Genomic DNA, 55,673 nt, shown 5'->3' on the forward strand with positions numbered 1-55,673 from the left:
CCGACCAGCCCGACGAGGTCGCTTCCATCGGCTACAACGACGCCGCCAGCGTGCGCCGCGGCGTCGGTGCCAACCCCGAGCGCCGGCTCAACCTGCAGCTGGCGCAGGGCGATGTCGAATGGTCGGTGATCGACGAATCGGGCCGCGCGATCCCGCTGCAGCGCGCGCGCCGCGGCAGCGGTGGCGACGAGAGCTTCCGCCTCGCGGGCGCCGAGGGTGCGCGTTACACGCTGCGCTTTCGCAACCTCAGCGACCGCAGCTACGAGGTGATCGCCACGGTCGACGGTCTCGACGTGCTCAACGGCAAGCCCGGCAGCCTGCGCAACGGCGGCTACGTGCTGCGTCCGCTGCAGGTGCTCGACATCGAGGGCTTCCGCAAGAGCCAGTCCGAGGTCGCGGCCTTCCGCTTCGCCACGCCGGGCCGCGCCTATGCCGCCAATACCGAGGCCGGCGACGCGCGCAACATCGGCATCCTCGGCGCCGCGCTGTTCGAGATCGCGCAGCCCGACGCCCCGCGCCGTCCGCGCCGCGGCCCCGATGCCGCGCAGCCCAATGCCTTCCCGGCCGACGGCGCGACCGGCTATGCGCCGCCGCCGCGCTACGCGAAGTGAGCCCCGCCATGCATCGCGTGCGTCTCTGTCTGCTGCTCGCGCTGGCCGCGGCCAGCCTGGGCGTGCAGGCCATGAGCATCCGCGAGTTCCACACCCTCGAGGTGAAGGAGAAGAAGGAGGGCAAGGCCTACGCCAGCTACTACCTCGTGGGCGTGCTCGAAGGCCTGCGCGAGGCCGGCGACGCCGCGCGCCGCACGGGCCAGAAGCCGTTGTTCTGCGTCGACGGCCGCCGGCTCGAGCCCTCGATGGCGCGCTCGCTGTTCGAGGCCGAGCTCAAGCGCAACGCCGAACTCTACGAGGCCGACATGCCGGTGCAGATGGTGCTGTCGGCGGCGCTGCAGAACAGCTTCCGCTGCGCGTCCTGACCTTTCTTTCTTCCACGAACGTTCTTTCCTCCGAGTCCCCGATGTCCGACACCTCCGCCCCCGTCCCCGCGCTCCAGCGCATCCGCGCTGACGTGCGCGCCATGCATGCCTACGCCGTGCAGGACGCGCGCGGCCTGGTCAAGCTCGACGCGATGGAGAACCCCTTCGGCCTGCCGCCCGCGCTGCAGGCCGAGCTCGGCGCGCGGCTCGGCGCGCTGGCGCTCAACCGCTACCCGGGCGAGCGCGGCGCCGACCTGCAGCGCGCGCTGGCCGCGCAGGCGCGCCTGCCCGAGGGCTTCTCGCTGGTGCTGGGCAACGGCTCGGACGAGCTGATCTCGCTGCTCGCGATCGCCTGCGACCTGCCGGGCGCCAGCGTGCTGGCACCGCTGCCGGGCTTCGTCATGTACGCCATGAGCGCCCAGCTCCAGGGCCTGCGCTTCGTGGGCGTGCCGCTCACGGCCGACTTCGAGCTCGACGAGGCCGCCATGCTGGCCGCGATCGCGCACGAGAAGCCGGCCATCGTCTACCTGGCCTATCCGAACAACCCGACCGCCAACCTCTGGGACGACGCGGTGCTCGAGAAGATCGTCGAGGCCCAGGGTGCGCAGGGCGGCCTGGTGGTGATCGACGAGGCCTACCAGCCCTTCGCCGCGCGCAGCTACATCGACCGGCTCGCGAAGCACCGCCACGTGCTGCTGATGCGCACCCTCAGCAAGTTCGGCCTGGCCGGCATCCGGCTGGGCTACCTGATGGGCCCGGCCGCGCTGATCGCCGAGATCGACAAGGTGCGCCCGCCCTACAACGTCAGCGTGCTGAACTGCGAGTGCGCGCTGTTCGCGCTCGAGCATGCCGAGGTGTTCGAGGCCCAGGCCAGGCAGATCCGCGAGGAGCGCGAGCGGCTGATGATGGGGCTCGGCCGGCTGCCGGGCGTCAAGGTCTGGCCCAGCGATGCCAACATGATCCTGCTGCGCGTGCCCGATGCTTCCCGCACCTTCGACGGCATGAAGGCGCGCGGGGTGCTGGTGAAGAACGTTTCTAAAATGCACGAACTGCTCGCGAACTGCCTGCGCCTGACCGTCGGAACGGCCGACGAGAATGCCAGGATGCTCGCGGCGCTCGAAGCCTCACTATGACCACCCCCCAAGCCGCTCCCGCGGCCACCCCCGACGCCCTCGCCGCGCGCACCGCCACGGTCGCGCGCAACACCGCCGAGACGAAGATCACCGTCAGCGTCAACCTCGACGGCACCGGCCGCGCCAAGCTGGCCACCGGCATCGGCTTCTTCGACCACATGCTCGACCAGATCGCCCGCCATGGGCTGATCGACCTCGAGATCGACTGCCAGGGCGACCTGCACATCGACGGCCACCACACGGTGGAAGACGTGGGCATCACGCTGGGCCAGGCCGTGGCCAAGGCCGTGGGCGACAAGAAGGGCATCCGCCGCTACGGCCATGCCTACGTGCCGCTCGACGAGGCGCTCAGCCGCGTGGTCATCGACTTCTCGGGCCGGCCCGGCCTCGAGATGCACGTGCCCTTCACCAGCGGGATGATCGGCGCCTTCGACAGCCAGCTCACCTACGAGTTCTTCCAGGGTTTCGTGAACCACGCCTTCGTCACGCTGCACATCGACAACCTCAAGGGCGTCAACGCGCACCACCAGTGCGAGACCGTGTTCAAGGCCTTCGCCCGCGCCCTGCGCGCCGCGCTCGAGCTCGATCCGCGTTCGGCCGGCGTCATCCCCTCGACCAAGGGCTCGCTCTGATCCTGCAAGCGGAACAGCGTGCCATCGCACGCTCCGCCTGTCATTGAAGCTATGAAAACTGTAGCAAACAACGCCAACACCGTCGCCGTGGTGGACTACGGCATGGGCAATCTGCACTCCGTCGCGCAGGCGGTGCGCCATGCCGCCGACCAGGTCGGCGTGGAGGTGTTCGTGACCTCCGATCCCGAGGTGGTGCGCAAGGCCACGCGCGTGGTGCTGCCGGGGCAGGGCGCCATGCCCGACTGCATGCGCGAGCTGCGCGATTCGGGCTTGCTCGAATCGGTGCTCGAGGCCGCGGCGAGCAAGCCGCTGTTCGGCGTCTGCGTGGGCATGCAGATGCTGCTGTCGCGCAGCGACGAGGGGCCGACCGACGGGCTCGGCCTGATCCCGGGCGAGGTGGTCCGCTTCGAGCTCGAAGGGCAGCTGCAGCCCGACGGCAGCCGTTTCAAGGTGCCGCAGATGGGCTGGAACCAGGTGCGCCAGGCGCAGCCGCACGCCGTGTGGGCCGGGGTGCCCGACGGCAGCTACTTCTATTTCGTGCACAGCTTCTATGCGCGGCCGGTCGATGCGCGGCACAGCGTGGGCGAAGCCGAATACGGGGCATGCTTTACCGCCGCCATCGCACGCGATAACATTTTTGCCACCCAGTTCCACCCGGAGAAGAGTGCGGACCACGGGTTGCAGCTCTACCGAAACTTCCTCCACTGGAATCCCTGAACACTTCGTTCCCCTGACCGGGCGCCGCCGGCCGGCGCCCTTTCGTTGCACTCTCGCGTCACTTTCATGCTCCTCATCCCAGCGATCGACCTCAAAGACGGCCATTGCGTACGCCTGAAACAAGGCGACATGGAACAGTCCACCATCTTCAGCGAAGATCCTGCCGCCATGGCGCGCAAATGGGTCGAGGCCGGTGCCCGGCGCCTGCACCTGGTCGACCTGAACGGGGCCTTCGCGGGCAAGCCGCAGAACCACGCGGCGATCAAGGCGATCCTGAAGGAGGTCGGCGACGACATCCCGGTGCAGCTCGGCGGCGGCATCCGCGACCTCGACACCATCGAGCGCTACATCGACGACGGCCTGCGCTACGTGATCATCGGCACCGCCGCGGTCAAGAACCCGGGCTTCCTCAAGGACGCCTGCAGCGCCTTCGGCGGCCACATCATCGTCGGCCTCGACGCCAAGGACGGCAAGGTCGCCACCGACGGCTGGAGCAAGCTCACGGGCCACGAGGTGGCCGACCTGGGCAAGAAGTTCGAGGACTACGGCGTCGAATCGATCATCTACACCGACATCGGCCGCGACGGCATGTTGTCGGGCATCAACATCGAGGCCACGGTCAAGCTCGCGCGCGTGCTGTCCATTCCGGTGATCGCCTCGGGCGGACTGTCGAACATGGCCGACATCGATCAGCTCTGCGCGGTCGAATCCGAAGGCGTCGAAGGCGTGATCTGCGGCCGCGCCATCTACTCGGGCGACCTCGACTTCGGACAGGCGCAGGCGCGCGCCGACGAACTGGCCGGCGCCTGAGAGGGCCTGGCGGCGCGTGCTGTCCGCGCTCGCCATTGCCAACTACCGCTCGCTGCGCCAGCTCACGGTGCCGCTCGCGCGGCTCACCGTGGTCACCGGGCCCAACGGCAGCGGCAAATCGAGCGTCTACCGCGCCATGCGCCTGCTGGCCGAGATCGCCAATGGCGGCGCGATCCGTTCGCTGGTGCGCGAGGGCGGCCTGTCCTCCACGCTGTGGGCCGGGCCCGAGCGCTTCTCGGCCGCCATGCTGCGCGGCGAGATGCCGGTGCAAGGCACCACGCGCAGCGAACCGGTCGCGCTGAAGCTGGGCTTCGCAGGCGCCAGCACCGAAGACTTCGGCTACGCGATCGACATCGGCCTGCCGCCGCCGATTCCCTCGACCGCCTTCTCGCGCGATCCCGAGATCAAGCGCGAGGCCATCTGGAGCGGCCCGCTGCTGCGGCCGTCCACGCAGCTGGTCGACCGCAAGGGTGCCTCGCTGCGGTTGCGCGACGGTCGTGGCTGGCAGCCGGTGGGCCGGCCGATCCCGCCCTTCGCGAGCATGATGACCGAGCATGCCGATCCGCGCGATGCGCCCGAGATGCTCACCCTGCGCGAGCAGATGCGCTCCTGGCGCTTCTACGATCACTTCCGCTCGGATGCCGAGGCGCCGGCGCGCCAACCGCAGCTCGGCACCCGCACGCCGGTGCTGGCCAATGACGGCGCCGACCTCGCCGCCGCGCTGCAGACCATCCGCGAGATCGGCGACGGTGAGGCGCTCGATCGCGCCGTGGACGATGCCTTCCCGGGCGCGCGCATCGAGATCGATGCCGCAGGCGACCGCTTCCAGACCCTGATGCACCAGCACGGCCTGCTGCGCGCGCTGACCGCCGCCGAGCTGTCCGACGGCACCCTGCGCTACCTGCTGTGGATCGCGGCGCTGCTGACGCCACGGCCGCCCGCGCTGCTGGTGCTCAACGAGCCCGAGACCAGCCTGCATCCCGACCTGCTGCCCGCGCTCGGCCGGCTGATCGCGCATGCGGCGCGCGAGTCGCAGGTGATCGTGGTGTCGCACGCCTCGCGGCTGATCGCTGCGCTCGAGGAGGGGGCCGCGGGCGGGGTCGAACTGCAGTCGGTGGTGCTCGAGAAGCGCCTGGGCGAGACCCGCATTGCGAACCTCGACATGAGCGAGATCCCGCGCTGGGAGTGGCCGGCGCGCTGAAAGCGGCCCCGGCTACTCGGCCTTCACCGACATCGTCTTGATGATCGTCTCGAGTTGCGCGCTCATCGGCAGGTCGAGGCTGGCACCCGTGGGCAGCTTGCGCAGGAACCAGCGCTTGTACTGGCGCTCGATCTCGCCGTCCTCGGCCAGGACCTGGAAGCTGTCGTTGATCACCTTCGCGAGCTGCGGGTCGCCCTTGCGGTACATGATCCCGTAGGGGTCGTAGGAGAGGAAGTCGCCGACCACGCGGTAGTCGGCCTTGGCGTTCTCCTGCGCGATCAGGCCGTAGAGCAGCACGTCGTCGGTCGCGAAGGCATCGGCCTGGCCGCTCTTCACGAGAGCGAAGGACTCGGCATGGTCGCGCGCCACCTGCAGCTGGATGCCGAGCTTGAACTTCTCGGAGAGATCGCGCAGCGTCTTCTCGTTGGTGGTGCCCGCCGTCACCGCCACCTTGCGGCCGGCAAGGTCGCGGAACGAGGCGATCGGCGTGCCCTTCTTCACCAGCACCTTGGTGCCCGAGACGAAGATCGTCGGCGAGAAGCTCACGCGCTTCTGGCGCTCGAGGTTGCTGGTGGTCGAGCCGCATTCGAGATCGACCTTGCCGCTCGTGACCGCGTCGAAGCGCGAGTCGGAGGTGACCGGCTCCCACTGGATCGCGAGCGTGCGGTCGACCGCGTTGCCGATCGCCGTGACCAGCTCGCGGCATAGCTCGATCGAGTAGCCGACCGGTTCCTTGCGCGTGTTGAGGAAGGAGAAGGGCACCGAGGATTCCCGGTAGCCGATGGTGATGGCGCCGCTGGCGCGCGCCTTGGCGAGCGTGCCGGTGAGCAGCTCCTGGGCCTGTACTGCGCCGGCCGCGAGCAACAGGGCCGCGCAGGCCAGGCCGGCCCTGCCAAGCATCGTCGTCATGGTGCGCATCGCCTCAGCCATGCGCCGGATGCGCGAGCGTCGCGGCCGCCTCTTCGTCGAGCTTGGCCGCGTTGAGCTCGGCCTCGCTCTCCGGCAGCAGCTCGCCTTCCCACTTGGCGACCACGGCGGTGGCGATCGAGTTGCCCACCGCGTTGGTGGCCGAGCGGCCCATGTCGAGGAAGGTGTCCACGCCCAGGATCAGCAGCAGGCCGGCCTCGGGAATGTCGAAGTGGTTGAGCGTGGCGGCGATCACCACCAGCGAGGCGCGCGGCACGCCGGCCATGCCCTTGGAGGTGAGCATCAGGATCAGCAGCATCGTGATCTGCGTGCTGATCGGCATGTGGATGTTGTAGGCCTGCGCGATGAACAGCACGGCGAAGGTGCAGTACATCATCGAGCCGTCGAGGTTGAACGAGTAGCCCATCGGCATCACGAAGCTCGAGATCTTGCGCTTGACGCCGAAGCGGTCGAGCGCCTGCAGGATCTTCGGGTATGCGGCTTCCGAACTGGCGGTGGCGAACGAGAGCAGGAAGGCTTCCTTGATCAGCACCAAGAGCTTGAACACGCGCGGCCCGAGGAAGGTGAAGCCCGCGAGGATCAGCACGCCCCACAGCACGAACAGGCCGAGGTAGAAGTCGCGCATGAACACCGCGAACTTGATCAGGATGCCCAGCCCGTTGACCGCCACCGTGGCGGCCATGGCGGCCAGCACCGCGAGCGGCGCGAGCTTCATCACGTAGCCCGTGATCTTCAGCATCGCGTGCGAGAGTTCCTCGGTGGCGGCGACCAGCGTCTTCGCCTTGTCGCCGAGCGAGGCCAGCGCCACGCCGAAGAACATCGAGAACACCACGATCTGCAGGATCTCGTTGTTGGCCATGGCCTCGATGAAGGACTTCGGCACCGTGTGGCTCACGAAGTCCTTGAAGGTGAACTTGGAGGTCGCGAGGTTCGCCGAGGCGCCGATGTCGGGCAGCGGCAGGCCCAGGTTGGCGCCGGGCTCGAGCAGGTTGGCCATCACCAGGCCGATCACCAGCGAGATCAGCGAGGCCGTGAGGAACCAGCCGATGGCCTTGCCGAACACCCGGCCCACCGACTTGGCGTCACCCATGTGCGCGATGCCGACCACGAGCGTGGAGAACACCAGCGGCCCGATCAGCATCTTGATCAGGCGCAGGAACACGTCCGAGACGATCGAGACGTAGCCTGCGATCTCCTTGGCGGTTCCCTTGTCCGGGAAGCTCGTGAAAATCATGTAGCCGAGGATGATGCCGAGCACCATGGCAATCAGGATCCACGCCGCCATCGGCAACTTCTTCTTCATTCGATTCCCCTTGTGCTTGGTTGTGTGAGCGATTTTTTTGCAGGCACAGGGTATCCAAGAAGGCCCCCGGCTTGCAATCGGGGCCTGACCATGCAGTCTTTAGGCCCCATGGCCGTGCCGCGCGAGGCGCCGATGTTGCGCGAAGACGGTGCGATCGGAGCGCTGCCTACAATTCCTCACATGCACATCAGCTCGATCGAGTTCCGCGGCCAGCCCGCGCTGCGCGCCACCGGTGCCGACGGCAGCACCCTCACCGTGGCCCTGCACGGGGCGCATCTGCTCTCGTGGACCACGGCCGACGGCAGGGAGAGGCTCTACCTGAGCCCGCGCGCCGTGTTCGACGGCAAGACCGCGATCCGCGGCGGCGTGCCCATCTGCTGCCCGCAGTTCAACCAGCGCGGCATGCTCCCCAAACATGGCTTCATGCGCAATCTGCCTTGGGAGAGCCAGGGCGTGGATCCCGAATCGGGCGCGCTGACCCTGCGGCTGCGCGACGACGACGCCACCCGGGCCCTGTGGCCGCATGCCTTCGAGGCGCGGGTCGCTTTCACGCTCGAGGCTGGGCAGCTGCGCACCGCGCTGACCCTGCGCAACCTCGGCGGCGGGCCCTTCGGTTTCACGGCTGCGCTGCACACCTACCTGGCCGTGGACGACATCGCCGAGGCCCGGCTCGAAGGCCTGCAAGGCGCCAACCGATGGGATGCGGTGCGCGACGACCGACATGTGGAAACCGCGCCGGCGCTGCGCTTCAAATCCGAGTTCGACAGCGTCTATGCTGCGCCCGCCGAGCCGCTGCGGCTGGTGCAGCCCGGCGGCACGCTCGAGATCGCCCAGGGCGCCACCTGCACCGAAACCGTGGTCTGGAACCCGGGTGCCGCGCTCGGTGCGAAACTCGCCGACATGCCCGAGGACGGTTACCGCCACATGCTCTGCGTCGAGGCCGCGCGCATCGACGAGCCCGTGCAGCTCGCGCCCGGCGCCGAATGGCAGGGCTGGCAGCAGTTGCGCGTCCTCTGATTCCTGCTTCTTCCCGCGACCCCAAGTTACCCCAGCTACCCCACCATGCTCGCCAAACGCATCATTCCCTGCCTCGACGTCACCGGCGGCCGTGTCGTCAAGGGCGTCAACTTCCTCGAACTGCGCGACGCGGGCGACCCGGTCGAGATCGCCGCGCGCTACAACGCGCAGGGCGCCGACGAGCTGACCTTCCTCGACATCACCGCCACCAGCGATGGCCGCGACCTGATCCTGCCGATCATCGAGTCGGTCGCCTCGCAGGTCTTCATTCCGCTGACCGTGGGCGGCGGCGTGCGCACCGTCGAGGACGTGCGCCGGCTGCTCAATGCCGGTGCCGACAAGACCAGCTTCAATTCGGCCGCCATCGCCAATCCGCAGGTGATCAGCGACGCCTCGGCCAAGTACGGCGCCCAGTGCATCGTGGTCGCCATCGACGCCAAGCGTCGCACGCCCGAGGAAGCGGCCGGCCGCGGCCCGGGCTGGGACGTCTACAGCCACGGCGGGCGCAAGAACACCGGCCTCGACGCCGTCGAATGGGCCACCGAGATGGCGCGCCGCGGCGCCGGCGAGATCCTGCTGACCAGCATGGATCGCGACGGCACCAAGAGCGGCTTCGACCTGGCGCTCACCCGCGCGGTCAGCGACGCCGTCAACGTGCCGGTGATCGCCTCGGGCGGCGTGGGCAACCTCGACGACCTGGCCGACGGCATCCAGAAGGGCGGCGCGGACGCCGTGCTGGCGGCGAGCATCTTCCATTACGGGGAGCACACGGTCGGCGAGGCCAAGGCGCGGATGGCCGAGCGCGGCATCCCGGTGCGGATTTAATGACCCTTCGGCGTCGGTCGCGGCCGGCCGATCGCCGACAATCCCGCCCATGATCTGGCTCGATGAAGTGAAATGGGACGCCAACGGCCTAGTGCCGGTGATCGCCCAGGAACAAGGCACCAACGACGTGCTGATGTTCGCGTGGATGAACCGTGAGGCGCTCGAGAAGACCGCCGAACTCGGCCGCGCGGTGTATTTCAGCCGCTCGCGCGGCAAGCTCTGGTTCAAGGGCGAGGAATCGGGCCACGTGCAGACCGTGCACGAGATCCGCCTCGACTGCGACAACGACGTGGTGCTGCTCAAGGTCACCCAACTGGGCCACGAGCCCGGCATCGCCTGCCACACCGGCCGCCACAGCTGCTTCTTCAACAAGTACGAGAACGGCCAGTGGACCGTGACCGAGCCGGTCTTGAAAGACCCGGAATCGATCTACAAATGAGCGGCACCGTGAACACCAACGACGCCCTCGCACGCCTGGCCGCGGTCATCGAAAGCCGCCTGCCCGCCAATGGCGGCGACCCCGAGAAGAGCTACGTCGCGCGGCTGCTGCACAAGGGCCCCGACGCCTTCCTCAAGAAGATCGGCGAGGAAGCCACCGAAGTGGTGATGGCAGCCAAGGACGCCGACCACGGCGGCGACCGCACGAAGGTGGTCTACGAGGTGGCCGACCTCTGGTTCCACACCATGGTGGCGCTCGCGCACTACGGCCTGACGCCCGCCGAGGTGGTGGCCGAACTCGAGCGGCGCGAAGGCACCAGCGGCATCGAGGAAAAGGCACTGCGCAAGGTGCAGGCCCGCGAAGCCGCCAGCGAGTGACCGCCTGAGCGCCGAGGGATGACTCTGACGACCGAAAGGACATCGCCATGCCCAACGACATCGTGAACGTTCAGCCCGACGACTCGCTCAAGACCTGGGGCTGGGTCAGCTACATCCTGCACCTGATCGTCGCCATCGGCGCCGTGGTGCCGGGCGCCCAGGCCTCGGTGCTGCTGCTGCTGGTGGCGCTGGTGATCGACTTCGTGAAGCGCGACGACGCGGCCGGCACCTGGCAGGCCTCGCACTTCAGCTGGCGCATCCGCTCGGTGCTCTGGGCCGGGCTGCTGTACATCGTCACCTCGTGGCTCTGGCTGCTGCTCTTCGTCCCGGGCTGGATCGCCTGGAGCCTGATTTCGCTGTGGTTCCTCTACCGGATCGTGAAAGGCATGATCCGGATGAACGACGGCCGTCCCATGGAACCCAACGATGTCATCTGATCCGAACTGCATCTTCTGCAAAATCGTCGAGGGCAAGATCCCGTCGCGCAAGGTCTACGAGGACGAGGACGTCTTCGGCTTCCACGACATCGCGCCCTGGGCGCCCGTGCATTTCATGCTGGTGCCCAAGAAGCACATCGCCTCGATGGCCCAACTGACGCCCGACGACGCGGCGCTGATGGGCAAGATCATGACCCTGGCGCCCAGGCTGGCGCTCGAGCAGGGCTGCAATCCGTACCCCGAAGGCGGCTACCGGGTGGTGGTCAACACGGGTACCGAAGGGGGGCAGGAGGTGCATCATCTCCATGTCCACGTCATGGGCGGTCCGCGCCCCTGGCTTCGCGGCTGAGCCGTTAAGTAAATTTGTCACATTCGCCGCGACTAAAATCGGCACATTCTTAGGAGTCTTCCATGGGTTCTTTTTCCATCTGGCACTGGCTGATCGTGCTGCTCGTCGTCGTCATGATCTTCGGTACCAAGAAGCTTCGGAACATGGGTTCCGACCTCGGCGGTGCTGTCAAGGGCTTCAAGGACGGCATGAAGGACGGTTCCGCGACCGACGCGCCGACCGCCACCGGCCCGGCCGCCCAGGTCACGAGCCAGTCGGCCGCCACCGACAAGCCGACGATCGACGTCGAAGCACGCCACAAGTCCTGATCCGGGCGACACGTGCTGGACCTCGGCATTGAGAAGATGGCGCTGATCGGCGTCGTGGCGCTGATCGTCATCGGACCCGAAAAGCTGCCGCGCGTGGCGCGCACCGTCGGGACCCTGCTCGGCAAGGCGCAACGCTACGTCAACGACGTCAAGGCAGAGGTCAACCGCTCGATGGAGCTCGACGAGCTCCGCAAGATGAAGACCACCGTCGAGGACGCGGCGCGCGACGTGGAGCAGAACATCCATTCGGGCGTGAGCGACCTCGAGAAGCAGTTCTCCACCCCCGCGGGCGAAACCCTCTCGGCGCTGGCCGAACCGGAACCGGTGGTGCCGGTCTACAAGCATCCGCGCAAGAACTGGCGCCTCAAGCAGGGCGCCACGCCGCAGTGGTACAAGTCCCGCAACGGCGTGCGCACCAAGGCACTGTCGGGCGCGGCGCGCGTCGCGCGCTACCGGCCGCACAAGGTCAGCTAGCAGCGGCGCGGCGCGTTTCCCCCTCCACCCAGCGTTCCCACGCGCGCCGCCCGTCGGCAGCCCACGCTTTCCATCTCCTCAATGGCTGATTCCGACTCCAAGAACAAAGAAGACGAGCTCGCCGGCACCGAGCAGCCTTTCGTCGCGCACCTGATCGAGCTGCGCGACCGGTTGCTCTATTGCGTCTACGGCATGGCGATCGCCGGCATCCTGCTGGCGGTCTGGCCCGGCCCGGGCGGCTTGATCGACATCATCGCGATGCCGATCCGCGCCCACATGCCGCCCGACGCCAAGCTGATCGCCGTGGGCGTGTTCTCGCCCTTCTTCGTGCCGCTCAAGGTGCTGATGATGGCCGCGGTGCTGCTCGCGCTGCCGTGGCTCATGTACCAGGCCTGGATGTTCGTGGCGCCGGGCCTCTACACCCACGAGAAGCGCTTCGCGCTGCCGCTGATCATCTTCGGCAGCCTGCTGGCCTATGCGGGCATCGCCTTCGTGCAGCTGTTCGTGCTCGACAAGATGTTCGGCTTCATCCAGAAGTTCACGCCGGCCGCGGTGGCGGCCACGCCCGACATCTCCTCGTACGTCGAGGCCATCCTGTCGCTCTATCTCGCCTTCGGCGTCGCCTTCCAGGTGCCGATCGTCGTGATGCTGCTGGTGCGCTTCGAGATGGTGACCATCGAGAAGCTGCGCTCCTTCCGCGGCTACTTCATCGTCGTGGCCTTCATCGTGGCCGCCGTGCTGACGCCGCCCGACGTGGTGTCGCAGCTGGCACTGGCGATCCCGATGTGCGTGCTGTACGAGGTCGGGATCATCGGGGCCAAGTACTTCTCGCGCGTCTCGAAGTCGCCGGAGGACGAGGAAGCGGATTCCTCGTCGACCACGCCGCCCTGAGCGGCGAGGATCTTCCGGATCCGGCAAGGAAAAAGCGGCCCGTCGGCCGCTTTTTTCATGGTCACGCGGACCCGGGGCCCGCGCGTCTCATCCGTTCACTCGTTCTGGTTCGGCACCTGCCGCACCGGGCTCTTCGGCCGCAGGCCCGGCATCACATCCAGTTCCATCTTGTCGCTGCCGCGCTGCAGCGCGAAGCGCGCGGTGCTGCCGGGCTTGAGGCCGGCCACGGCGGTCAGCAGCGCCTGCACGCTGTCGGTCTTCTTGTCGCCCACCGCGGTGATCACGTCGCCGGGGCGGATGCCGGCCTTGGCGGCCGGGCCGTTCTGCAGCACGCCGGTGATGATCACGCCGGCGTCGGCCTTCACGCCGAAGGTCTCGGCCAGCTCGGGCGAGAGGTCGCTCGGCTCGACGCCGATCCAGCCGCGGCGCACCTGGCCCTCCTTCACGATGCCCTCGAGCACGATCTTGGCCATCGACACGGGAATGGCGAAGCCGATGCCCATGCTGCCGCCCGAGCGCGAGTAGATCGCGGTGTTGATGCCCAGCAGGTTGCCGTTGACGTCGATCAGCGCGCCGCCCGAGTTGCCGGGGTTGATGGCGGCGTCGGTCTGGATGAAGTTCTCGAAGTTGTTGATGCCGAGCTGGTTGCGGCCCAGCGCCGAGACGATGCCGCTGGTCACGGTCTGGCCGACGCCGAAGGGATTGCCGATGGCCAGCACCTGGTCGCCCACCTGCAGCTCGTCGGAGCTGCCCAGCACGATCACCGGCAGCTTGTCGAGCTCGATCTTGAGCACGGCCAGGTCGGTGTCGGGGTCGGTGCCGATCACCTTGCCGCGCGCGTGGCGGCTGTCGTTGAGCGTGACCTCGATCTCGTCCGCGCCCTCGACCACGTGGTTGTTGGTGAGGATGTAGCCGTCGGTGCTCACGATCACGCCGCTGCCCAGGCCGACCTGGGGCTGGTCGTCCTGGTCGCCGAAGAAGAAGCGGAACCAGGGGTCGTTGCTGCGCGGATGGCGCTGCGCCGCCTTGCTGGTGTTGATGCTCACGACTGCCGGCGATGCCTTCTTGGCCGCGGCGCTCAGGCTGCCGGGCGCGGGCACGCCGGGCGTCGAGCTGGCAGGTGCCTCGATGATCGAGACCACGCCGCCCAGCGAGGTCGTGCGCCGGTTGATCCATTCGGGCTTGAGCGTGGCGACCACGAAATAGGCCGCCAGCAGGACGGTCACGGCTTGGGCGAAGAGCAGCCAGGTGCGTTTCATGAAAACTTGGTGAAAAGGCGCGAAAGGGCGAGGGCGCTGAGGGGGAAAGGCCGCGAAGCGCGGCGCTGCGGGAGATTGTCTCTCAACGGCAGAGGGCGAAGACCGCGCCGGCCGGTCGAGATTCCTGGAGGATCGAGGTGCCTATAAGGGATAACCCTTAGCATCGGGGCCCTGCCGACCCGGCTCTCCTTCGCCGCCGCACCGCCCACCCGGTGGACGCGGCCCGGCGCTTTCGTCGGCGTACCGCTTTCGCTTCCCATCCGGCCCTGCGGCCCCGGTGCGCAGCCATGACTCTCCGCCCGCCATGACTTCACACGCCACCAGCCCGGACGGCACCACGCCGGCCCCGGCCCGCGCGCTCGACGCCCGCGACTACAAGACGCTCGCCCTGTCCGCCCTCGGCGGCACGCTCGAGTTCTACGACTTCGTCATCTACGTCTTCTTCGCCACCGTGCTGGGCGCGCTGTTCTTCCCGGCCGACATGCCCGACTGGCTGCGCCAGCTGCAGACCTTCGGCATCTTCGCGGCCGGCTACCTGGCCCGGCCGGTCGGCGGCATCGTGATCGCGCACTTCGGCGACCTGCTCGGCCGCAAGCGCATGTTCACGCTGTCGATCTTCCTGATGGCCGCGCCCACGCTGGTCATCGGCCTGCTGCCCACCTACGCCAGCATCGGCGTGGCGGCGCCCCTGCTGCTGCTGGCCATGCGCGTGCTGCAGGGTGCGGCCATCGGCGGCGAGATGCCCGGTGCCTGGGTGTTCGTCGGCGAGCACGTGCCCGCGCAGCGCTACGGCTTCGGCGTCGGCACGCTGACCTCGGGCATCACCGGCGGCATCCTGCTGGGCTCGCTGGTGGCCGTGGCCATCAACCGGCACTACGCGCCCGAGCAGGTGAGCGACTTCGCCTGGCGCATCCCCTTCATCCTCGGCGGCGTGTTCGGGCTGGTGTCGGTGTACCTGCGCCGCTTCCTGCACGAGACTCCGGTGTTCCGCGAACTGGCCGACCGCCGCAGCGTGGCGCGCGAGCTGCCGCTGCGCACCGTGCTGCGCGAGCACCGCGGCGCCAGCGTGTTCGTCGCGCTGCAGACCTGGGTGCTGTCGGCCGCGATCGTGGTGATCGTGCTCTACACGCCCACTTACCTGCAGAAGGTGCGCCACATCCCGGCCGCGCTCGCGCTCGAGGCCAATGCACTCGCCACCCTCATGCTGACCATCGGCTGCGTGATCGCCGGCTGGGCCAGCGACCGCATCGGCACGCGCGCCGTGATGCTGGTCGGCTGGGGCGGCCTGTTCGTGACCGCCTACCTGTTCTACGCCGGCCTGCCCGGCACGCCGGCCACGCTGTTCTGGCACTACGGGCTGACGGGCCTGTTCGTGGGCACCATCGCCACCGTGCCGATCGCCGGCGTGCGCGCCTTCCCCGCGCCGGTGCGCTTCACCGGGGTTTCGTTCGCCTACAACATGTCGTACGCCGTCTTCGGCGGACTCACGCCGGTGGTCCTCACGCTCTGGCTGCAGCACGACCCCATGGCGCCCGCGCACTACGTGGCGGTGCTGGCCGCGCTGGGCTTCGTGCTCGCGTTCTGCCCCCTGGCGGCCCACGGCCACCCCATGCGGGCTGGCGTGGCGCCGGCCGGCGGCGCGACAATGTCGCGATGAGCACCACCCGCCACGAACTGCTTCACGCATTCGACCTGCTGCTCGCTCCCGAGCGCTTCAAGGACTACGGACCGAACGGCCTGCAGGTCGAGGGCCGCACCACGGTGCGCAAGATCGTCTCGGGCGTGACCGCGAGCCGCGCGCTGATCGAGGCCGCGATCCGCGCCGAGGCCGATGCCATCTTCGTCCACCACGGTCTGTTCTGGCGCGGCCAGGACGGCCGCGTCACCGGCTGGATGAAGCAGCGGCTGGCGCTGCTGCTGAATCGCGACGTCAACCTCTTCGCCTACCACCTGCCGCTCGACGCGCATCCCGAGCTCGGCAACAACGCGCAGCTCGGCCTGCAGCTCGGCCTGCTGGCGCATCCCGGATCGGCCGGGCGCTTCGGCGAGCAGGAGCTGGGCTTTCTCGGCGGCCTCGAGGACGGCGAGACCCTGGCCAACGCGAAGGCGCTCGCCGTCCACGTCGAGAAGGTGCTCAAGCGGCCCGTGACGCTGGTCGACACCGCCCATCGTCCGATCAAGACCATCGCCTGGTGCACCGGCGGCGCGCAGGGCTACTTCGAGGCCGCCATCGCGGCCGGTGCCGACGCCTTCATCACCGGCGAGATCTCGGAGCCGCAGGCCCACTACGCGCGCGAGATGGGCGTGGCCTTCCTGGCCTGCGGGCACCATGCCACCGAGCGCTATGGCGCGCCCGCCGTGGCCGAACACGTGGCTGCACAGCTCGGGCTTCAGCACGAGTTCATCGACATCGACAACCCGGCATGACGAGCGCCGGTTCCGCGAGCGGCAAGCCCGTTGCCATCACGCTCGGTGACCCGGCCGGCATCGGGCCCGAGATCATCGGCAAGGCGTTTCGCGATGCACCCGAGGCCACGCGTGGCGCCTTCGTGGCGGGTGATGTGGGGGCGATGCGGGAGGCGTTGCAAGCCTTGTCGGAGCCAGGACGCCTTGCATGGCCCGTGGTCGAAATTGCTTCATCGGCCGAGGCGCTCGAGGTTCCGCCCGGTTGTGTGCCTGTGCTGCAGGTGATCGCGCCGCCGCAGGGTGTGGTCCATGGCCGCATCAGCGCCGAGGCTGGGCGCGCGGCGGGCGACGCGGTGGTCTGGGCAGCGCGGGCCGCGTTGCGCGGCGAGATCGCCGCCATCGTCACCGCGCCCTTGCACAAGGAAGCGTTGTCGGCGGCAGGATTTCCCTTTCCGGGCCATACCGAACTGCTGCAGGCCGAGGCCGCCGCGCATCTGGGCCGCAGCGTGGCCGAGGTGCCCGTGCGCATGATGCTGGCCAACGACGAGCTGCGCACCGTGCTCGTCAGCATCCACATGTCGCTGCGTCAGGCGATCGAGGCCGTCATTTTCGATGGCGTGCTCGAGACCTTGCGCATCACTCACCATGCGCTCTCGCGCACCCTGGGCCGCGCACCGCGTATCGGCGTCGCGGGGCTCAATCCGCATGCCGGGGAGGGCGGACTCTTCGGGTCGGAGGAGCAAGAGATCATCGTGCCGGCCATCGCCGCGGCGCGCGCCGAAGGCATCGCCGCTGATGGGCCGCATGCGCCCGATACCGTCTTCATGCGTGCCCGCGCGAAGCGGCCCGGCGTGGCCGATAGCGGCGAGTTCGACGTGGTGGTGGCGATGTACCACGACCAGGGACTGATCCCGGTGAAGTACCTGGGCGTGGAGAAGGGCGTGAACGTCACGCTCGGGCTGCCGCTGGTGCGGACCAGTCCTGATCACGGGACGGCGTTCGATATCGCGGGCACCGGCCGCGCGGATGCGTCGAGCCTGATCGAGGCGTTGCGCATGGCGCGCGCGCTTGCCGGTATCTGAGGGATGCGTGACCCGTGCCGGGCCACGCTGCGTTTCAGGGGCGCTTGAGGCTGTCGCGGATCTCGCGCAGCAGCACGACGTCTTCGGGCGGTGCGGCGGGAGCGGCCGGCGCGGCTTCTTCCGTGCGGCGCAGGCGATTGATCTGCTTGACCATCATGAAGATGATGAAGGCGAGGATCACGAAGTTGACCACGATGGTGATGAAGTTGCCGTACGCCAGCACCGGCACGCCGGCCTTCTTGAGGTCCGCCAGGGTATTGGCGACACCCGCCGGCGCCGTGCCCAGCACCACGTAGAGATTCGAGAAGTCCAGCTTGCCGAACACCAGCCCGATGACCGGCATGATGATGTCGGCCACGAGCGAGTCGACGATCTTGCCGAAGGCCGCGCCGATGATCACGCCGACCGCCAGGTCGACGACATTGCCCTTGACGGCAAACTCCTTGAATTCGCTGAGGATGGTCATGGTTGGGAGGGTGCGGGAGCACTGGGGTTGAGAGAGGCGCCAGTATGCACGGGAGGCTGGGGTGTTCCGCGTGGCGCAGTGCCTGAGCCTCATGAAGTCCTTCACAAAGCTGAATCGAATCTGGATTTCTGCCGGCGCGACAGATCGCCCGGTGACCCGATGGAATCCAATTTGTTGCTAGTTGTTTCCGGTTCTGCTCGGACTGAGGCAAGCCTTCGCCTCTTGGCACTCCCTCAAGCGGGGGATGCGCGAACTTTTTCGCAACTTTACATTCACGCGGACGGCCTTCTCAGCCAGGTTTTTCGTGGGTGTCGAGCAACGTTTCCCCACGGAAAATGGTAACGACGTAGGGATCGCTAACACTTTGGCAATGCTACGAAGGTTATAAAAAAGTCTTCTTCATCGAGTAGATTGGTTTGCTGGGAAGGGGGTGTTGAAACGAGAGAGACCAAAGGACTCGCCTATGATCGACCTGTCGAGCAAGGGTTGGACACAATCTTTTGCAACTCACAAGCCGGGATAGCAGTCGTCACGTGCAGCGACAATGCCGGGTTGGCCTGGGGGAGGGAAATCCCGCAGGTCTCTTGACCAACAGCCAAACAGGGAGGCTGTCTGACCACCGCGTCAGAGGCCAGGCGCAGATGCGCCTGGGGGTCTGGGTTGTTCAACAATCAATCAGTCGTGCGACAAGGATCGTTTTGAGAAGACGCTATGTGCACCCCATTGGGCCAGCCAATCATTTGGTTCGGGTTTTGTTGAGGTAGGGCTTGTCCCGAATTCGAAATTGACGATGGCGAAAATTGACTTTCCGTGGGGGTTGAAATTGAAAAAGAATACAAACATCTTGAACTCGGTGTTGCTGGCAACGACACTCATATTGCAGGGCTGCGCAATTGCACCCGGCATGGGAGGGGTGGAGCCGTATGACTCGGCCGTATCACTTCCTAATGATTTCCGCTATCTCCCCGACGGAGCCCCCGAAGGAGAAGTAACACCTATTTCTCTCGCACTCGTCCGTACTTTGGCTGAGGCCTCTCCCAAAGGCGTTCCCCCGGAGGTAGAAGCTCTCTTTGGCAAGCCCAGTCGTTACACCATCGGTTCTGGTGACGTGGTAGGGGTGATTGTCTATGACCATCCGGAATTGCTGCCAAATGCCGGTGCCGTTATTTCGCAGTCCGCTGACCCCACCGGAGTCCAGGTTGCTCCCGGCTTTATTGTTGATGCGGACGGGGAGATTGCATTCCCGTACGTCGGTCGTGTCAGGGTGGCCGGGTTGAGTGAAGGCGATGCATCTGATTTGATCGGACGCTTGCTGAAGCCGCATATTCGGGATCCCCAGGTCACGGTGCGGATCCAGTCTTTCAGAAGTCGGCGTGCCTACGTCGAGGGTGAAGTGCGTGCGCCGGGATCACAGATCTTTACCGATGTACCGATGACTTTGAATGAGGCAATCAATCGTGCAGGCGGAATCACCGCCAATGGGAATCTTTCTGCCCTAACTCTGATTCGAAACGGGAAGTCGACATTAATTGATATGACTAGTCTTCGGGAGGCGGGATATGACGGCAACAGTATCCCATTAAAAAACGGAGATACGGTTCGGATAGCCAGTAGAGAAGACTCCAAGGTCTTTCTCATGGGCGAAGTTCTAGCACCGCTTGCTTTGCCGATGCGCAGTAATGGCCGCTTGAGTCTTAGCGAGGCACTCGGTGAAGCGGGAGGACCAATGAATGCGACTGCAAGTGCCGGTCAAATCTATGTCATTCGTCAAGGCGCGACAGGAGCTCCCGCCATCTTCAACCTCAATGCAAAGAATCCGGCAACGCTTGCCATAGCTAGTCAATTCAGATTGCAATCGCAAGATGTGGTCTATATTGATTCCGTACCTTTGGTCAAGTGGAATCGGGTTGTGAGCTTGATTTTGCCTTCGGCGTCCGTGACCAATACGGCCAGTGAAATCTATGTCAGGCACCGATAGATCGCCCGATCTGGCGTTTGACTCAATCAAATAAAAATGGCGCGAATCGTGCCCTAGGTTACGCTGGTGAAAAGAATTTTATTCGTTTTTGGAACTCGACCCGAAGCCATCAAAATGGCGCCGTTGGTCAATTGTTTGAAGAAGATTCCCGCATTCAATGTCAGTGTCTGCGTGACAGCGCAGCATCGAGAAATGTTGGATCAGGTGATGAGTCTTTTCGGAATTTCTCCGGATTTTGATCTCAATTTGATGAAGCCTGGCCAGGATTTGACGGATATCACTTGCGGTGTGCTCGGTGGTTTGAAGAGAGTTTTGGCGGATTTGCAGCCGGACGCGATGCTCGTACATGGCGATACCTCTACCACTTTTGCGGCATCTTTGGCGGCTTTTTACCAAAAAATCTCAATAGGGCATGTCGAAGCTGGATTGAGAACCGGTAATCTCTACTCTCCCTGGCCGGAGGAAGCCAATCGAAAGCTTACTAGTGCATTAGCGCGTTGGCATTTTGCGCCTACGGAAACTTCGCGCAGAAATTTGCTCGCAGAAGGGCTTGCGGAGGAGCACATCCACGTTACCGGCAATACGGTCATCGACGCGCTATTGGAAGTGCGCCAAAAAATAAGAGGCGACCGCCATTTGCAGAACTCCCTCGGTGATAGTTTGGGCTCGATCGATTTGAAAAAAAGAATCGTACTGGTCACGGGTCATAGGCGGGAAAATTTTGGAGAAGGATTCGAGCGGATTTGCCACGCTCTGCTCAAAATTGCCGACAGCTACCCGGATGTTCAAATAATCTATCCGGTTCATTTGAATCCACAGGTTCGGCAACCGGTGAATCGTATTCTGGGGAATAAAAGGAATATTCAATTGATCGAGCCGCTCGATTACTTGCCCTTTGTATATCTGATGGACCAAGCGACGCTAATTTTGACGGATTCGGGTGGAATCCAAGAAGAGGCGCCATCGCTTGGCAAGCCCGTTTTGGTGATGCGCGACACGACTGAGCGGCCGGAAGCGGTGGCTGCCGGCACCGTGAAGCTCGTGGGGACAGATCCGAACCGAATCTTTGAGGAAAGCTGCCGACTGTTATCGGATTCCTCAGCGTACGAAGCAATGGCTGTTGCTCACAACCCCTATGGCGATGGCCAAGCCTCCTTGCGCATAGCTCAAGTTCTACTTGCCTCTTGATAGGCGTATTCTATTTTTTGATCTCTTATGAAATTCAAGACGATTTCGGTCATCGGTCTCGGCTATATAGGGTTGCCTACGGCTGCAATTTTTGCTTCTCGTAAGCTGGATGTCGTCGGGGTAGATGTAAATCAAGAAACGGTGGATACGATTAACAAGGGGAAGATCCATATCGTAGAGCCCGATCTGGACATGGTCGTGCACGCCGCCGTCACAGAGGGCTACTTGCGTGCTGTCAATCGACCCCAGCCGGCCGACGCTTTCCTCATTGCGGTCCCTACCCCATTCAAAGCAGAGCATCAGCCTGACTTGGACTATATCGAATCTGCTACTAAATCGATTGCGCCGGTACTGAAAAAGGGTGATCTCATAATATTGGAGTCGACGTCGCCTGTCGGAACGACGGAGCAAATGTCTGCTTGGCTCGCTGATCTAAGAAGTGATCTAACTTTTCCTCAGACGCACGGGGAAAACTCGGATATTCGTGTTGCGCACTGCCCCGAGCGCGTGTTGCCCGGGCATGTGCTTCGGGAGCTGGTTCAAAATGACCGAGTGATCGGTGGCATGACTCCAAGGTGCTCTGAGGCCGCAAAAAATCTCTACAAATTATTTGTGGAGGGAGATTGTGTCATCACAAATGCACGCACTGCCGAAATGTGCAAGCTCACGGAAAACAGTTTTAGGGATGTGAATATTGCCTTTGCCAATGAGTTGTCGGTAGTCTGCGACAGGCTGGGCATAGACGTATGGGAATTGATCGGACTGGCGAACCGTCACCCGCGAGTTAACATATTAAAGCCGGGGCCTGGTGTCGGGGGGCACTGTATCGCCGTAGATCCTTGGTTTATCGTTAGCGCTGCTCCGCAGCAGGCCCGACTGATTCGTACTGCTCGCGAAGTAAATGATTTCAAGCCGGAATGGGTGCTTGAAAAGATCGAAGCAGCCATTGCGAGGCACCTCGAAGTGGGCGCGGATAGAGATATCAAGCAAATAACCATTGCTTGCTTTGGGCTAGCGTTCAAGCCTGACATCGACGACTTGCGAGAAAGCCCGGCGCTTGAAATCACCAAGCGCATTACCGAGCTAGGGGTGGGCACAATTCTGGTGGTTGAGCCAAATATAAAATTAATTCCCTCGATGCTTCAAGGTAAGGTGAGACTTGTCGAAATCGAAGAGGCCCGGGCGAATGCCGACATCGCCGTAATAATGGTCCCGCACAAAGAATTCAAGAATCAGGATAAATCGAGCTGGAGTGAATTTATAACGGTGGATGCTTGCGGAATAAGCTCTTAAGCGGGTTTGAAAACAACTCAAGAATGTTCGGTGGAAGATTTTCTGTGCCTATGTTAATTGAGTGCTGAAAATAGCTTTGACCAAATTTCAATATTCACTGAGCTGACGATTCTTAATGACCTCTAATTTCATTCATGCATTGGCAGATGTTCAGTCTCCCAGCATTGGGGCAGGTACCCGGGTTTGGCAATTTGCAATAATCTTGAAAAATGCCCGCCTTGGGGATGATTGCAATATTTGTTCGCATTGCTTCATAGAAAATGATGTCGTGATTGGTGATCGCGTCACAATTAAAAGCGGGGTGCAGCTTTGGGATGGCCTGCGAGTTGGCAGCGACGCATTCATTGGGCCTAATGTCTCCTTTGCGAATGATATATTTCCACGCAGCCGTCAAAAGCCCGAAAAATTTCTAAATACCACCATTCGCGAAGGTGCATCCATAGGGGCGGGCTCGGTCATTTTGCCGGGGTTGGAGATTGGTCGAAATGCGATGGTGGGCGCGGGTGCGGTGGTCACTCGCTCGGTTCCACCGAATGCCATCGTCGTCGGAAATCCTGCAAAGATCGTGGGATATGTAGATGCACCCAAAAGAGAGACAGATGCTCTGCAAACCGACGCGGGTAGTGAAATGCCACCGGCGCCTAGTCGTGTTCGGGGGGTTAGTTTGCATAAACTCCCCCGGGCAATAGATATCCGCGGCAGCTTGACGGTAGGGGAGTTCGAGCGCACCGTCCCCTTCTCGGTGAGGCGCTATTTTTTGGTATTTGATGTACCGAGCGCGGAAACAAGGGGAGAGCATGCACACCGGGAGTGCCATCAATTTCTCGTTTGCGTCAGCGGTCGCTGCTCCGTCGTTGCCGATGATGGAAAGAGTCGACAGGAATTCTTGCTCGACAACCCGAGCACGGGTATTTACCTTCCGCCAATGACCTGGGGTATTCAGTATAAATATTCTGCAGACGCAGTTCTGCTGGTTTTTGCATCGCATTACTACGATAGCGCTGATTACATCCGGAATTACTCCGAATTTCAGCAGATGATGGGTGTATGAAATGATTTCCTTTTTGAATCTAAAGGCGCCCTATTTTGAACTGAAAGAAGAGCTGGATGAGGCCATTCAACGAGTGATCGGCTCGGGTTGGTTCATTGGTGGAGAGGAAGTCGTCCGTTTCGAGGAAGACTATGCGAAATACTGCGGCGTGAAGTATGCGATTGGTGTCGCCAATGGTCTAGATGCACTGCATCTCGCACTGCGTGCGATGGGTGTAGGTCCTGGCGATGAGGTCATTGTTCCGAGCAATACATACATTGCCACATGGCTTGCCGTAAGCCAGTGTGGCGCGATTCCAGTGCCCGTCGAGCCAGATGCTCGAACTCACAATATTGACGTCAGTCTCATAGAAAGAGCCATCACTTCAAAAACCAAAATCATTCTTCCGGTGCATCTATATGGGCAGCCAGCCGATGTTGACGGTGTGCTTTCCATTGCTCAAAAGCACGGATTGAAGGTATTGGAAGACGGCGCTCAGGCTCATGGTGCGTTGTATAAGGGAAAGCGATTGGGAGGGCACGGGGACGCGGTTGCATGGAGTTTTTATCCAGGAAAAAATCTCGGCGCAATGGGCGATGGAGGGGCTGTCACGACGAATGATGAAGCCATTGCGGACCAACTTCAGGTACTTCGAAATTATGGTTCCCGCGTCAAGTACGTGAATGAAGTAAAGGGCTATAACAGCCGCTTGGACCCTTTGCAGGCAGCAATTTTGAATGTCAAACTCAGGTATTTAGATGAATGGAATCTGCGGCGAAATGCTATTGCCCGATTCTATCAAGATGAGCTAAATAATCTTGAATTCAAGCAGCCCTATGTTCCCGAATGGGCCGAGGCCGCTTGGCACCTGTATGTGATCGAGCACGCCGAGCGTGATGATCTTCAGAAATACCTGAAAGAAAAAGGAGTGGAAACCTTAATCCACTATCCGATTCCACCGCATCTGCAGGCGGCATACGCAGACATGCAAAAGCCTAAAGGGAGCTATCCCCTGGCGGAAAAGATGGCGAATCAGGTGTTGAGCCTTCCAATTGGGCCTCATTTGACCATGGAGCAAGTCGCCGTGGTGACGAGAAGCTTGCAGCAATATGCAGGCAAATAACTCCTATCGCCAAATTATTCGCTCTACGAGTATTGTAGGCGCTGCGTCTCTAGTCAATGTGGCTATCAGTTTGGCCCGCATGAAGGTGGTCGCGGTTTTGCTCGGACCTGTTGGAATCGGACTTATCGGGCTCTATCAGAATCTTATCGCAACAGCGTCGATGATTTCCGGTGTAGGAATCAGCAATGTCGGAACCAGGCAAATAGCCCAAGCCAGTAAAGGCGAAGCCATCGAATCACTCGGTGATGTGCTTGCCGCGTTGATCATCGGGGCTTTTGCTCTGTCGATTATCGGCTCGTTGGTGTTCTGGTCATTGCGGATTCCATTGTCGACCTATGTTTTGGCTGATGGTCAGAAATCTACCACCTTGGGATGGTTGAGCCTGGGCGTAGGGTTCACGGTCGTTGCGGCTACCCAAGTCGCAATACTACAAGGGTTTCGAAAAACCATCGACATCGCATTGCTTTCCATAACGTCCGCGGCGTTGTCCAGTTTATTGGGAGTTTGCGCAGTTTATTTTCTGGAAATTCGAGGGATTTTGCTATTTACTCTGGCCGTTCCTGCTTCGAACTTGATTCTGGGAGTCTGGTATTTGGCGAGAGTCAGTGAAGTTCGGCCGAAAAAGAAAAATTGGAAAGCGATGGCGGGGCACTGGCGGTCGTTGGTGAAACTGGGCGTCCCTTTCATGGTGGCCGGATTGCTTGCGACGCTGGCGCAATTGCTTGTGCGGATTGTTGTTCAAAAAGAATTGGGCGCAAGCGCGCTCGGAAATTTTCAAGCCGCTTGGCAGATTTCCATGACTTATGTTGGACTCGTTCTCATAGCCATGGGTACAGATTACTACCCGAGGCTGACGTCGGTCATCGATGATAGAGCTGCTGCAGTACGGATGGCAAATGAACAAGGCGAGGTCGCACTTTTGCTTGCAGGGCCAGCTTTGATTGTGATGTTGGTGCTCGCGCCATGGATCATTGAGATCTTGTATTCAAAAGAATTCGTATCTGCAGCAAGCATACTTCGATTGCAGGTGATTGGAGATTTCCTGAAGATAGCAAGCTGGCCTCTTGGATATGTCCTTCTTGCATCGGGCGATGGGCGCCAATATTTGGTCACAGAAGCGGTTGCTTATGGCTCCTTGGTTGTTTTTACGGCAATTCTTCTGCCGATTTTCAATTCGGAAGCGACCGGCATCGCATTTATCATGATGTATATGATTTACTTGCCTTTTGTTTACTGGGTGGCTGGGAAAAAGATTGATTTTCAATGGAGCCGCCGGGTAAAAATTCGATTTTCCATCTTGCTGGCTGCAGTAGTGGGTTGCTTGATACTCGTCACTTACTTTCCTCGGGCTGGCATTCCAGTCGGGCTGTGCGTGGCCGCGGGATTCGCCGGCGAGGCTTTGAATTACATGCGACGCCTAGGGTTGCTGCGGTTTTCGAAAAACCCTTTTCGCCGATTGTGATGGGGATGGAGATCGAAAATACATGAGGCTCGTATTTTTCTATCCAAGTAAAGGAGTGGGCGGGGCTCAGATGCTTTTTGCGAGAATTGCGGAGGCCCTTGCATCCAAGGGATTCGCAATCGTGGTTGTGGACTTTGATGGTGGATATATAAGCGATTATCTGAAAGCTCAAAGAGTCGAGTTCTTGCACGTTTGCCTCGAAAAGACCGGACAGTTCTCTTGTAGCCCTAAAGATTTTTTGCTCTTGTCACTTTCGATGATTTTTAGATTCGAAGGTCACCTGATACCTCATCAGGAAACCAGAATGGCGTTCTGGGATCTGCATCCGTACAATCTCATAGAAAATACGGCGTTTTCTTATTTTTATAAGAAAGCCATGAATTCGAAAGTGAAGTGGTTTTTCCGGAAAGTGGAATCGACTCATATATCGAAAATTGCTTCGATGATCGATTTTCTAACCGAAAAAAATGCCTTGTACTTCATGTGTCGAAAAAATTACTCGATCAACAAGGATTTTTTTAATTTCCGCGCATCTCCTTTGTACCTCCCTATCGCGTTGCCTGTAGAGGACGGTCCGGGATTTATTTCTCCGGCAAGAAAGGGGGGGCGGCAAGAGGAGACGAGTGGATGCTCTCGCTCAGAACCCTCTGTCCTCAATGTCGGTTGGATCAGTCGTCTCGATTCGGACAAAATTCCGTTATTGAATTTGTTGCTGTCGGATGTCGATCGGTTCTCTTTCGAGAAGAATGTCAAAGTCGTTTTTCATGTCATCGGCGAAGGATCTGCCGTTGATGAAATATTGAAATTCTCGAGTTTCGAAATTCGAATGCTGGGGAGGGTCGAAAAAGATGCACTTTCTCGATATATCGCAGAAGAAATCGATGTCGGATTTTCGATGGGGACTTCGATTCTTGAATTCGCTGCGAGAGGAAAGCCGGCCGTGATGGTTCCTGGGCCAACTCAGTACGAATTTTTCAAAAAGGATCTTCTTCGCTATGTTTGGCTTCCGGATGCGGAAGGATTTGATGTTGCCGTCGAGGAATATTATGATGCAGACAGGCGAAATTCTTTCAAGGCGGTGGTGGATCTTTATCAAGAAAATCCGGCCGGTCTAGGTCAATCTTGCAGAGACTACGTGATAAGAAATCATGATCTTCGATCCGTGGTCGAGGATTTGGCACTGAAATTCGATCGAGCCAATTTCACGTACTTTCACTATAAGAACGAAAGAATATTTTCCCGGGGACTGCTCGACCTCGTATTGGGGCGTTTGAAGGTCTTTGCAAAATCCGTGCTCGCAACATATAAGCGAGCCTGAGCGTCGATTCTGAGCGTCTCAATGAAATATATAATTTTAGTATTGGCAGTGGTGGGGGGGAAATTTTTCTTCTCGATATTGTCCATTCTTGGGCTCAATTATGAAGGCTCGGCCGATAGCCCCGCATACATGATCTATACGGTGGCAATTTCCATGCTTGTCGTTGTCATCTATGCATTTCGTTTGCTGCGCATAGGCGGGATTAGAAAGATTGAAGGGCGGCTCTTCTTGGTCCCACTGGGCCTGCTTTTATGGTTTCTGTTGGAAACGTTTTTTTCTGGTGAACCCTCAGATGAGGCACTCAAGACGGGTGGGTTCTTTTTGTTGTGGTCTTTGCCGGCGATGCTGTGCGGATTTTGCCTGGCTCAAAACCAAGATCTCTCGAAAAGTTTCAAATATTTTGAGTTGGTTGGTATATTTTTTACCTTATCAGGTTTTGCCTCCGTCGTTCTTCCTTTTTTGAGTGGATCTGGTTTTGAGACTGTGGCGGGCGCGAGTTATCAAACCATGTCGTATATTGCGGCAATTGCATTTGGTTTGAATCTGAATTTTTTGTTTTTGGGAAAAAGTCCAAGCAGATTTAAATTTGCAAATACAAAAACATACCAGGTCATCGGAATTTGTGTGTTGCCTTTTCAGCTAGCGTCGGTCGTTATCCCTGGTGGGCGCGGCGCAACGGTTCTAGTGTTGCTGTATATATTGTTGATTCCCTTAATTTCCTACGGGGCCATCGGGGGGCGCAATAAAAATCGAATGCTCTTCGTTTTGGGTGCCTTGTTTTTGATTGGTGTATTTTATCTTCCCGCATTTTTAATTGGCAACGATGTTGCTTCAACGGGTCTTGAAAGAGCGTTTCAATTTTTGGGGAGCGATGGCCAACTCGACTGGGAAGGGTCCTCAGGGCGGGATGTTATTTACTTCAAGGCGTTGAGTCTTATCTCAGAGAGACCTCTGCTAGGCTATGGACTGTTTGGCTTTTCCGAGTATTTGGGAGCTCCATATGCGCATAACGTCGTCTTGGATTTGCTTCTGAGCGGAGGCCTCGTTCTCCTGCTGATGGTCGTTGCCATGTTCTTCTTGCTCGTTGTGCGAACCAGGTTTGCCATACGCACCGATGAAAAAATCTCGATCATCGTGGTGCTGCTGATTTACGCCCTGGTATCGCTAATGTTCAGCGGCACGTTCTTGGTCGCGCCAGAGCTCTGGTTCTCGGTTTTTTTGTTATTTGCATGGCGAGCGAATGCACGCCTTTCGCCTTGAAAATATTTAATCGAAACTATCAAGTTCAGCGAACGCAGAGGTGCTTCAAGGCTGTTATATAAGCACTTGGGCGAATCAAAAAATGAAAAAAAGAATTCTTGTCGTCTACCCTCATTTGCCACACTACCGGTACGGGGTTTTCAGATTATTGTCGCTTTCTGAAAAATATGATTTCGAATTCGCGGCGGGTAACTCCAGTCCGGATGGTTCGATACCTTGCTTGACGCAGGAAGATGTCGGTGGATACCTCGAGCTGCGCAATCGTTGGATCGGCTCGTTGTTATGGCAGCACGGTTTGGCTGGTCGTATTTTGAGCGGGCGTTATGATGGTGTGATTTTTTTAGGAAACGCCTCATACCTTTCGACTTGGATTGGCGCCCTTCTTGGAAGATTCGTTGGGTCCAGAATTTTCTTCTGGACTATCGGGTGGCATCGAGTCGACAAGGGGCTCAAGAAGTATTTCAGAAATTTTTTCTATTCGCTGGCAGACGGCTTGATGCTTTATGGCCATACGGGAGTGGAGCTTGGGGCTCGAAATGGTTTTGGAGGAAGGAAGCTTCGGGTCGTGGGAAATAGCCAAGAATCAAAAGTAGGCGGTGATTTGCTCATGCCCGAGCATGAAGTTCAGCAGTTTTTGGAAAAACTTCCGAAAAATAATTCGCCGAAAGTGGGGGCCATTGTTCGGCTGAATCATGTCAAGAGACTGGATTTGCTTATCGAAGCGGTTGCGGCTTTGAACGAACAAGGTCATGAATTTGAGGTGCTTCTGGTCGGCGAAGGGCCTGCTCGCGAAGAATTAAAGAAAAAGGCGGAACGGCTCGGTGTCCGGTTATTCATGCCTGGATCTGCCTATGATTCTAGGCAGATCAAGGCTTCGTATGAATTGATTTCGGTGACTGTTATCCCTGTCTGGGCGGGGCTTTCGGCAATTCAAAGTCTTGTGCATGGGCGCCCCGTTGTGACCACGGATGATATTACGCAGCAGGCACCAGAATCCGAATGCATAAAACAGGGAATTACGGGCATGCTTTTTGAGGAAGGATCGATACAAAGCATGGCTAGATGCATTTTGGATTGTCATGCCATGGGAGAGAATATCGAGGAATTCAGGAGCGCTGCTAAGAAGGAATTGGATGCAAGGTGGACGGCGGATGCCCATGCAAGGGCTATTGAAGCTGTCTTGGATGAGAATTTTGGTGCACTCCGTCCATTGTTGTCCTGAGATTGATTTGAAACAATGTCGCTTTATCAAATCCGTCGTCATATTATTATGTGGTGCAAGCGGCGAATTTACAGCTTGCATGGGATTCATCCGACTTTTTTCATGGCGGGGCGCAGCACCGTCTCCCGCGATTTGATTGCCGGTGAATACGGATTCATGGCTGCGGGATGCCATATATGTCCCAAGGTGACGCTGGAAAAATATGTGATGTTGGGGCCCAGGGTCGTGATAACTGGAAAGGATCATCGATTTGACATTCCAGGTGTTCCTATGATTTTTTCCGGGCGCCCCACGTTGGAGCCTACAGTTATCGAGGCTGATGTTTGGATTGGTCAAGGGGTCATCGTGATGGCCGGAACGAGAATCGGACGGGGGTCGATCGTTGCGGCGGGTTCGATTGTTACGAAAAATATCCCGTCCTTTGAAATTCATGGGGGCGTTCCGGCGAGAAAAATAAGAAACAGGTTCGAAGCGCAAGAAGATATTCAAATGCACGATGCCATGCTGAATGGTGCTGCGATTCTTGGGGAGTATTGTGCTCCTCTTGGGGATTGATAGATGTATTTTTCAAATAAAGTGTTATTGATCTCGGGGGGCACTGGCTCCTTTGGGAATGCTGTGCTCAAGCGGTTTGTAGATACGGATATCGGGGAAATTCGTATTTTTAGTCGCGACGAAAAAAAACAGGATGACATGCGCAAGCGCTATAATCATCCAAAGTTGAAGTTTTATATCGGGGACGTTCGTCATCCTCGCAGTGTTGCGGCCGCCATGCGCGGCGCCGATTTTGTTTTTCACGCGGCGGCTTTGAAGCAGGTGCCTTCTTGCGAATTTCATCCAATGCAGGCGGTGCTTACAAATGTGATCGGCACTGAAAATATTTTGGAGGCCGCGATTGCTGCAGGAGTCAAGCGGGTAGTTTGCCTGAGTACTGACAAAGCGGTCTATCCCATTAATGCAATGGGTATCAGCAAGGCGATGATGGAAAAAGTCATGGTCGCCGCGAGTCGAAATCTGGAGAGTACGCAGACCGTCATTTGCGGCACTCGCTACGGTAATGTTATGGCCTCCCGCGGTTCGGTGATTCCACTGTTCGTGCAGCAGGTCCTAGCGGGAAAGCCTATTACCGTCACGGATCCAACGATGACCCGCTTCATGATGACGCTGGAAGATGCCGTCGAGCTGGTGCTGCACGCTTTCGAGCACGGCAACAATGGCGATATCTTTGTGCAAAAGGCTCCGGCAGCTACTGTGCACGTACTCACGCAGGCCATCCTGGAATTGATGCGCAGGCCTGACCACGAAGTCCGCGAGATCGGTACACGCCATGGCGAGAAGCTCTATGAGGCACTCCTGAGCCGGGAGGAGATGGCTTGTGCTGAAGATCAGGGCGGGTACTACCGTGTGCCGCCCGACGGTCGTGACCTGAACTACGCCAAGTACGTGGAGCAGGGGGAGCAGCGTATCACTCGCAGCACGCACGGTGAGGATTACAACTCGCACAACACCACCCGCCTGGACGTGGAAGGCATGAAGAAGCTGTTGCTCAAGCTTGACTTCATGCAGCGAATTGCGCGCGGCGAACCCGCTGAAGCAGAGGGCTGAGACAATGAAGGTGTTGATCACCGGAGCCGACGGATTCGTTGGCAGGAATCTACGGCTTCACCTGGCCGAGCGCGAGGACGTGCAGACGACCTGCTTTACCCGCGATAACAGCGTGGAGGAACTGTCGGTATTGCTCCAGGACGTGGACTTCGTATTTCATCTGGCAGGAGTCAATCGTCCGCAAGATCCGCAGGAATTCGCCACGGGAAATGCGGGGCTCACTCAGAGCCTGTGTCGCGCCGTGGGTGCCTTGGCGGAAGCAACTGGCAAGAAGGTGCCGATTGTCTACACATCTTCGACCCAGGCGTCACGCGAAAATCCTTATGGCAGTAGCAAGCGCAATGCGGAGGAAGCGCTGCGGGCTGTATCGCTCGACCTTGGCGTTCCCGTGCATGTCTTCCGTTTGCCCAATGTGTTCGGCAAGTGGTGTCGGCCGAACTACAACTCCGCCGTGGCCACGTTTTGCCACAACATCGCGCGCGACATCCCCATCCAAGTCAACGACCCGGCAGCGGCAGTCACATTGGTGTACATAGACGATGTCATCGAGCGCTTCGTCCAGTTGATGGATGGTGCGGACGCAATGGTGGATGCGGATGGCTTCGCCACTGTCGCTCCGCAATACACGACCACGGTGGGCGAACTGGCGCGGCAGGTCCAGTCGTTCAAGGGCAGTCGCGACACTCTCATGACAGAGCGCGTGGGAAAGGGGCTGACACGAGCTCTCTATTCGACCTATGTCAGCTACTTGCCGCCTGAGTCGTTCGCGTACACGGTACCGCAGCATGGAGACGCGCGCGGCGTGTTCGTCGAGATGCTGAAGACGCCTGATGCAGGTCAGTTCTCGTTCTTTACCGCGCATCCGGGCATCACACGGGGCGGCCACTACCATCACAGCAAGACCGAAAAGTTTCTGGTCATCAAAGGGCGTGCGCGTTTCAAATTTCGGCATATGCTGACTGGCGAAACTCATGAATTGCTGACCGCCGGCGACAAGTCGGAGATCGTCGAGACCGTTCCCGGTTGGACGCACGACATCACGAACATCGGTGCCGAGGAAATGGTTGTCATGCTGTGGGCCAATGAAGTGTTCGACCGTGCGCGACCGGATACCTTCGTTTGCCCGCTATAGCTCGGGGACCTTGGAGCTACTTCAATGAAAAAACTCAAAGTCCTGACCGTGGTCGGCACACGGCCCGAAATCATTCGCCTTTCGCGCGTGCTGGCTCGGCTCGACGAATATTGCGACCATGTGCTGGTGCATACCGGCCAGAACTATGACTACGAACTCAACCAAGTCTTCTTCGACGACCTGGGCGTACGCAAGCCCGACCACTTTCTGAACAGCGCGGCAAATGCCACCAGCGCTGCGCACACTATCGGTAACCTCATCATCGCGGTAGACCAGGTTCTGGGTGAGGTACAGCCAGAGGCGATGCTGGTGCTTGGCGACACCAATAGCTGCCTTTCCGTGATTCCGGCCAAGCGCCGCAAGATTCCAATCTTTCATATGGAGGCGGGAAACCGCTGCTTCGACCAGCGCGTTCCCGAAGAAACCAATCGCCGCATCGTGGACCACACAGCGGATATCAATCTGACCTACAGCGCCATCGCGCGCGACTATCTCTTGCGTGAGGGACTGCCGCCGGATCTTGTCATCAAGACCGGCAGCCCGATGTTCGAGGTGTTGACGCACTATCGTCCGCGCATCGAATCCTCCGATGTGCTCGAGCGTTTGGGTTTGCAGCCAGAGCATTACTTCGTGGTGAGCGCCCATCGCGAGGAGAACATCGAGTCGCCGCAGTCCTTTGCGAAGCTGGTGGCAATTCTGAATGCCGTGGCCGAGGACCATGACTTGCCGGTCGTCGTCTCTACCCATCCGCGCACGCAAAAGCGCATCGATGCGACGGGAGCGCGGTTTCACAGGCAGGTGCGCTTGTTGAAGCCGCTGGGCTTTCATGACTACGTCAAGCTGCAACTATCGGCGCGCGTCACGCTCTCCGACAGCGGCACGATCAACGAGGAATCGTCGATTCTCAATTTTCCGGCGCTGAATCTTCGCGAAGCACATGAGCGGCCCGAAGGAATGGAGGAGACCTCGGTCATGATGGTGGGACTCGAACTTGACCGCGTGCGTCAGGGACTCGCGATTCTGAAAAGTCAGCCGAAGGGGGAGGTACGCAGCCTGCGCCTGGTGGCGGACTACAGCATGCCCAACGTGTCGGACAAGGTGCTGCGCATCGTCCACAGCTACACCGACTACGTGAATCGCGTGGTCTGGAAGAAGTACTGAAGCATGGCAATTCGCGTGCTGTTGCTTACGCAGTGGTTCGATCCCGAGCCGACTTTCAAGGGCATCGTGTTCGCCCGCGAATTGGTGCGCCAGGGTTTTGAGGTCGAAGTGCTGACGGGCTTTCCTAACTACCCGAGCGGAAAGGTATACCCGGGCTACCGAATCAAGCTGCTGCAGCGTGAAGTGATTGACGGTGTGCAGGTGACTCGCGTCCCTCTCTATCCCAATCACGACCAGTCCGCGATCAAGCGGGTGCTGAACTACGCGAGCTTTGCCGCATCGTCGTTCGTCTATGGGTTGCTCATGGCGCGGCGGCCCGATGTGATCTATGCATACCATCCGCCGCTCACCATCGGGATCACGGCAGGGCTGTTGCGGCTCTTGCGGCGTGTCCCAGTGGTCTACGACATCCAGGACATGTGGCCAGATACCTTACGTGCCACCGGCATGATCAGCAACCCCCGGGCCTTGAGCGTGGTAGCTTCGGTGTGCCAGTGGGTGTATCGGCGTGTCGACTACATCGCGGTGCTTTCACCGGGCTTTAAGCGTCTGTTGTCTCAGCGCGGCGTCCCCGACGTCAAAGTGGAAGTGGTCTACAACTGGGCCGATGAGGTTGCACTCGGTTCGCCCCAGGGTCATCCTCCCGCGAGCTTTCCGGGGCCGGAGCGACTCCGCGTCCTGTTTGCAGGGAACATGGGCAAGGCTCAGGCGCTGGATACCGTGCTCGATGCGGCTGCTCTCCTGCAAGCGCGCAACGCCCGGGTGTGTTTCGTGCTGCTGGGCGGTGGCGTCGAGGCGGCTCGGCTCAAGCAGCGGGCCATCGATCTGCAATTGGACAATGCGATTTTTCTACCCCCAGTGCCGATGTCGGAAGTGGGCGCCTTGTTGAATGCAGCCGAGGTTTTGCTGGTCCATCTACGCAAGGATTCGTTGTTCGAGATCACGATTCCTTCCAAGACGCAGGCCTATATGGCCGTGGGCAAGCCGCTGTTGATGGCGGTTGACGGCGATGCGGCAGCGTTGATTTCGCACTCGGGCGGTGGCGTGGTCGTTGAATCCGAAAATGCCCAGTCGCTCGCCGACGCGGCGGAAGCGCTGGCGGCGATGCCTGCCGATGCCCTGGCCACCATGGGACGTCAAGCGCAGCGCTACTACCGAGAGCAAATGTCCTTGCAGGTCGGCGTCTCTAGGTTCGGTGCCATCTTCAAACGGTTGGCAGCTGGGTGAGGTAGCAATGAAGCGTTTTTTTGACATGATGCTTGCATGCTTCGCATTGCTGCTCTTCGGCCTTCCGCTGTTGTTCCTGACATGGCAGGTGCGCCGCAAGCTGGGTAGCCCTGCATTCTTTCACCAGATGCGGCCAGGGCTGGGTGGGCGTCCCTTCAATATGGTCAAGTTCCGCACGATGACCGATATGCGTGGCGCGGGCGGCGAGCTTCTGCCAGACGCAGACCGCCTGACTCCGTTTGGCCGCTTCCTGCGTGCCAGCAGTCTTGATGAGTTACCCGAACTCTGGAACGTGCTCAAGGGTGAGATGAGCCTTGTCGGACCGCGTCCGCTGCTGATTGACTATCTGCCGCTCTACTCCTCAGAGCAAGCCCGCCGCCATGAGGTGCGCCCTGGTATCACCGGCTGGGCCCAGGTCAACGGGCGCAATGCACTGAGCTGGGAGGAGAAGTTCAAGCTCGATGTCTGGTACGTCGACAATCGCTCGTTCTGGCTGGATATCAAGATCCTGTGGTTGACGGTGCGCAAGGTGCTTGTGCGTGACGGGATCAGCGCGGTAGGAGAAGCAACAATGCCTAGATTCGTGGGCTCAGAAGCTGGAGACAAACGATGACGCTGCCCCTTTTCGCGGTTTATGGCGCGAGCGGCTATGGCCGAGAGGTGATGCCCTTGGCGCGCGAGCAGTTGAGGCGCCAAGGTGTATCGGCCGAGCAACTGGTGTTTATTGATGACAACTGCGAGGCGAAGACGATCAACGGTCAACGCGTGCTCAGCTATACGGAGTTCGTGCAGATCGAAGCCAGCTCACGGCATGCGGTGCTCGCCATTGCCAATAGCACGGTGCGAGAAGAATTGGCCGCTCGCTGCGCGGTGGACCAAGTGCTGCCGTGGAAGGTAGTTGCCGCCAATGTGGTGATTCTCGACGATGCGGCTTTAGGGCACGGTGCCATATTGAGCCCCTTTGCCATGCTTACCTCGAATCTTCGGATCGGGCGGCACTTTCACGCCAACATATATAGCTATGTTGCGCATGACTGCGTCATTGGCGATTTCGTGACCTTTGCCCCCGGCGTGAAGTGCAATGGCAACGTCGTTGTCGAGGATCACGCCTATATCGGAACCGGGGCGGTCATCAAGCAAGGCAAGCCAGGCCAACCTCTGGTCATCGGTCGAGGCGCGGTGATCGGCATGGGGGCTGTCGTGACGCGCGACGTGGCTCCCGGCACCACTGTGGTCGGAAATCCGGCCAAACAATTTCTCAAAGGTTGATCTCCTGTGCTGAACACTCCCTTCTCCCCCTGGCCGAGCTTCACTGCTGACGAAGCCGACGCCGTGCAGCGTGTACTTCTGTCCAATAAGGTCAACTATTGGACAGGCCAGGAATGCCGCGCGTTTGAAAAGGAGTTTGCTGCCTGGACGGGCACCTCGCATGCACTGGCGCTGGCCAATGGAACGCTGGCTCTGGATGTGATCCTGAAGGGTATGGGCATCGGACCCGGCGACGAGGTGATCGTCACGCCGCGCACCTTTATCGCCAGCGTGTCTTGCGTGGTGAATGCAGGGGCGACGCCGGTGTTTGCGGATGTAGAAGCCCAAAGCGGTAACCTTTCCGCGGAAACTATCGAGCGGGTTGTAACGCTGCGCACCAAGGCTGTCATTTGCGTGCACTTGGCGGGTTGGCCTTGCGACATGGATCCGATCACGGCATTGGCAGATAAGCACGGCTTCAAGGTAATCGAAGACTGTGCCCAAGCGCATGGTACCCGCTACAAGGGGCGTTCTGTCGGTTCCATCGGGCATGCGGGAGCTTGGTCGTTCTGCCAGGACAAGATCATGACCACGGGGGGAGAAGGTGGCATGGTCACTACCAATGATGAATCGTTGTGGCGCGTCATGTGGGAGTACAAGGACCATGGCAAGAGCTTCGAGGCCGTGTATGAGCGCAAGCATCCGCCAGGTTTTCGCTGGCTGCACGAAAGCTTTGGCACCAATTGGCGCATGCTTGAGATCCAAGCCGTCATTGGTCGCATTCAATTGGAGCGGATGACCGGGTGGACGGCGCTTCGCAGGCGCCATGCAGAAGCGTTGTGGAATGCGGCCCGCCCCCATGTTGCAGTGCGGGTTCCCGATTTTGCGAGCCACGAGGCGGTTGGCAGCGTGCATGCGCACTACAAATGCTACTTGTATGTGCGGCCAGAGAGCTTGGCTCAAGGCTGGACGCGCGACCGTATCATCGATGCTATCCAGGACAACGGGGTACCCTGCTACCAGGGATCCTGCTCCGAGGTGTATCTGGAGCGTGCGTTCGACGGCACGAACTGGCGGCCAGCGCAGCCACTACCTGTTGCGCGTGAGCTTGGCGAAACAAGCCTGATGTTCCTGGTGCACCCAACCTTGACGTCCGTCGAGATTGACAAGAGTTGCAGCGTGATCTCGCACGTGCTGGAAGAGGCAACTGCTTGAACCGCGTATGTCGCTGAGTGCTCTTTGGGCCAGTATCGGCAACAGGGGCGCAAGGCGACTGCTGTCGTTCTTGCTTTGCCGTTGTTGCGTTGCAAAAACTACTTTTTTAGAGGCAATGGCGACGGCTTGTTTCGGTAAGAATTGTGGTATCTGCCTAGATGGTTGCTCGAGGCATTTTTGTTTCTAGATGTCAATGTGTGTCGGTGAAGAAATAAAATATGGAACAAGGGAAGAGAGTAGCGTGATTTTGTTTATACGGCCGCAAGCCATTTCTAACCAAACGGGTTTTCGTAGATCATGAGATCCGTACTAGTTGTGTGCATTGGCAATATTTGTCGTAGCCCAATGGGGGAAGCGCTGATCGCTGCGGAGTTACCGCACTTGAATGTGACGTCCGCTGGTATTGGTGCTCTGGTTGGACAGCCGGCAGATCCTTTGGCGCGAACCCTGATGGCCGAGCGCGGTCTCGATATCGAAGCCCATCGCGCGCGCCAATTGACCGGCGTCATGTGCAAGGAAGCGGACTTGATCTTGGTCATGGATGAAGAGCAGCGCCAACACATCAACCAGCGTCACCCATTCGCCCGTGGCAAGTTGTTCCGCCTGGGCGAGGTTGCCCGTGTGGATATCCCAGATCCCTATCGCTTGGGCCAGCCCGCCTTCGACCAAGCCCTGAAACTCATCGATGCCGGCGCGACAGCCTGGGTCGAGCGCATCAAGAAACTTTCATGAACGCCCTTGCTAATTCATCCGCTTCGCTCACTAGTGCAACGGCGTCTTCTCATGACGACGACGTTGTTCGACTGTCGGAATATTTGGACATTCTCATTGATCGCAGATGGTTGGTTGCTGGCATCACTAGCATCGCAGTTGCGCTCGGTGTGGCGTATGCACTGCTTTCTACGCCCATCTATCAATCCAACCTCTTGATCCAGGTCGAAGACTCCGCTCCGGATGCAAAGAATTTCCTTGGTGATACTGCCAATCTGTTCGATGTAAAAACGCCTGCTTCTGGCGAGATTCAGATTATTCGATCGCGAATGATCATGGGTGGCGCAGTTGAGGCGACGCGCCTCTACATAAACGCGCGGCCGCGCTATATTCCAATATTCGGGGAATGGCTTGCGCGGCGTGCCAAGGGAATCTCGGAGCCTGGTTTTCTCGGGATGAGTGGCTATGTTTCCGGCAAAGAGGCCATCAGCATTGCAAAATTTGATGTGCCTCCAGTTTTCGAGGACCAAGCGCCCTTTACGATTACGGTTCAACCCAACGATCAATACATTCTCACGCATCCTGATCTCGACGAGCCAATCACAGGGGATGTCGGAAAAATTCTGACGAAGCAGTTGTCCTCAGGTCCCTTGGCGTTGCTTGTGTCGCAACTCGAGGGGAAGCCTGGCGCGCAGTTTCTCGTATCGCGTGCTTCGCTGCTCGCTACGACAGAGGATTTGCAAAGGCGCGTTCAGCTCAGCGAGCAGGGCAAACAGTCCAACGTGATCAGTGCAACACTGGAGGACAGTGACCGCGACCGGCTGCGTCGCATTCTCGACGAAATTGGGGCGCAGTACGTACGCCAGAACGTGGACCGCAAGGCAGCGGAAGCGGAGAAGACCCTTCAGTTCCTTGACAGCCAACTACCTGACTTCAAGAAGCAGCTTGAAAATTCAGAAGATGCTTACGCAGACTTCAGAAACAAGAATGGAACAATTGCCTTTGATGAAGAAGCCAAGGCAATCCTTGGCCAAGCGGTGCAGCTGCAGACCAAGCTGCTTGAGTCGGAGCAGCTTCGTCGCGATCTTCTTTCTCGTTTTACCGAGACAAACCCTAAGGTTCGCGTCGTTGACGGTCAGATAGCAGCCTTTCGCCATGAACTTGATGGCGTAGATCGTCGCGTAAGCGCAATGCCTGTACTTCAGCGCGATGCGTTGCGTCTCGAGAGAGATGTGCGTGTAAATGGTGAACTCTATAAATCGCTGCTCAATAGTTCACTTCAGTTGCGTCTCGTGAAAGAGGGGAAAGTCGGAAATGTTCGTCTGCTTGACAAGGCTGTTGAGCCCAAGAGAGCTGTAAAGCCGCAGAAACCTCTAATTGTTGCCCTGTCGCTGGTGTTGGGTTTGCTGTCCGGTATTGCATTAGCAATCGTTCGCAGCAAGATGGCCAGCGGCATTCACAATCCGCAGGAGATCGAAGATCGTCTGGGATTAAGCGTGTACTCAGTGGTGCCTCAAGCGCTCGAGCAAGACGCGCTGCTTCAGTTGATCGCAACCGGGGCCGGGGGGGCTCAGGTTCTCGCGGTGACGGCACCGGAAAGCCTTGCGATCGAGAGTTTGAGAAATTTACGAATTTCGCTACAGCTCGCTTTGATGGAATCTGGAAGCAATCGGGTGCTGGTGACTGGAGCAACGCCCGGTGTCGGCAAAAGCTTCGTGTCGAGTAACTACGCGGTCATCATGGCGCAGGCCGGCAAACGCGTGCTGCTGATCGATGCGGACTTGCGTAAGGGGCACATCAACAAGTCTTTTGGCCTATCCCGCCAAGGCGGTCTTGCAGATGTTTTGGCCGGCGACATGGCTTTTGAGCAAGCTATTCATGCGAATGTACTTCCGAACCTCGATGTTCTGACAACTGGGAACTATCCATTCAATCCGGCCAACATGATGTTGTCGTCTGCAATGGGAGACATCCTGGACGGGGCCTCGGAGCGATATGACCTGGTTGTAATCGACAGCCCTCCGGTTCTTGTCGCTGCAGACGCAGCGGCAGTGTCGGCTCATGTTGGCGCGATTCTGCTGGTCGCCCGCGACGGTTTGACGCAACTCGGCGAATTGAGCGAAAGCGTGAAACGGCTTGCTCATGCCAACCAGCGTGTAAGCGGGGTGGTCTTCAACGGAATGGACCTGACACGCAGGCACTATGGTAGCTATGGATACAAGTACGGCGGCTACCGCTATACGGAATACAAATACAAGCAGGCAGGCTGACAGAGAGCTCGAAGGGGAGGCAAGGGGTACCCACCTTCGAGAGATTGTTGATTCAAATCTCTTATGTCTTTTGGAGGGTTACGTACAAACGTAGTGGTTTGTACACTTTCTAACAATCGAAATCTTGAGGCGAGGATTGTTCCAAAACTTGAGAGGCACAATCCTTCGCAATGTCCGAGCATGACTCGGGTAGGAGTTCCTGCGTGATCAATCGTCTGGCAGAGCAGTTGCTCGGATTGCCTAGACCTGCCAAACGGTTACTGGCGTTGTGCGTGGACGCGCTCGTGTGCGTGCTATGCGTCTGCTTTGCGTTGAGTTTGCGTTTCGAACAGTGGATGTTCCCCCGTGGATCGCAATGGTGGGCAGCAGCAATGGCGGTTCTGATTGCGCTTCCCCTATTCACTGTGTTTGGCCTTTACCGCGCAATATTTCGCTACGCGGGTGCACCAGCGGTGTTGGCGATCCTGCGAGCATGCGCTTTGTTCGGGCTTGCCTACGCTGTACTTTTTACGGTCGTTGGGGTGAGCACCATACCGCGTACTGTTGGGTTGGTGGTTCCACTGCTGCTCTTCATGTGCATTGGGGGGCTACGCATGCTCGCGCGCTATTGGCTCGGTGGCATGTATATGAGCGCAGTACAGCGAAAGTCGCTGCCGCAGGTTGTCATCTACGGCGCGGGCGGTGCGGGATTGCAGCTTGCGGCAGCGCTCGCCCAAAGTCGAGACGTGCTGGTGCGAGCCTTCATCGACGATGCCAAGCATCTTCATGGCAGCACACTTAATGGCATCAGGATTCAGCCGCCTAGCTGGTTGCTAGAGAATGCTGCGATGCTCGGGATCTCAGACGTGTTGCTGGCGATGCCCTCGACCAGCCGTGCGCGGCGTGCGGAAATCCTGCACGACCTGTTGCCGCTCCATCTGCATGTACGCACATTGCCTGCGCTTGCCGATCTGGCGAATGGCCGCGTGCAGGTTCACGACCTGATCGAAGTCGATATTGAAGACTTGCTGGGTCGCGATCCGGTCGCGCCGGTAGACGATCTGCTGCACAAGCACATAAGGCACCAGGTCGTGCTGGTCACGGGGGCCGGTGGCTCGATCGGCAGCGAACTCTGCAGGCAGATCGTCAAGCTTTCTCCGTCCAAGCTGTTGCTGATCGAGCTGACGGAGTTCGCGCTGTATGCGATCCATCAGGAGTTGGAGGCGATGAGTCCGGACGTCCAGGTAATCCCTCTACTTGCCTCGGTCCGCGATCCGGCACGGCTGCGCGAGATCATGCGTACTTGGCGACCCGATACTGTCTACCACGCAGCGGCGTACAAGCATGTGCCGCTCGTGGAGCACAACCCCATCGAAGGCGTCCGAAATAATTCGCTGGGCACGCTCATGGCGGCGCAGGTCGCGATGGAGTGCCAGGTTCGTCGGTTCGTGTTGGTGAGCACCGACAAGGCAGTGCGGCCGACCAATATCATGGGAGCCAGCAAGCGCTTGGCCGAGCTTTCTCTGCAAGGCTTGGCGCAGCAGCCGTCGGGCACATGCTTCTCGATGGTGCGCTTCGGCAACGTGCTGGGCTCCAGCGGCTCCGTGGTGCCGCTGTTTCGCCGGCAGATTGAGGCTGGTGGTCCGATCACGCTGACGCATGCCGATATCACCCGCTATTTCATGACGATCCCGGAAGCGGCGCAACTCGTTATCCAGGCTGGAGCTATGGCGCAAGGTGGGGACGTGTTCGTCCTCGATATGGGCGAGCCGGTCCGGATCATCGATCTGGCTCGCAGGTTGGTGGAGTTGTCGGGGCGCACCGTGCGCGACGAGAGTGCTCCCGATGGCGACATCGAACTTCGCATCACGGGCCTGCGGCCGGGCGAGAAACTTTACGAGGAGCTTCTCATCGGCGACAACGCGATGCAGACCAGCCATCCTCGGGTGATGAAGGCTCACGAGCCTTGCCCTCCAGCCGAGGAACTATGGCGACAGTTCGCGATGTTGGGCGCTATCCTTGATCGCAACGACGTGCCGGCACTTAAGAATGTGCTGGCACAGATGCTGCCCGGTTATCAGCCGCATGCCGAGGTGGTCGACTGGGTGCATGTCGAAAAACATTCGGCAAACGCAATGCTGTTGCGCGATATCGATTCAGATTCGAACGCTGTCACTGAGGAGTTGCTCGATAATTCTGCGCGTGTTCCCGACGTCGTTTTGGTGGCTTGATATCGAACTGCTCCCCTGAGCAGGACAGATTCTTCGTCGACCACAAGCAACAAGGCCGCTCAGTGCCTCAGCATTGGGCGACTTTGTCGTTTCTGGCGTAAGCGCTGTCGAGCACTTTGTCTGTAAACAATGGGATGGACGTCCCACTCGTAGCGGTACCAACGTGCCACAGTGGAAGTGTCATCGACCATCTGAACCGAGAGGGGCGTCCACCATGAAGATCACGACTGTTTGCATCGACTTGGCGACGAGCGTGTTTCAGGTCCACGGTATCGACGAACACGGCATGGCGATCCTGAAGAAGCAGCGGCGGCGCGACCAGATGGCCGCGTTCCTCGTCAACTTTCCGCCTTGTCTGATCGGTATAGAGGCTTGCGGTAGCGCGCATCATTGGGGGCGAAAGCTGCAGAGCATGAGCCACACGGTGCTTCTGATGGCCCGCAGTTCGTCAAGCCCTACATGATGACCAAGCTCAAGACTCTGACCGGCATGGCCGAAGTCGTGCGCTTCATCGAGGAGCGCGAGATATTCAGGACGGCCTGAACAACCGTCTTGGTAGTTAATCGATATGCATGGGCGAGTCTCAGGTAGAGCCGTGTTTGGCGATGGCGTTGAGCATGCAGGCGACCAGGGCGACCTTCTTGCGCTTGCCTGCTGCCAGCGGCGCTCCTAACGCTTGAGCGCTGGGTTGTGCTGCTCCGCCGTGAGGGTGACCATGTACAGGGTTCGCCGCACATCAGCTTGCCCATCCCAGATGGAGCGCTGGCCACGCATCTGGCCGGAATTGCGGTTCAACGGCGCCACGCCCACCAGCGCTGCGATGCGGCGCCGGTCGAGCTTGCCGAGTTCAGGCAGCTCGGCCAGCAGCACGGCAACGCTGGCCTCGCCAATGCCCGGCACGCTGGCCAACGCCTGCGCCAGTTGGGCGTGATGGCGCTGAACGTGCGCAGCCACCTCGGCTTCGCTGTCTCCCAGCTCCTTCAAGAACTCGATCACGCGCTCGATGCTCGGGCGCGCAGCCGCATGTGCCAGGCGCAGGCGCTGTCGCTCCGAGGTCAGCATCTGCACCAACTGGCGCCGGCGCAGCACCAGGGCTTGTAGCTGCTGTAGTTTGGTATCCGCCAGCGGCCTGACGAAGCGCTCGCGCTCGAGGTGCTGGTGCAGCACGCGGGCGAAGGCCTCGAGCATGCGAGCATCCAGGCCGTCGGTCTTGGCCAATGCGGCCATCGCGCGAGCAAAGTCGCGCGCTGTGCGCGGGTTGACCACGGCCACCGCCAGATCCGCGGCCTGAAGTGCGCAGGCCGCCTCGAACTCATAGCCGCGAGTGGCCCGAGCACTATCAATCCGGGCGCCAGGGCCGACGCCTGAGTGACCAGTTGCTCGATGCCGCTGTTGTCGACCTGCCAGGCTTTGTAGCCGCTGAAGTCATCAGTAAGAGCTTGCCGCATCCCCCGGCTTGGCGCTCGTTGCGCTCAGCTTGAGGACGTTACGTACGTGCTGTCCAGCTCGACCGTCGGCGAAGTCGAACGTGACGCCCTGGATCGGGTTGAACTGCGTCGTGCAGTAGCTCCACGAGTAGGCCCGGTGCGTCTTCCACGCGTTAGGCTTGAGCATTGCCACAGGGGGTCAGCATGCGGCACGCTGTGTTAGAGCCGCTCTGCTGTAAGCGCGTCCACCAGCGCTGCAGTTGAATGCCGCACTCACACGCTGATGTACGCCCAAAATGACGTCATCCGCGCCGAGTTAAGTTCGCGTCGCAATCGCTTCAAAGCTCCCCTCGCCGCGCGGAGCACGGATGAAAGATCAAGCTCTCCGTCGGCGGAGGCTATCGATCTTTCACGCAATCGAAGGGCGCTGTGCACGGTGCCATCAATCCCGAGTTTCCCAATGCAGGCTCAAACTGCTTCGCCTTTTTGACACGAGGCCGAATAGCGGCCGATCATCAGCGCAGGCACAAGCGCGCTAATGCATCGACGCGCCCGAATGATCAGCTTGCTATGAGCTTGAATCGCCCGGCTGGGTGGTGCCTTTTCATTTCCCATTTTCGTCCGGCGACTGAGTCATCGTCGACAAGCATCTAGACCAAGCTACACGGCCGCAGCTCGAAAAATACACTAGAATTTAATTTTTTATAGAGTGCGTGGCCAAAAATCTTTTAGTCTCCTGCCACCATTCAGCATTTTCTTCCCAATCTTTGTCGCGTTCGTGATTCCAAATTACGATGCCATCAGCATTTTTATAGCACGTCTCCAATTCCATACGCCAGAAGTTTGCCGGAACATATTTCCCATTCAGTTCTTTATTGCCGCTATTGAATTGAGGCCACAAATAGCAGTAAACTGGTTTTCCAAACTGCCTAGAGATGCGCAAAGTCTCTTCGGCATAAGTCTTCCAGCCTTTATCGTCGTCATATAGGGTGTAAAGCGAAGGAAATACCGCATCGACGTAAGGGATAAAATCTTTTGCGGCCTTTTCGTTCAAGCTGTCCCATGTCTTTCTGGGCTGGATGCGAGTTTTATCTACAAGCGGCCAATAGCTTCGCGTTGGTACGATGCCGTAATAGCCGAGTTTTACCTCAGGCCTGACTGCTCGGATTGCTTTCAAAACGTTAAGAAGCTTTTCTCGGCCGGCATTGCGCGTCGACTCGTCTTCCGAGTAAAATTCCCAACGCTCTATGTCGACCACCGTAGGAATCGGTCCCGTACCCAATCGATCCATTAATTTCGCCATTTCGTTCGAATCGATTAAGCGATCGGATGTCTTCGATGGCAAGAGAAATGACTCATAAATAATTGGATTTCTGGGCACTCCGGAAGAAGAAAGATCTACTCCGCCGCGGTAATACATCGATTGCGCAACAATAAAATTTCTCTTTTGCGCGTTTGCGTTTGCGGTAGCGATAGTAAGCAGTAGAAGAATTGTCGAGATGATTTTTGTTGCTTGCATATGTTGCACCATCGAAAATGCGAAATAGGTAATAGCCATCTTGCACCGGATCCATGACTCGGATCTGGTGCGTCCAGTCACGGAGAGATTCTCTGTTAATCGGGGTAAATCATGCAAGCTCAAAAAACCACTCTGACCAAGTCAATGTGGGGTCCTCGGAGAAGGATGGTCGGCCGTATAGGTCTGACTGGCTGCCATTACCAATCTTTACAATTGTCTATAAAAATCACGCGGCATCCCTGTTGCCTTTCCTCTATTGCCAATGGCGGTACGTGTTGGAAATTTAACGCTTGCCGGTTGGCGACAATAATTGCACTGCCGCGATCGATTGGCTCTCGACTGGACTATGGTATTAAAGCTAAATAGGACGAGTGTGCACCACCTCGAATTTTCGCTTGAATCTCAAGAAGTATCTTTCAAAGAATCGATAAGAAATTGCCGAGGCACCCAGCGTAATCACGAACGCTATCGCAGCTGCAAAGAGCCAAGATCCGGGCATTAATTTGCCGCCCAGCCTTACGCCGATGCCAATCCCTAGCAAATGAAAGACATATAGCCCGTAAGATATTTTTCCAAGATACCGAAGTGGACGGGTTGCAAGAAATTTGAAATATGGCTCATTCAGTGCGGACATGGTTATCATTGCTGCTCCAGCTGCCACGAGTGAATAAAGAAAAACTTGATGCGGCCCATTTTTATCTATATCAGGTGTCCAAGCGCCAAAAAGCAAAAGAACGGCACCGCTCAATGGCAAAAGCAATCGAAGTAGTTTTGAATTCGGGGCGGCGGGCCTGATAACTCCTAGCAAGGTTCCCAGCAAAAGAGAGTCGGCACTGAAAACAGATGTCCAAATTCCAGGATGAGGAAAATTTGTCGAAACCGCGAAGATTCTCACGCCCACGAACGCTAGCCAGCACAAAAAAATCCCCCACAGCAGCCGGTTTCTAGATTTCAGGAAGGGAGCTAAGAGCAAGGGTAAAACGAGATAGAATTGCTCTTCAAGCGCAATTGTCCATAGATGCGCCGTGTAAGGAATTGAGTTGTACCCTTGGAACCCGGAAACAATGTTGTCTACAAAGATCATCAGAGAGGCAAGTCGAAACCAGTTTGGAGGGATTTGTCCCCAGACCACGATTGACAACGCAAAAATCGCAACCACATACCCAAAATAAAGCGGCCAAATTCTCAAGCCACGGCGCATATAAAAATTAATCACCGAAATTTTTCCAGTGATCTCTCTTTCCGTTGAGAGGATGGCGCTCAACAGGTACGCGCTGATAAAAAGAAAAAGGTGAACCCCGACCCAGCCTTGATCTCCAATCAAACGGAGCGTACTACCCAATGGCGCGTCGGGCAGATGGTGAATGAAGACCAAGAGGAAGGCAAAAAACCTTAGCCCATCAAGCGTTGGAAAATAAAGGTCGGTCGTCTGTGTTGGTAGCCGGGTCGACGAGGCGGCTGTCACCCGATTGTCTGAGGCGAGCAAATTTTCGGCGGGCGAATGGACTGGTGTGATTTGCATAAATCTGGAGAGATGTGTCCTCGCGCCGCAGGAGCGCGGCGATAGCCCGGACCCCTATATTTTGTCCGTAAAAGATCAGAAGTCAGGGCCTTGTCAGTCGGCCAAGCTGTCAGGACACGCTCCGCGGGCCTATCTCAACGATGTCCCGACCTAGTTCCCCGCACAGGTGAACAGCCGCATCGACAAACTGCTTGCGCATAACTGGCAGGCCTCGCGCTGAGCACGCGGCGACATCCTGAAGGTGCTGTGGTGTGCGGCCAAGGCTTGATGCTGCTGGCCAAGCGCTTGGAGCGAGGTCGTTTCGTCTGGCCACAGGCTGGCGCCGAGTGGGTATCGCTGACGCTGGCGTAGCTGTCGATGCTGCTGGAGGGCAAGCGATACGAGCGCGGCTCGATGGGGCTCACGAGCAGCCAGCCATACACCCAGCGAGCGGGCGCCCTTGCGGACAACCAGACGTTGACGGCGGCAATGCTTGACTGATTGCTGCACCATGCGCACATCGTGCAGATCACCGGCGAAAGCTCCAGGCTGGAAGGTCAAGGGCAAGGTCAAGGGCAAGGTCAAGGGCAAGGGCAAGGGCAAGGGCAAGGGCAAGGGCAAGGCTGGTCGTCGCCATGCATCCATCACGTGATTTCCACCGGCCCGGAACAGCAGGCCGCGGCGCAGTTGCTGCAGTGTCTCGGGCATGTGCGGTTCGGGCATGGGCATCAAGTGGCGCCGCTCGTGCTCGAGCATCTTGCCCACGCTGAACTGACTGTGCTCGGGATGCCGGACTTCGCTCTACAGCGCCCGGCAGCGCTCGCTCAATCAGGCATTGAGTTCGATGAAGGAGCCGAAGCGGCGCCGACCCGCCTCGATCCAGATACGCTGACGGCTGTCCTGCACGTTCTTCTCCACACGCCCCTTCTCCAGGCCCGATGCGACGTTGCAGAAGTCGGGGTCGTAGGTAGTGCGCTCACATCACGGCAAAACTGGCATTGACGGTGCGGCCCTGCTCTTGTGCGCTCTGTCCACTGTTGTGCGCATGTGGTCGTAGATCTCGCTGCGCACCACACCGTCCAAGGCCGCAACCGACCTCATGTGGGCGTCGAGCTGCATCTCGTGACCTTGGCTCGTGTACGCCACCAGCTAGAACGAAGAGTTTGCGCACGGCTTCAGGTGCGGCACCTGCGTGCGGTAGTAGATGCCGCCGACGACCAAACCCTCTTCGCTCCAACCGAGCTGGAAGGCCGCGTCGAGCTCCAAGTTAAGCGGCACGAACGCCGTGACGTTGGCTGCCTGACCCTTTCCTTGGCGCCAGGCTCGAACGAAGTCAGTGACGGTCTAGTAACTGTCCTGCTGCCCGTCGCCGTGATCTCGGCGTGCAGCGCACGTGCTTTCGTCGTCGCGCACCGGCCGTTCATGCCTGCTTCTGTTCGGGCGCGCCTCGCGCCGATGCTTCGGCGCCTCGGCGACCGGTGCGCGCATCTGCTTCGACACCGTGTTGCGCGACAGCCCCGCCATGCGCGCTACCTCACGCTCCGACAAATTGTCCCTCGTATGCAGCCGTCGGATCCTGCCAATCATGTCCATGAGGATCACTCCTTGCCCCGATGCTTAAAAAACAGCAGGGTAGGTTGAACACCCGGCTCACCTTAACTTCGGCACTACCTGAAAAACTGGCTCAGTTTCCGGTCGGTGCCAACATTCAAGGACGTCCTGCAGCGTTTGTCCACTCACAAAATGCGGCGTGTCAAAGAGTTGCCACCGCATCGCTGGCATCACACAGTATCCAGCGCCTGACGATCAGTTTAAGGGCGTGTTGCACGGGAGCTTACTGAGCACGGACACGCTTGTCCCGTTCTCGCGCGCAGGTGTCAGCCCCTCGGCTTAGCGTGCCCCCTGGAAATTCAAAATGTTGTCCCCCGCTCGCGGCGGATTGCTCTCCGGCGCCCCGATCGAGAAGGCCTTGGGATCCCTGATCGAAGTCATGTCGTACAGCGGATTGATCCGGCCCAGCTTCGCACCACCATCCCGAATGAGCGGCGACCAATTGAAGGCTGCGGTGAACTTGCTCGACTTCGGCAGGAAGGCGTCGAAAGGCACCGCCACGTAAATGCCCTTGTCGAAGCTGCCTTCGCCAAACTCTCGCGAAGACACGTTCGTCTTGGTTGCATAAGCACCGAGCACGACGCCGTTGTCGAAGCTTTTGCTGACGTTGAGCGTGACGCCCTTGTCGCCAGCGAGGTACTGGCCCACGCTGACGGTCGCGCGAACGCCGTTCCAGCCCGTGTCCCAGTACAGCGTGGCGTGGCCTGTATTGACCTTGTAGTCGCGCAGGCCGAAGTCCTGGGCGAAGTCGCGCTGGCGCACATGATTGATGTCGATGCCGAAAGCGACACGGCTGCGTGACGGGCGATAGAGCCATTCAGCGCCGACGCCCGCAAACATGGGCTCAAGCGCGCCACCGTAGACGCTGTAGTACTGATCCTCTGCCAGACGGCCCACATGCGTGAGCTGGAACACCGGCAAGGTGAGCCGCTTCGTCGTGGCGTACTCGCGCTGGAAGGTTCGTACGCGCGGCAGATTGCTGGGCGCGGTGTAGCTGAACTTGTCGAAGTTATCGAACATGCGCCAGTTGAGGGCGCCGTTGAACCAGGTGCTGTCGGTGAACCGGTACTCGAGAACTGCTTGAATGCCGATCTGGTAGAGCAGGAAGGCGTCTGGGCCACCGACGATCTGCGAGGTGCTGGGCGTGATGCCGAAGGTGTAGCGTTCGCGCTTGCGTTCCCATGGCGCCATCGGCGGCGTGGCCGTTGCCGCTGTGGTGGCGGCGACGCCGGTCGGCGAGCCATTCCCCGCATTCTGCGGCGCATTGACGGATGCGCTCGCCGCCGTGGCAGCCACTGCTCGCAGCGGCTGCATGTCTTCGCTGCTGTCCACGTTGGGCGCGTATTCGCGCTGGCCGACAGCACGCTTCTCGCTCGGCGTCATCGCCCTGTAGTGCTCGTTGACCCATTCGTCGCGATTGATCACTTGCGCGTGCAGCGACAGTCCGCGTTCGCGGTAGTGGAGGACGAAGTACTTGATCGACGCTGGCGCATCGCGATGCAGCAACGCGGTGATGGTCTCGACGCGCGCCTCGCGATAGACCGTCAAGCTTTCGCTGATCCAGACATGCAGCTTGTCGTCTTGTGGGGCGATGCGCTGCACGGTCCATTCGGTGCGGGCCTCGATGTCGGCTGCGGTGGTCGGCCAACCAGGCGGTGTCTTGGGTGCTTCGGGCGTGAAGCGCGGCAGCGGCGCATCAGCCACTTTGGGGGACTGGAGCTTGGCGAGATTGGTCGAGAGCGATACGCCCAGCATGACCTTGTCGCCGCGCTCGAAGCCCAGGGAGAACGACAGCCCGGGCGCGTAGCGGTACTCGAGCCCCACATTGAAAGGAGTGCGCTGGCGCTGATTGATGCCCGAAGGCTCGTGCTGATAGTCGTTGCCGTCGTATTCGAGCTTCAGGGTCAGCGGGTCCCATGGGGTGCGCCATTCGACGCCGCCGAAAAGCGCGGCAGGTCCGCGGAAGAAGCTGTTGAAGTTGGCCTGGCCGCCGGTGGTGGCTGTGCTGCCGGGTCGTGTTCTGAAGCGATTGCTGATGGCGATCAGCGGATTCTTGATGTTGCCGCTGCTGCCCATGTAGCCCCAGCCGATGCCGAGGCTGAAATCGAAGTCGCCATAGCGTTTGCTGGCGACGAGGTATTCGGACGAGAACAAGCCGGTACCGCCGAAGTCGCGGAATCCGAGAGCGAGCTCCGGCACGTAGGCCGACTCCTTGGCGAGCCGGACCTTGAAATCGATACTCTTGTCCTTGTTCGACTGGCCCGTGGTGCTCGCCGCGTAGGCCTGGTTGCTGATGGAGGTGTAGCGAAAGCCCGCTTCGAACCACTCCAGAGGCTGAAACATGAAGTTCAGCCGTGAGTAGGGATAGACGTTGGTGAGCGAGAGCCGGAAGTCCCCAAGCTCACCCATGCGGGCCGTGGGCGTTTGGAGCAGGCCGGTTTCGCCCCAGTCGTTCGTGCTGGTTCTGAAGACCTTGGGCGTGGGCACCGGCTCGGGCAGCACGGAGCGCACGGGCGCATAGTGGGCTGCGTCGACGCCTTTGCGTGCGTCGAGGGATGTGGTCAGCGGTGCGCGCTTGTCGGCGGCGGGCGCCGACTTGACAGCATCGAGCGCCGCGGCATCCAGCACCTGGGGCGAGGGGCCCTGGGTCGCCAGAAATTTGATCATCCCCTCCGACGCCGCGACCAGATCCGGCATCGCTCGCGGCGCAGCCCAGATCCATGATCCAGGCGCGGGTTCGTCCGATGGTTGCGCATTCCAGGGCGCCACAGCGACGCGCGCAGTGCGACCATCGGGCTGCGCCACCCAGGCCCAATCGGCGGCGGGAAGATCGCAGGCCTTGGCATAGTCCCAGGCGCTGCGGCCGGCCTCGTGCCGGACATGGCAAAGCTCGCCGTTGGAACGCACCACGGCGATCGTCTTTAGTTCAGGCGGGCCCGCTACGAATTGCTGGCCGGTCGACAGGACGGGGTCCTCCGCGGGGTGGGTTTCCAGCCACCGAGGGTCGACGATGCCCAGAGCCACGCGCCCGGTCACGGGCAGGCCTTGCAGCCAGGTGATCAGCGCGAGCCTGTCGACCTGATCTGCACGAGGAGCGCGGCGGGCTTCGGCCTCGAGGCGGACCAGCAAGGTGTTCTTCAGGAACTGCTGCGCCAGCCGCTCCTCGGGAACACGCCATGAGAGTCCGGGAGAGGCCGTCTCCGGTGGCTGCCGTAGCAGCCAGGTGCTGAAGCGCTCGCCGGCGCGCACATCGGCGTCCGAGCTCGTGGCCGGACCGTTCGAAGGTGTCGTACCGGTTTGCTGGGCCCAGGCGCCGCATGTGACGATCAGCGCGCATGCCGCCGCGATATGACGAGGCCAGTGGGAATGCCGGTGGTGCGGACCTCGCGAGGTCATGTCCCAGCGCTCGCCGGGACGCCGGCTGCCGGCGTGGGGGGTGTCCAGCGCTCGAAGCTCATACACAGATTGTTGGAGATGCACTGCTCGGAATAGATGACAACAGGTGTGCCTGTCTTGTTCGAGATTCCGAACCGGGCGGCAGGAAGAGAGGCGTTCGCCGGGCGCGAGACGCTGCGCTCCTCATACCACTGCAGCGACTTCGGATCCGTGCCGGCTATCGCGCTGTCGCTGGGTGCCGGTATGGGGATGCGGGTGATTTCGTCGTTGATGCCGAATCGATAGCCAGGCATGACGTCGCGCTCGCGTTCGTAGCGCTGCACGGGGGCGCTGCCGGCGTTCGAAGCTGCGGTGGGCCATGCGGGCCAGTCGGCAATGCGAACCGCGCGCCAGTCCGTGGAAAGCCCGGTGGTGCCGATCAGACGGCCATTCAACAACCGAATGACTTCGCCGCCGCCGCTGTACCAGACTTCGACAGCGCCCTCGGGTCGCTGATCCAGGTAGCCAAGCACCATGTAAACGGTGCGGCCCGAGATGTTGGCGCGCAGGTAGGCGAAATTGGGGTTGAAAGTCGGCGACGGGGCCGACGATTGCCCTCGATAGAGGGCGCGTGCTGTATCCAGCATCGCGGAAGAACCGGAAGAACAACCGCCAACGCCCAAAAAAAACGTTGCCAAAAGGCAACATTTTATAAGTCGCGTGGCGATACCGACGCGGGGACTTTTCAGCGAATGCCCTCCGTCAAGGAGGGCTCGCGGCATCAGCGCGTGGTGCCAGTCGTGCCGGTGGTGCCGGTGCCGGGGATCAGGCCGAAGCCGCCGCCCGAATTGCCACCATTGCCGCTGACGGCAGCGACGAACAGAGCCGCGCCTGCACCAGCAGCGATCTTCTCTTCGGTCGTGAAGCTGCCTTGCGCATTGTTGGTGGCATTGGTGCCGCCAGCAGGAGCGGTCTGAGCGAACACAGACGAAACCGCCAGGGCGGACAGAGCGACAGCTGCAACCAGTTGGTTGGTTTTCATAAGGGATCCTCTCAAAGATTTTTATGCAATCGATTCGAGAGTAGCAGCATTGAAAGTGGGTCGCAACCCGTTTGCACTCGGTTTCTTCTTTGTTACCCGGCGCGGGGCAGGTCCGTGAAAAAGGTTACGCATCTGATGTTACGTAGCGACAGGCGTGACGTCGACCGTAACGAGGCCTCCGAAACGCCCGAAATCCACCGTGTTCCGGGGGCGTCCGAGCAAATTCACCTCAAAAAAGGCCAATGAAATCAACCGCTTAGTTCTCCTGGGTACGGGTTGTTGGCTCCGGCGCCCTGCGCAGGCATCGATCCTGCGTTTGCGTAAACCAACGTTAACTTTTTTCAGACCCGCAACCTAGTTGCCGCACCGGGAGACTCAAGGTGGAAATTCTGTTGGAAAAGACCGACGCCAGCGTGATGGCGAGGAATTCGAAGTTCCAGAGCGTGCTGATCGTCCACGACGATCTTCAGGTGACCGAACGTCTGCGCAGCGTGGTGTCGGTGCTCGAGCCCCGAGCCCGCGTGCTGGTTGCCCGCTCGTGTGCCCAGGCCCGCGAGATCCTGGCGCGCAGTTCCTGCTCGCTGGCGCTGGTCGGCATGGACCTGCCCGAGGACGGCGGCGTCTCGACGATCCTGCATCTGCGCGAAGCGCACCCGCACATGGAGCGCATCGCCGTCTCGGCCCTGCCCGACACGCAGCGCGTACGCGCTGCGGTCTCGGCCGGCGTGGCGGGCTACCTGCTCACCGATGCACTCGACACCGAGCTGGTCTTCCTGCTGCGCTCGCTCGAGCGCGGCGGTGCGGCCATGGATCCCCGCGTCGCGCGCTGCGTGCTCGAGCGCATGTTCGGCACCGCGCGCCGCGCGCCGGCCAGCAGCAGCACGCAAGTGCCGTCGGCGGCCGCCGAAACCGAGGCGCCGAAGTCGGTGCTCTCGGTCAGCGAGCTCAAGGTGCTGAACCTGATCGCGCAGGGCTGGAGCAATCGCCAGATCGCCGAGGCCTTCTACCTCTCGATCAACACGATCGAGTTCCACGCCAAGAGCATCTACCGCAAGCTCGCGGTCAAGTCGCGCACGCAAGCCGTTCGCGAAGCGATGCAGCACGGCCTGCTGAACTGAATCTCCCCTCGTGAAGCGCCCGCGGTGCCAAGCCGCGGGCGCTTTCGCGCGCGCTCGTTCCGTCCATCGACGGAGCGTCGATGACACGCGGACGGCGCCCCGCCGATGTCGGATCGGAGCGTCATTCGCGCGACCGCGCGGTCTTGCAACCGTTGAATTCGCACGTTGCGCCCCGCTACAATCGTCGGTTGACCCTGCTCCAGCGAAGAAGATAGAGGATCCCCATGAGTGACATGACCGCCGGCTCCCCCCGGATCGACACAAGCAAGCGGACCTGGTTGATCGCGTCCGGCTGTGCCGGTGCAGTGGGAGGCGTGGCCACCGCGATTCCCTTTGTCAGCACGTTCCAGCCCTCCGAAAAGGCCAAGGCCGCCGGCGCTGCCGTCGAGGTCGACATCTCCGGCCTGAAGGTCGGCGAGAAAGTCACCGTCGAGTGGCGCGGCAAGCCGGTCTGGATCCTCAAGCGCTCCCCGGAGCAGATCGCCGAGCTGCCGAAGCTCGATGCGCAGCTCGCGGACCCGCAGTCCAAGCGTCATCCCGACGAATTCACCCCCAAGTACGCCCAGAACGAGCACCGCTCGATCAAGCCCGACGTGCTGGTCGTGGTCGGCATCTGCACCCACCTCGGCTGCTCGCCGGTGGACCGCCTGCAGTCCGGCCCGCAGCCCTCGCTGCCCAACGACTGGGAAGGCGGCTTCCTCTGCCCTTGCCACGGTTCCACGTTCGACCTGGCCGGCCGCGTCTTCAAGAACAAGCCCGCGCCCGACAACCTGCCTGTGCCGCCGCACATGTACCTGTCGGACACCAAGCTCCTGATCGGTGAAGACTCCAAGAAGGCCTGAGGCAGAAGAAGAACATGGCTGAATTCCACGAAATCTCCCCCAACGCCCCGGCCAGCGCCAAGCTGTTGAACTGGGTCGACAACCGTTTCCCGCTGACCAAGCTCTGGAACGATCAGTGGGGCAAGTACTACGCGCCGAAGAACTTCAACTTCTGGTACATCTTCGGCTCGCTGGCGATGCTGGTCCTCGTGATCCAGATCGTCACCGGCATCTTCCTCGTCATGCACTACAAGCCCGACGCGAACCAGGCGTTCGCATCGGTCGAGTACATCATGCGCGACGTGCCATGGGGCTGGCTGATCCGCTACATCCACTCGACGGGGGCCTCCGCGTTCTTCGTGGTGGTCTACCTGCACATGTTCCGCGGCCTCATGTACGGCAGCTACCGCAAGCCGCGCGAGCTGATCTGGGTGTTCGGCTGCGCGATCTTCCTGTGCCTGATGGCCGAAGCCTTCATGGGCTACCTGCTGCCCTGGGGCCAGATGTCCTACTGGGGCGCCCAGGTGATCGTGAACCTGTTCGCCGCCATCCCGTTCATCGGTCCTGACCTGGCCCT

Annotated in this window: 54 protein-coding genes and 4 pseudogenes (1 of these 58 running past the window's edge); 46 read left to right on the forward strand and 12 right to left on the reverse strand. The window is 59.9% G+C overall.

Annotated features, from left to right (window positions below; translation table 11 throughout):
• The 7 genes from AC27VN_RS00275 to AC27VN_RS00305 all read left to right on the forward strand — a co-directional run.
• The coding region (locus tag AC27VN_RS00275; protein ID WP_490875193.1) for a hypothetical protein at positions 1 to 611 on the forward strand (611 nt) is incomplete at its 5' end.
• Between the two features lie 8 nt (positions 612 to 619).
• On the forward strand, positions 620 to 976 hold the full coding sequence (locus AC27VN_RS00280) for a hypothetical protein (protein WP_490875194.1): 357 nt from the start codon (positions 620 to 622) through the stop codon (positions 974 to 976).
• A 41-nt stretch (positions 977 to 1,017) separates the two neighbouring features.
• Positions 1,018 to 2,109, forward strand: coding sequence for a histidinol-phosphate transaminase (gene hisC, locus AC27VN_RS00285; RefSeq protein ID WP_490875195.1), 1,092 nt, complete (start codon positions 1,018 to 1,020; stop codon positions 2,107 to 2,109).
• Positions 2,106 to 2,741, forward strand: a complete 636-nt coding sequence (gene hisB, locus AC27VN_RS00290) for an imidazoleglycerol-phosphate dehydratase HisB (protein WP_203204635.1) — start codon at positions 2,106 to 2,108, stop codon at positions 2,739 to 2,741. Before hisC ends, hisB begins: the two co-directional genes overlap by 4 nt.
• 51 nt (positions 2,742 to 2,792) lie before the next feature.
• On the forward strand, positions 2,793 to 3,458 hold the full coding sequence (gene hisH / locus AC27VN_RS00295; RefSeq protein ID WP_398501506.1) for an imidazole glycerol phosphate synthase subunit HisH: 666 nt from the start codon (positions 2,793 to 2,795) through the stop codon (positions 3,456 to 3,458).
• Positions 3,459 to 3,524: 66 nt separating this feature from the next.
• Complete coding sequence (gene hisA / locus AC27VN_RS00300) at positions 3,525 to 4,268, forward strand: 1-(5-phosphoribosyl)-5-[(5-phosphoribosylamino)methylideneamino]imidazole-4-carboxamide isomerase (RefSeq protein ID WP_208513629.1); 744 nt, start codon at positions 3,525 to 3,527, stop codon at positions 4,266 to 4,268.
• A 16-nt stretch (positions 4,269 to 4,284) separates the two neighbouring features.
• Entirely contained in the window at positions 4,285 to 5,469 is a 1,185-nt protein-coding gene (locus AC27VN_RS00305) for an AAA family ATPase (protein ID WP_490875196.1), read from the forward strand.
• Positions 5,470 to 5,481: 12 nt separating this feature from the next.
• Here AC27VN_RS00305 and AC27VN_RS00310 read toward each other — a convergent pair whose 3' ends face one another.
• On the reverse strand, positions 5,482 to 6,378 hold the full coding sequence (locus tag AC27VN_RS00310) for an amino acid ABC transporter substrate-binding protein (RefSeq protein WP_490875197.1): 897 nt from the start codon (positions 6,376 to 6,378) through the stop codon (positions 5,482 to 5,484).
• Between the two features lie 13 nt (positions 6,379 to 6,391).
• Entirely contained in the window at positions 6,392 to 7,699 is a 1,308-nt protein-coding gene (locus AC27VN_RS00315; protein ID WP_208513626.1) for a dicarboxylate/amino acid:cation symporter, read from the reverse strand.
• A 180-nt stretch (positions 7,700 to 7,879) separates the two neighbouring features.
• On the opposite strand from AC27VN_RS00315, the gene AC27VN_RS00320 reads away from it, so the two are divergent.
• From AC27VN_RS00320 to tatC, 9 genes are all read left to right on the forward strand, one after another.
• A complete protein-coding gene (locus tag AC27VN_RS00320) occupies positions 7,880 to 8,716 on the forward strand; it encodes a D-hexose-6-phosphate mutarotase (RefSeq protein WP_490875198.1) in 837 nt (278 codons plus the stop codon).
• Between the two features lie 45 nt (positions 8,717 to 8,761).
• On the forward strand, positions 8,762 to 9,541 hold the full coding sequence (hisF, locus tag AC27VN_RS00325) for an imidazole glycerol phosphate synthase subunit HisF (RefSeq protein WP_490875199.1): 780 nt from the start codon (positions 8,762 to 8,764) through the stop codon (positions 9,539 to 9,541).
• A gap of 40 nt (positions 9,542 to 9,581) precedes the next feature.
• Positions 9,582 to 9,980, forward strand: coding sequence for a phosphoribosyl-AMP cyclohydrolase (hisI, locus tag AC27VN_RS00330; RefSeq protein ID WP_208513651.1), 399 nt, complete (start codon positions 9,582 to 9,584; stop codon positions 9,978 to 9,980).
• Positions 9,977 to 10,357, forward strand: a complete 381-nt coding sequence (locus AC27VN_RS00335) for a phosphoribosyl-ATP diphosphatase (RefSeq protein ID WP_208513624.1) — start codon at positions 9,977 to 9,979, stop codon at positions 10,355 to 10,357. The genes hisI and AC27VN_RS00335 overlap by 4 nt, the downstream gene beginning before the upstream one ends.
• 47 nt (positions 10,358 to 10,404) lie before the next feature.
• Positions 10,405 to 10,794: a DUF4870 family protein gene (locus tag AC27VN_RS00340; RefSeq protein WP_057595255.1), complete on the forward strand. Its 390-nt coding sequence runs from the start codon at positions 10,405 to 10,407 to the stop codon at positions 10,792 to 10,794.
• Entirely contained in the window at positions 10,784 to 11,143 is a 360-nt protein-coding gene (locus AC27VN_RS00345; protein WP_093351930.1) for a histidine triad nucleotide-binding protein, read from the forward strand. The genes AC27VN_RS00340 and AC27VN_RS00345 overlap by 11 nt, the downstream gene beginning before the upstream one ends.
• Positions 11,144 to 11,205: 62 nt before the next feature.
• Complete coding sequence (tatA, locus tag AC27VN_RS00350) at positions 11,206 to 11,451, forward strand: Sec-independent protein translocase subunit TatA (RefSeq protein ID WP_093351928.1); 246 nt, start codon at positions 11,206 to 11,208, stop codon at positions 11,449 to 11,451.
• Between the two features lie 12 nt (positions 11,452 to 11,463).
• On the forward strand, positions 11,464 to 11,925 hold the full coding sequence (gene tatB / locus AC27VN_RS00355; protein ID WP_093351925.1) for a Sec-independent protein translocase protein TatB: 462 nt from the start codon (positions 11,464 to 11,466) through the stop codon (positions 11,923 to 11,925).
• Between the two features lie 81 nt (positions 11,926 to 12,006).
• Entirely contained in the window at positions 12,007 to 12,816 is an 810-nt protein-coding gene (tatC, locus tag AC27VN_RS00360; protein WP_093351923.1) for a twin-arginine translocase subunit TatC, read from the forward strand.
• A gap of 95 nt (positions 12,817 to 12,911) precedes the next feature.
• Here the strand turns inward: tatC and AC27VN_RS00365 are convergent, their stop codons facing one another.
• Positions 12,912 to 14,075 (reverse strand): S1C family serine protease, encoded by a 1,164-nt coding sequence (locus AC27VN_RS00365; RefSeq protein WP_093351920.1) that lies wholly within the window; start codon positions 14,073 to 14,075, stop codon positions 12,912 to 12,914.
• 304 nt (positions 14,076 to 14,379) lie between these two features.
• Between AC27VN_RS00365 and AC27VN_RS00370 the strand changes: the two genes are divergently transcribed.
• The 3 genes from AC27VN_RS00370 to pdxA are packed head-to-tail and all read left to right on the forward strand — an operon-like array spanning position 14,380 to position 17,563.
• On the forward strand, positions 14,380 to 15,732 hold the full coding sequence (locus AC27VN_RS00370) for an MFS transporter (RefSeq protein ID WP_490875200.1): 1,353 nt from the start codon (positions 14,380 to 14,382) through the stop codon (positions 15,730 to 15,732).
• Complete coding sequence (locus AC27VN_RS00375) at positions 15,729 to 16,502, forward strand: Nif3-like dinuclear metal center hexameric protein (protein WP_208511629.1); 774 nt, start codon at positions 15,729 to 15,731, stop codon at positions 16,500 to 16,502. Before AC27VN_RS00370 ends, AC27VN_RS00375 begins: the two co-directional genes overlap by 4 nt.
• Positions 16,499 to 17,563: a 4-hydroxythreonine-4-phosphate dehydrogenase PdxA gene (pdxA, locus tag AC27VN_RS00380; RefSeq protein ID WP_490875201.1), complete on the forward strand. Its 1,065-nt coding sequence runs from the start codon at positions 16,499 to 16,501 to the stop codon at positions 17,561 to 17,563. Before AC27VN_RS00375 ends, pdxA begins: the two co-directional genes overlap by 4 nt.
• A 34-nt stretch (positions 17,564 to 17,597) precedes the next feature.
• Here the strand turns inward: pdxA and mscL are convergent, their stop codons facing one another.
• On the reverse strand, positions 17,598 to 18,029 hold the full coding sequence (gene mscL / locus AC27VN_RS00385; protein ID WP_490875202.1) for a large conductance mechanosensitive channel protein MscL: 432 nt from the start codon (positions 18,027 to 18,029) through the stop codon (positions 17,598 to 17,600).
• A gap of 904 nt (positions 18,030 to 18,933) precedes the next feature.
• Between mscL and AC27VN_RS00390 the strand changes: the two genes are divergently transcribed.
• The 21 genes and pseudogenes from AC27VN_RS00390 to AC27VN_RS00490 form a co-directional block, all read left to right on the forward strand.
• Complete coding sequence (locus tag AC27VN_RS00390; protein ID WP_490875232.1) at positions 18,934 to 20,007, forward strand: polysaccharide biosynthesis/export family protein; 1,074 nt, start codon at positions 18,934 to 18,936, stop codon at positions 20,005 to 20,007.
• Between the two features lie 66 nt (positions 20,008 to 20,073).
• Positions 20,074 to 21,195, forward strand: coding sequence for a non-hydrolyzing UDP-N-acetylglucosamine 2-epimerase (wecB, locus tag AC27VN_RS00395; protein ID WP_490875203.1), 1,122 nt, complete (start codon positions 20,074 to 20,076; stop codon positions 21,193 to 21,195).
• Between the two features lie 27 nt (positions 21,196 to 21,222).
• On the forward strand, positions 21,223 to 22,488 hold the full coding sequence (wecC, locus tag AC27VN_RS00400) for a UDP-N-acetyl-D-mannosamine dehydrogenase (RefSeq protein WP_490875204.1): 1,266 nt from the start codon (positions 21,223 to 21,225) through the stop codon (positions 22,486 to 22,488).
• Between the two features lie 115 nt (positions 22,489 to 22,603).
• A complete protein-coding gene (locus AC27VN_RS00405; RefSeq protein WP_490875205.1) occupies positions 22,604 to 23,539 on the forward strand; it encodes a WxcM-like domain-containing protein in 936 nt (311 codons plus the stop codon).
• A 1-nt stretch (position 23,540) separates the two neighbouring features.
• A complete protein-coding gene (locus AC27VN_RS00410) occupies positions 23,541 to 24,641 on the forward strand; it encodes a DegT/DnrJ/EryC1/StrS family aminotransferase (protein WP_490875233.1) in 1,101 nt (366 codons plus the stop codon).
• Positions 24,628 to 26,103: an O-antigen translocase gene (locus AC27VN_RS00415; RefSeq protein WP_490875206.1), complete on the forward strand. Its 1,476-nt coding sequence runs from the start codon at positions 24,628 to 24,630 to the stop codon at positions 26,101 to 26,103. Before AC27VN_RS00410 ends, AC27VN_RS00415 begins: the two co-directional genes overlap by 14 nt.
• Before the next feature lie 22 nt (positions 26,104 to 26,125).
• Complete coding sequence (locus tag AC27VN_RS00420) at positions 26,126 to 27,421, forward strand: glycosyltransferase family protein (RefSeq protein WP_490875207.1); 1,296 nt, start codon at positions 26,126 to 26,128, stop codon at positions 27,419 to 27,421.
• A 21-nt stretch (positions 27,422 to 27,442) separates the two neighbouring features.
• Positions 27,443 to 28,681, forward strand: a complete 1,239-nt coding sequence (locus AC27VN_RS00425) for an O-antigen ligase family protein (protein WP_490875208.1) — start codon at positions 27,443 to 27,445, stop codon at positions 28,679 to 28,681.
• Positions 28,682 to 28,763: 82 nt separating this feature from the next.
• Positions 28,764 to 29,903 carry a glycosyltransferase family 4 protein gene (locus tag AC27VN_RS00430; RefSeq protein ID WP_490875209.1) on the forward strand — a complete coding sequence of 380 codons (1,140 nt, stop codon included), beginning with the start codon at positions 28,764 to 28,766 and terminating at the stop codon, positions 29,901 to 29,903.
• Between the two features lie 15 nt (positions 29,904 to 29,918).
• On the forward strand, positions 29,919 to 30,458 hold the full coding sequence (locus AC27VN_RS00435; RefSeq protein WP_490875210.1) for an acyltransferase: 540 nt from the start codon (positions 29,919 to 29,921) through the stop codon (positions 30,456 to 30,458).
• 3 nt (positions 30,459 to 30,461) lie between these two features.
• Positions 30,462 to 31,508, forward strand: coding sequence for a polysaccharide biosynthesis protein (locus AC27VN_RS00440; protein ID WP_490875211.1), 1,047 nt, complete (start codon positions 30,462 to 30,464; stop codon positions 31,506 to 31,508).
• A 4-nt stretch (positions 31,509 to 31,512) separates the two neighbouring features.
• Positions 31,513 to 32,640: a UDP-2-acetamido-2,6-beta-L-arabino-hexul-4-ose reductase gene (wbjC, locus tag AC27VN_RS00445; protein ID WP_490875212.1), complete on the forward strand. Its 1,128-nt coding sequence runs from the start codon at positions 31,513 to 31,515 to the stop codon at positions 32,638 to 32,640.
• Between the two features lie 24 nt (positions 32,641 to 32,664).
• Positions 32,665 to 33,801, forward strand: coding sequence for a non-hydrolyzing UDP-N-acetylglucosamine 2-epimerase (wecB, locus tag AC27VN_RS00450; protein ID WP_490875213.1), 1,137 nt, complete (start codon positions 32,665 to 32,667; stop codon positions 33,799 to 33,801).
• Positions 33,802 to 33,804: 3 nt separating this feature from the next.
• Positions 33,805 to 35,028 (forward strand): glycosyltransferase family 4 protein, encoded by a 1,224-nt coding sequence (locus tag AC27VN_RS00455; RefSeq protein ID WP_490875214.1) that lies wholly within the window; start codon positions 33,805 to 33,807, stop codon positions 35,026 to 35,028.
• Between the two features lie 7 nt (positions 35,029 to 35,035).
• On the forward strand, positions 35,036 to 35,641 hold the full coding sequence (locus tag AC27VN_RS00460) for a sugar transferase (RefSeq protein WP_490875215.1): 606 nt from the start codon (positions 35,036 to 35,038) through the stop codon (positions 35,639 to 35,641).
• Positions 35,638 to 36,297: a NeuD/PglB/VioB family sugar acetyltransferase gene (locus tag AC27VN_RS00465; RefSeq protein ID WP_490875216.1), complete on the forward strand. Its 660-nt coding sequence runs from the start codon at positions 35,638 to 35,640 to the stop codon at positions 36,295 to 36,297. Before AC27VN_RS00460 ends, AC27VN_RS00465 begins: the two co-directional genes overlap by 4 nt.
• 6 nt (positions 36,298 to 36,303) lie before the next feature.
• Positions 36,304 to 37,491 carry a DegT/DnrJ/EryC1/StrS family aminotransferase gene (locus AC27VN_RS00470; protein ID WP_490875217.1) on the forward strand — a complete coding sequence of 396 codons (1,188 nt, stop codon included), beginning with the start codon at positions 36,304 to 36,306 and terminating at the stop codon, positions 37,489 to 37,491.
• A gap of 297 nt (positions 37,492 to 37,788) precedes the next feature.
• Positions 37,789 to 38,223 (forward strand): low molecular weight protein-tyrosine-phosphatase, encoded by a 435-nt coding sequence (locus tag AC27VN_RS00475; protein ID WP_490875218.1) that lies wholly within the window; start codon positions 37,789 to 37,791, stop codon positions 38,221 to 38,223.
• Positions 38,220 to 40,472, forward strand: coding sequence for a polysaccharide biosynthesis tyrosine autokinase (locus AC27VN_RS00480; protein ID WP_490875219.1), 2,253 nt, complete (start codon positions 38,220 to 38,222; stop codon positions 40,470 to 40,472). The genes AC27VN_RS00475 and AC27VN_RS00480 overlap by 4 nt, the downstream gene beginning before the upstream one ends.
• 203 nt (positions 40,473 to 40,675) lie before the next feature.
• Positions 40,676 to 42,682 (forward strand): polysaccharide biosynthesis protein, encoded by a 2,007-nt coding sequence (locus tag AC27VN_RS00485; RefSeq protein WP_490875220.1) that lies wholly within the window; start codon positions 40,676 to 40,678, stop codon positions 42,680 to 42,682.
• A 214-nt stretch (positions 42,683 to 42,896) separates the two neighbouring features.
• A pseudogene (locus AC27VN_RS00490) lies at positions 42,897 to 43,150 on the forward strand (IS110 family transposase); the annotation flags it as partial.
• 115 nt (positions 43,151 to 43,265) lie between these two features.
• Here the strand turns inward: AC27VN_RS00490 and AC27VN_RS00495 are convergent.
• From AC27VN_RS00495 to AC27VN_RS00510, 4 genes and pseudogenes are all read right to left on the reverse strand, one after another.
• Positions 43,266 to 44,094 (reverse strand): annotated as a pseudogene (locus tag AC27VN_RS00495) (transposase); the annotation flags it as partial.
• Between the two features lie 16 nt (positions 44,095 to 44,110).
• Entirely contained in the window at positions 44,111 to 44,296 is a 186-nt protein-coding gene (locus tag AC27VN_RS00500; RefSeq protein ID WP_490875221.1) for an IS66 family transposase, read from the reverse strand.
• Between the two features lie 507 nt (positions 44,297 to 44,803).
• Positions 44,804 to 45,667, reverse strand: coding sequence for a hypothetical protein (locus AC27VN_RS00505; protein ID WP_490875222.1), 864 nt, complete (start codon positions 45,665 to 45,667; stop codon positions 44,804 to 44,806).
• Between the two features lie 319 nt (positions 45,668 to 45,986).
• Entirely contained in the window at positions 45,987 to 47,150 is a 1,164-nt protein-coding gene (locus tag AC27VN_RS00510; RefSeq protein ID WP_490875223.1) for an acyltransferase family protein, read from the reverse strand.
• Positions 47,151 to 47,417: 267 nt separating this feature from the next.
• Between AC27VN_RS00510 and AC27VN_RS00515 the strand changes: the two genes are divergently transcribed.
• The 3 genes and pseudogenes from AC27VN_RS00515 (at position 47,418) to AC27VN_RS00525 (ending at position 47,781) form a co-directional block, all read left to right on the forward strand.
• Positions 47,418 to 47,501: a hypothetical protein gene (locus AC27VN_RS00515; protein ID WP_490875234.1), complete on the forward strand. Its 84-nt coding sequence runs from the start codon at positions 47,418 to 47,420 to the stop codon at positions 47,499 to 47,501.
• Positions 47,502 to 47,522: 21 nt separating this feature from the next.
• Positions 47,523 to 47,627: pseudogene (locus tag AC27VN_RS00520) on the forward strand (IS21-like element ISPsy4 family helper ATPase IstB); the annotation flags it as partial.
• Between the two features lie 13 nt (positions 47,628 to 47,640).
• Positions 47,641 to 47,781, forward strand: coding sequence for a hypothetical protein (locus AC27VN_RS00525; protein WP_490875224.1), 141 nt, complete (start codon positions 47,641 to 47,643; stop codon positions 47,779 to 47,781).
• A 59-nt stretch (positions 47,782 to 47,840) separates the two neighbouring features.
• Here AC27VN_RS00525 and istA read toward each other — a convergent pair.
• The 4 genes and pseudogenes from istA to AC27VN_RS00545 all read right to left on the reverse strand — a co-directional run.
• Positions 47,841 to 48,722: pseudogene (istA, locus tag AC27VN_RS00530) on the reverse strand (IS21 family transposase); the annotation flags it as partial.
• Positions 48,723 to 49,019: 297 nt separating this feature from the next.
• A complete protein-coding gene (locus AC27VN_RS00535; protein ID WP_490875225.1) occupies positions 49,020 to 52,136 on the reverse strand; it encodes a YjbH domain-containing protein in 3,117 nt (1,038 codons plus the stop codon).
• Positions 52,133 to 52,762: a YjbF family lipoprotein gene (locus AC27VN_RS00540; protein WP_490875226.1), complete on the reverse strand. Its 630-nt coding sequence runs from the start codon at positions 52,760 to 52,762 to the stop codon at positions 52,133 to 52,135. The genes AC27VN_RS00535 and AC27VN_RS00540 overlap by 4 nt, the downstream gene beginning before the upstream one ends.
• Positions 52,763 to 52,896: 134 nt before the next feature.
• Entirely contained in the window at positions 52,897 to 53,157 is a 261-nt protein-coding gene (locus AC27VN_RS00545) for a hypothetical protein (protein WP_490875227.1), read from the reverse strand.
• A 380-nt stretch (positions 53,158 to 53,537) separates the two neighbouring features.
• On the opposite strand from AC27VN_RS00545, the gene AC27VN_RS00550 reads away from it, so the two are divergent.
• From AC27VN_RS00550 to AC27VN_RS00560, 3 genes are all read left to right on the forward strand, one after another.
• Complete coding sequence (locus AC27VN_RS00550) at positions 53,538 to 54,275, forward strand: response regulator transcription factor (protein ID WP_408908408.1); 738 nt, start codon at positions 53,538 to 53,540, stop codon at positions 54,273 to 54,275.
• A 224-nt stretch (positions 54,276 to 54,499) separates the two neighbouring features.
• Positions 54,500 to 55,117: a ubiquinol-cytochrome c reductase iron-sulfur subunit gene (gene petA / locus AC27VN_RS00555; RefSeq protein ID WP_093351864.1), complete on the forward strand. Its 618-nt coding sequence runs from the start codon at positions 54,500 to 54,502 to the stop codon at positions 55,115 to 55,117.
• 14 nt (positions 55,118 to 55,131) lie between these two features.
• Positions 55,132 to 55,673, forward strand: the 5' portion of a protein-coding gene (locus tag AC27VN_RS00560; protein WP_093351863.1) for a cytochrome b. It continues 895 nt past the right edge of the window; the window shows 542 of its 1,437 coding nt (coding positions 1-542); its start codon is at positions 55,132 to 55,134; its stop codon lies beyond the right edge, outside the window.

This window comes from Variovorax sp. 20P10.2.4, from assembly GCF_058244205.1.

What these genes read in the sequence shown, in the direction of transcription:
- AC27VN_RS00280 (WP_490875194.1), top strand. Translation starts at nt 620, where the DNA reads ATGCATCGCGTGCGTCTCTGTCTGCTGCTCGCGCTGGCCGCGGCCAGC.
- hisC (WP_490875195.1), top strand. Translation starts at nt 1,018, where the DNA reads ATGTCCGACACCTCCGCCCCCGTCCCCGCGCTCCAGCGCATCCGCGCT.
- hisB (WP_203204635.1), top strand. Translation starts at nt 2,106, where the DNA reads ATGACCACCCCCCAAGCCGCTCCCGCGGCCACCCCCGACGCCCTCGCC.
- hisH (WP_398501506.1), top strand. Translation starts at nt 2,793, where the DNA reads ATGAAAACTGTAGCAAACAACGCCAACACCGTCGCCGTGGTGGACTAC.
- hisA (WP_208513629.1), top strand. Translation starts at nt 3,525, where the DNA reads ATGCTCCTCATCCCAGCGATCGACCTCAAAGACGGCCATTGCGTACGC.
- AC27VN_RS00310 (WP_490875197.1), bottom strand. Translation starts at nt 6,378, where the DNA reads ATGACGACGATGCTTGGCAGGGCCGGCCTGGCCTGCGCGGCCCTGTTG.
- AC27VN_RS00315 (WP_208513626.1), bottom strand. Translation starts at nt 7,699, where the DNA reads ATGAAGAAGAAGTTGCCGATGGCGGCGTGGATCCTGATTGCCATGGTG.
- AC27VN_RS00320 (WP_490875198.1), top strand. Translation starts at nt 7,880, where the DNA reads ATGCACATCAGCTCGATCGAGTTCCGCGGCCAGCCCGCGCTGCGCGCC.
- hisF (WP_490875199.1), top strand. Translation starts at nt 8,762, where the DNA reads ATGCTCGCCAAACGCATCATTCCCTGCCTCGACGTCACCGGCGGCCGT.
- AC27VN_RS00335 (WP_208513624.1), top strand. Translation starts at nt 9,977, where the DNA reads ATGAGCGGCACCGTGAACACCAACGACGCCCTCGCACGCCTGGCCGCG.
- AC27VN_RS00340 (WP_057595255.1), top strand. Translation starts at nt 10,405, where the DNA reads ATGCCCAACGACATCGTGAACGTTCAGCCCGACGACTCGCTCAAGACC.
- AC27VN_RS00345 (WP_093351930.1), top strand. Translation starts at nt 10,784, where the DNA reads ATGTCATCTGATCCGAACTGCATCTTCTGCAAAATCGTCGAGGGCAAG.
- tatA (WP_093351928.1), top strand. Translation starts at nt 11,206, where the DNA reads ATGGGTTCTTTTTCCATCTGGCACTGGCTGATCGTGCTGCTCGTCGTC.
- tatC (WP_093351923.1), top strand. Translation starts at nt 12,007, where the DNA reads ATGGCTGATTCCGACTCCAAGAACAAAGAAGACGAGCTCGCCGGCACC.
- AC27VN_RS00365 (WP_093351920.1), bottom strand. Translation starts at nt 14,075, where the DNA reads ATGAAACGCACCTGGCTGCTCTTCGCCCAAGCCGTGACCGTCCTGCTG.
- AC27VN_RS00370 (WP_490875200.1), top strand. Translation starts at nt 14,380, where the DNA reads ATGACTTCACACGCCACCAGCCCGGACGGCACCACGCCGGCCCCGGCC.
- AC27VN_RS00375 (WP_208511629.1), top strand. Translation starts at nt 15,729, where the DNA reads ATGAGCACCACCCGCCACGAACTGCTTCACGCATTCGACCTGCTGCTC.
- pdxA (WP_490875201.1), top strand. Translation starts at nt 16,499, where the DNA reads ATGACGAGCGCCGGTTCCGCGAGCGGCAAGCCCGTTGCCATCACGCTC.
- mscL (WP_490875202.1), bottom strand. Translation starts at nt 18,029, where the DNA reads ATGACCATCCTCAGCGAATTCAAGGAGTTTGCCGTCAAGGGCAATGTC.
- AC27VN_RS00390 (WP_490875232.1), top strand. Translation starts at nt 18,934, where the DNA reads ATGGGAGGGGTGGAGCCGTATGACTCGGCCGTATCACTTCCTAATGAT.
- wecC (WP_490875204.1), top strand. Translation starts at nt 21,223, where the DNA reads ATGAAATTCAAGACGATTTCGGTCATCGGTCTCGGCTATATAGGGTTG.
- AC27VN_RS00405 (WP_490875205.1), top strand. Translation starts at nt 22,604, where the DNA reads ATGACCTCTAATTTCATTCATGCATTGGCAGATGTTCAGTCTCCCAGC.
- AC27VN_RS00410 (WP_490875233.1), top strand. Translation starts at nt 23,541, where the DNA reads ATGATTTCCTTTTTGAATCTAAAGGCGCCCTATTTTGAACTGAAAGAA.
- AC27VN_RS00415 (WP_490875206.1), top strand. Translation starts at nt 24,628, where the DNA reads ATGCAGGCAAATAACTCCTATCGCCAAATTATTCGCTCTACGAGTATT.
- AC27VN_RS00420 (WP_490875207.1), top strand. Translation starts at nt 26,126, where the DNA reads ATGAGGCTCGTATTTTTCTATCCAAGTAAAGGAGTGGGCGGGGCTCAG.
- AC27VN_RS00425 (WP_490875208.1), top strand. Translation starts at nt 27,443, where the DNA reads ATGAAATATATAATTTTAGTATTGGCAGTGGTGGGGGGGAAATTTTTC.
- AC27VN_RS00430 (WP_490875209.1), top strand. Translation starts at nt 28,764, where the DNA reads ATGAAAAAAAGAATTCTTGTCGTCTACCCTCATTTGCCACACTACCGG.
- AC27VN_RS00435 (WP_490875210.1), top strand. Translation starts at nt 29,919, where the DNA reads ATGTCGCTTTATCAAATCCGTCGTCATATTATTATGTGGTGCAAGCGG.
- AC27VN_RS00440 (WP_490875211.1), top strand. Translation starts at nt 30,462, where the DNA reads ATGTATTTTTCAAATAAAGTGTTATTGATCTCGGGGGGCACTGGCTCC.
- wbjC (WP_490875212.1), top strand. Translation starts at nt 31,513, where the DNA reads ATGAAGGTGTTGATCACCGGAGCCGACGGATTCGTTGGCAGGAATCTA.
- wecB (WP_490875213.1), top strand. Translation starts at nt 32,665, where the DNA reads ATGAAAAAACTCAAAGTCCTGACCGTGGTCGGCACACGGCCCGAAATC.
- AC27VN_RS00455 (WP_490875214.1), top strand. Translation starts at nt 33,805, where the DNA reads ATGGCAATTCGCGTGCTGTTGCTTACGCAGTGGTTCGATCCCGAGCCG.
- AC27VN_RS00460 (WP_490875215.1), top strand. Translation starts at nt 35,036, where the DNA reads ATGAAGCGTTTTTTTGACATGATGCTTGCATGCTTCGCATTGCTGCTC.
- AC27VN_RS00465 (WP_490875216.1), top strand. Translation starts at nt 35,638, where the DNA reads ATGACGCTGCCCCTTTTCGCGGTTTATGGCGCGAGCGGCTATGGCCGA.
- AC27VN_RS00475 (WP_490875218.1), top strand. Translation starts at nt 37,789, where the DNA reads ATGAGATCCGTACTAGTTGTGTGCATTGGCAATATTTGTCGTAGCCCA.
- AC27VN_RS00480 (WP_490875219.1), top strand. Translation starts at nt 38,220, where the DNA reads ATGAACGCCCTTGCTAATTCATCCGCTTCGCTCACTAGTGCAACGGCG.
- AC27VN_RS00500 (WP_490875221.1), bottom strand. Translation starts at nt 44,296, where the DNA reads ATGCTCAAGCCTAACGCGTGGAAGACGCACCGGGCCTACTCGTGGAGC.
- AC27VN_RS00505 (WP_490875222.1), bottom strand. Translation starts at nt 45,667, where the DNA reads ATGGCTATTACCTATTTCGCATTTTCGATGGTGCAACATATGCAAGCA.
- AC27VN_RS00510 (WP_490875223.1), bottom strand. Translation starts at nt 47,150, where the DNA reads ATGCAAATCACACCAGTCCATTCGCCCGCCGAAAATTTGCTCGCCTCA.
- AC27VN_RS00515 (WP_490875234.1), top strand. Translation starts at nt 47,418, where the DNA reads ATGCTGCTGGCCAAGCGCTTGGAGCGAGGTCGTTTCGTCTGGCCACAG.
- AC27VN_RS00525 (WP_490875224.1), top strand. Translation starts at nt 47,641, where the DNA reads ATGCGCACATCGTGCAGATCACCGGCGAAAGCTCCAGGCTGGAAGGTC.
- AC27VN_RS00535 (WP_490875225.1), bottom strand. Translation starts at nt 52,136, where the DNA reads ATGACCTCGCGAGGTCCGCACCACCGGCATTCCCACTGGCCTCGTCAT.
- AC27VN_RS00540 (WP_490875226.1), bottom strand. Translation starts at nt 52,762, where the DNA reads ATGCTGGATACAGCACGCGCCCTCTATCGAGGGCAATCGTCGGCCCCG.
- AC27VN_RS00545 (WP_490875227.1), bottom strand. Translation starts at nt 53,157, where the DNA reads ATGAAAACCAACCAACTGGTTGCAGCTGTCGCTCTGTCCGCCCTGGCG.
- petA (WP_093351864.1), top strand. Translation starts at nt 54,500, where the DNA reads ATGAGTGACATGACCGCCGGCTCCCCCCGGATCGACACAAGCAAGCGG.